Annotated in this window: 39 protein-coding genes and 1 riboswitch (1 of these 40 running past the window's edge); of the genes, 34 read left to right on the top strand and 5 right to left on the bottom strand. The window is 43.6% G+C overall.

Annotated elements, in window-relative coordinates:
• The 7 genes from ACRRU2_RS20160 to ACRRU2_RS20130 all read left to right on the top strand — a co-directional run.
• Positions 1–409 carry the 3' portion of a cytidylyltransferase domain-containing protein gene (locus tag ACRRU2_RS20160; RefSeq protein ID WP_432504462.1) on the top strand. Its footprint begins 317 nt before the window's first position, so 409 of the gene's 726 nt are visible here — the last part of the coding sequence; its start codon lies off the left edge, out of view; its stop codon occupies positions 407–409.
• A gap of 37 nt (positions 410–446) precedes the next feature.
• On the top strand, positions 447–1,538 hold the full coding sequence (pseG, locus tag ACRRU2_RS20155; RefSeq protein WP_432504460.1) for a UDP-2,4-diacetamido-2,4,6-trideoxy-beta-L-altropyranose hydrolase: 1,092 nt from the start codon (positions 447–449) through the stop codon (positions 1,536–1,538).
• Between the two features lie 42 nt (positions 1,539–1,580).
• Positions 1,581–3,641, top strand: a complete 2,061-nt coding sequence (locus tag ACRRU2_RS20150) for a sulfatase-like hydrolase/transferase (protein ID WP_432504458.1) — start codon at positions 1,581–1,583, stop codon at positions 3,639–3,641.
• A 36-nt stretch (positions 3,642–3,677) separates the two neighbouring features.
• Positions 3,678–4,352: a class I SAM-dependent methyltransferase gene (locus tag ACRRU2_RS20145; protein WP_432504456.1), complete on the top strand. Its 675-nt coding sequence runs from the start codon at positions 3,678–3,680 to the stop codon at positions 4,350–4,352.
• A 105-nt stretch (positions 4,353–4,457) separates the two neighbouring features.
• Positions 4,458–5,504 carry a pseudaminic acid synthase gene (gene pseI / locus ACRRU2_RS20140; RefSeq protein WP_432504454.1) on the top strand — a complete coding sequence of 349 codons (1,047 nt, stop codon included), beginning with the start codon at positions 4,458–4,460 and terminating at the stop codon, positions 5,502–5,504.
• A gap of 162 nt (positions 5,505–5,666) precedes the next feature.
• The gene (gene pseC, locus ACRRU2_RS20135) at positions 5,667–6,842 is read left to right on the top strand and encodes a UDP-4-amino-4,6-dideoxy-N-acetyl-beta-L-altrosamine transaminase (RefSeq protein ID WP_432504452.1); all 1,176 of its coding nucleotides are present in this window, start codon (positions 5,667–5,669) and stop codon (positions 6,840–6,842) included.
• 289 nt (positions 6,843–7,131) lie between these two features.
• On the top strand, positions 7,132–7,329 hold the full coding sequence (locus tag ACRRU2_RS20130) for a cold shock domain-containing protein (protein ID WP_331697615.1): 198 nt from the start codon (positions 7,132–7,134) through the stop codon (positions 7,327–7,329).
• 333 nt (positions 7,330–7,662) lie between these two features.
• Here the strand turns inward: ACRRU2_RS20130 and ACRRU2_RS20125 are convergent, their stop codons facing one another.
• A complete protein-coding gene (locus tag ACRRU2_RS20125) occupies positions 7,663–8,757 on the bottom strand; it encodes a bifunctional 3-deoxy-7-phosphoheptulonate synthase/chorismate mutase (RefSeq protein ID WP_432504532.1) in 1,095 nt (364 codons plus the stop codon).
• Positions 8,758–10,072: 1,315 nt separating this feature from the next.
• On the opposite strand from ACRRU2_RS20125, the gene hpf reads away from it, so the two are divergent.
• The 10 genes from hpf (at position 10,073) to argH (ending at position 23,252) form a co-directional block, all read left to right on the top strand.
• Positions 10,073–10,621 (top strand): ribosome hibernation-promoting factor, HPF/YfiA family, encoded by a 549-nt coding sequence (gene hpf, locus ACRRU2_RS20120; protein WP_331697613.1) that lies wholly within the window; start codon positions 10,073–10,075, stop codon positions 10,619–10,621.
• 315 nt (positions 10,622–10,936) lie between these two features.
• Positions 10,937–13,444 (top strand): preprotein translocase subunit SecA, encoded by a 2,508-nt coding sequence (secA, locus tag ACRRU2_RS20115; protein WP_331697612.1) that lies wholly within the window; start codon positions 10,937–10,939, stop codon positions 13,442–13,444.
• 29 nt (positions 13,445–13,473) lie between these two features.
• Positions 13,474–14,581, top strand: a protein-coding gene (prfB, locus tag ACRRU2_RS20110) for a peptide chain release factor 2 (RefSeq protein WP_331697611.1) whose coding sequence is annotated in 2 segments (ribosomal slippage) — positions 13,474–13,545 and positions 13,547–14,581 — 1,107 coding nt in all. Because the reading frame shifts where the segments join, the coding sequence is not laid out codon by codon here.
• 482 nt (positions 14,582–15,063) lie between these two features.
• Positions 15,064–16,113 carry an N-acetyl-gamma-glutamyl-phosphate reductase gene (gene argC / locus ACRRU2_RS20105; RefSeq protein WP_331697610.1) on the top strand — a complete coding sequence of 350 codons (1,050 nt, stop codon included), beginning with the start codon at positions 15,064–15,066 and terminating at the stop codon, positions 16,111–16,113.
• Between the two features lie 37 nt (positions 16,114–16,150).
• Positions 16,151–17,386, top strand: coding sequence for a bifunctional ornithine acetyltransferase/N-acetylglutamate synthase (gene argJ, locus ACRRU2_RS20100; RefSeq protein ID WP_331697609.1), 1,236 nt, complete (start codon positions 16,151–16,153; stop codon positions 17,384–17,386).
• A gap of 58 nt (positions 17,387–17,444) precedes the next feature.
• Complete coding sequence (gene argB / locus ACRRU2_RS20095; protein WP_432504448.1) at positions 17,445–18,230, top strand: acetylglutamate kinase; 786 nt, start codon at positions 17,445–17,447, stop codon at positions 18,228–18,230.
• Positions 18,231–18,248: 18 nt separating this feature from the next.
• The gene (locus ACRRU2_RS20090; RefSeq protein WP_432504446.1) at positions 18,249–19,439 is read left to right on the top strand and encodes an acetylornithine transaminase; all 1,191 of its coding nucleotides are present in this window, start codon (positions 18,249–18,251) and stop codon (positions 19,437–19,439) included.
• Between the two features lie 68 nt (positions 19,440–19,507).
• The gene (argF, locus tag ACRRU2_RS20085) at positions 19,508–20,464 is read left to right on the top strand and encodes an ornithine carbamoyltransferase (protein WP_331697606.1); all 957 of its coding nucleotides are present in this window, start codon (positions 19,508–19,510) and stop codon (positions 20,462–20,464) included.
• Between the two features lie 47 nt (positions 20,465–20,511).
• Positions 20,512–21,747: an argininosuccinate synthase gene (locus ACRRU2_RS20080; protein ID WP_331697605.1), complete on the top strand. Its 1,236-nt coding sequence runs from the start codon at positions 20,512–20,514 to the stop codon at positions 21,745–21,747.
• An 89-nt stretch (positions 21,748–21,836) separates the two neighbouring features.
• On the top strand, positions 21,837–23,252 hold the full coding sequence (gene argH / locus ACRRU2_RS20075; protein WP_432504442.1) for an argininosuccinate lyase: 1,416 nt from the start codon (positions 21,837–21,839) through the stop codon (positions 23,250–23,252).
• A gap of 103 nt (positions 23,253–23,355) precedes the next feature.
• On the opposite strand, the gene ACRRU2_RS20070 is transcribed toward argH, so the two are convergent.
• Positions 23,356–24,909 carry a VanW family protein gene (locus tag ACRRU2_RS20070; protein WP_432504440.1) on the bottom strand — a complete coding sequence of 518 codons (1,554 nt, stop codon included), beginning with the start codon at positions 24,907–24,909 and terminating at the stop codon, positions 23,356–23,358.
• Positions 24,910–25,154: 245 nt separating this feature from the next.
• On the opposite strand from ACRRU2_RS20070, the gene ftsE reads away from it, so the two are divergent.
• The 6 genes from ftsE to ACRRU2_RS20040 all read left to right on the top strand — a co-directional run bounded on the left by ftsE (position 25,155) and on the right by ACRRU2_RS20040 (position 33,073).
• Positions 25,155–25,841 carry a cell division ATP-binding protein FtsE gene (gene ftsE / locus ACRRU2_RS20065; protein WP_331697602.1) on the top strand — a complete coding sequence of 229 codons (687 nt, stop codon included), beginning with the start codon at positions 25,155–25,157 and terminating at the stop codon, positions 25,839–25,841.
• Positions 25,831–26,748: a permease-like cell division protein FtsX gene (gene ftsX / locus ACRRU2_RS20060; RefSeq protein ID WP_331697601.1), complete on the top strand. Its 918-nt coding sequence runs from the start codon at positions 25,831–25,833 to the stop codon at positions 26,746–26,748. The genes ftsE and ftsX overlap by 11 nt, the downstream gene beginning before the upstream one ends.
• 13 nt (positions 26,749–26,761) lie before the next feature.
• Positions 26,762–27,976 (top strand): murein hydrolase activator EnvC family protein, encoded by a 1,215-nt coding sequence (locus ACRRU2_RS20055; RefSeq protein ID WP_331697600.1) that lies wholly within the window; start codon positions 26,762–26,764, stop codon positions 27,974–27,976.
• 237 nt (positions 27,977–28,213) lie between these two features.
• A complete protein-coding gene (locus ACRRU2_RS20050) occupies positions 28,214–29,689 on the top strand; it encodes a S41 family peptidase (protein WP_432504437.1) in 1,476 nt (491 codons plus the stop codon).
• A 428-nt stretch (positions 29,690–30,117) separates the two neighbouring features.
• A complete protein-coding gene (locus ACRRU2_RS20045; protein ID WP_432504435.1) occupies positions 30,118–31,413 on the top strand; it encodes a PDZ domain-containing protein in 1,296 nt (431 codons plus the stop codon).
• A gap of 70 nt (positions 31,414–31,483) precedes the next feature.
• A riboswitch (cyclic di-GMP riboswitch) is annotated at positions 31,484–31,572 on the top strand.
• Between the two features lie 13 nt (positions 31,573–31,585).
• Positions 31,586–33,073: a transglutaminase domain-containing protein gene (locus ACRRU2_RS20040; RefSeq protein ID WP_432504433.1), complete on the top strand. Its 1,488-nt coding sequence runs from the start codon at positions 31,586–31,588 to the stop codon at positions 33,071–33,073.
• 409 nt (positions 33,074–33,482) lie between these two features.
• Here ACRRU2_RS20040 and ACRRU2_RS20035 read toward each other — a convergent pair whose 3' ends face one another.
• Complete coding sequence (locus ACRRU2_RS20035; RefSeq protein WP_432504431.1) at positions 33,483–38,135, bottom strand: collagen binding domain-containing protein; 4,653 nt, start codon at positions 38,133–38,135, stop codon at positions 33,483–33,485.
• Positions 38,136–38,669: 534 nt separating this feature from the next.
• Here ACRRU2_RS20035 and uvrB point away from each other — a divergent pair.
• From uvrB to ACRRU2_RS20015, 4 genes are all read left to right on the top strand, one after another.
• Positions 38,670–40,670, top strand: coding sequence for an excinuclease ABC subunit UvrB (uvrB, locus tag ACRRU2_RS20030; protein ID WP_331702627.1), 2,001 nt, complete (start codon positions 38,670–38,672; stop codon positions 40,668–40,670).
• Positions 40,671–40,682: 12 nt separating this feature from the next.
• A complete protein-coding gene (uvrA, locus tag ACRRU2_RS20025; protein ID WP_432504429.1) occupies positions 40,683–43,586 on the top strand; it encodes an excinuclease ABC subunit UvrA in 2,904 nt (967 codons plus the stop codon).
• 191 nt (positions 43,587–43,777) lie between these two features.
• Complete coding sequence (locus ACRRU2_RS20020; RefSeq protein ID WP_331702625.1) at positions 43,778–43,987, top strand: hypothetical protein; 210 nt, start codon at positions 43,778–43,780, stop codon at positions 43,985–43,987.
• Positions 43,988–44,391: 404 nt separating this feature from the next.
• Positions 44,392–45,258: a YitT family protein gene (locus tag ACRRU2_RS20015; protein WP_331702624.1), complete on the top strand. Its 867-nt coding sequence runs from the start codon at positions 44,392–44,394 to the stop codon at positions 45,256–45,258.
• 63 nt (positions 45,259–45,321) lie between these two features.
• Here the strand turns inward: ACRRU2_RS20015 and ACRRU2_RS20010 are convergent, their stop codons facing one another.
• Positions 45,322–45,747, bottom strand: coding sequence for an Rrf2 family transcriptional regulator (locus ACRRU2_RS20010; protein ID WP_331702630.1), 426 nt, complete (start codon positions 45,745–45,747; stop codon positions 45,322–45,324).
• A gap of 233 nt (positions 45,748–45,980) precedes the next feature.
• On the opposite strand from ACRRU2_RS20010, the gene ACRRU2_RS20005 reads away from it, so the two are divergent.
• From ACRRU2_RS20005 to ACRRU2_RS19995, 3 genes are all read left to right on the top strand, one after another.
• Complete coding sequence (locus ACRRU2_RS20005) at positions 45,981–46,622, top strand: NAD(P)-dependent oxidoreductase (protein WP_432504426.1); 642 nt, start codon at positions 45,981–45,983, stop codon at positions 46,620–46,622.
• Positions 46,623–46,832: 210 nt separating this feature from the next.
• On the top strand, positions 46,833–47,531 hold the full coding sequence (locus ACRRU2_RS20000) for an AzlC family ABC transporter permease (RefSeq protein WP_432504530.1): 699 nt from the start codon (positions 46,833–46,835) through the stop codon (positions 47,529–47,531).
• Entirely contained in the window at positions 47,528–47,854 is a 327-nt protein-coding gene (locus ACRRU2_RS19995; RefSeq protein ID WP_432504424.1) for an AzlD domain-containing protein, read from the top strand. Before ACRRU2_RS20000 ends, ACRRU2_RS19995 begins: the two co-directional genes overlap by 4 nt.
• A gap of 61 nt (positions 47,855–47,915) precedes the next feature.
• Here the strand turns inward: ACRRU2_RS19995 and ACRRU2_RS19990 are convergent, their stop codons facing one another.
• Positions 47,916–48,884, bottom strand: a complete 969-nt coding sequence (locus tag ACRRU2_RS19990) for a sugar phosphate isomerase/epimerase family protein (RefSeq protein ID WP_331702620.1) — start codon at positions 48,882–48,884, stop codon at positions 47,916–47,918.
• 221 nt (positions 48,885–49,105) lie between these two features.
• Between ACRRU2_RS19990 and ACRRU2_RS19985 the strand changes: the two genes are divergently transcribed.
• The 4 genes from ACRRU2_RS19985 (at position 49,106) to ligA (ending at position 57,019) form a co-directional block, all read left to right on the top strand.
• Positions 49,106–51,634, top strand: coding sequence for a DUF3656 domain-containing U32 family peptidase (locus ACRRU2_RS19985; protein ID WP_432504422.1), 2,529 nt, complete (start codon positions 49,106–49,108; stop codon positions 51,632–51,634).
• 143 nt (positions 51,635–51,777) lie between these two features.
• Positions 51,778–52,503 (top strand): heptaprenylglyceryl phosphate synthase, encoded by a 726-nt coding sequence (locus ACRRU2_RS19980; RefSeq protein WP_432504420.1) that lies wholly within the window; start codon positions 51,778–51,780, stop codon positions 52,501–52,503.
• Between the two features lie 66 nt (positions 52,504–52,569).
• Positions 52,570–54,924: a DNA helicase PcrA gene (gene pcrA, locus ACRRU2_RS19975; RefSeq protein ID WP_432504418.1), complete on the top strand. Its 2,355-nt coding sequence runs from the start codon at positions 52,570–52,572 to the stop codon at positions 54,922–54,924.
• Between the two features lie 79 nt (positions 54,925–55,003).
• Complete coding sequence (ligA, locus tag ACRRU2_RS19970) at positions 55,004–57,019, top strand: NAD-dependent DNA ligase LigA (protein WP_432504416.1); 2,016 nt, start codon at positions 55,004–55,006, stop codon at positions 57,017–57,019.
• Positions 57,020–57,671: the final 652 nt, after the last annotated feature.

Below are 57,671 nucleotides of genomic sequence, written 5' to 3'. Positions count from 1 at the left end.
TGAAGTGGTCGATCAAGTTATTAGTTATTATTTTGGGCAGAAAAGTGATTATACATCGAATGGCCTTGTGCGGAGTTTTCCTCGCGGATTGGACACCGAGGTCTTTTCCTTTAAAGTTCTAGAAGAGGCACACCAAGAAGCAAAAGAAAGTTTTGAACGCGAGCATGTTACCCCTTTTTTGTATAATAACAGAGATAGATTTAGTACTCATAATTATTCATATAAATATGACTGTAGTTATCATAGATGGACGGTTGATACACAGGAAGATTTTATTCTTATACAAAAAATAATTGAGGCTTTGTATAATAAGAAGTCTAATTTTACATTGGAAGATTGCTTAGAGTTATTGGAGCAGAATCCGGAATGGATAAACCTAAATGCTCATGTTGAACAAAAAAGATATTAGAGTAATGATTAAACATTAGCGGGGATGATAAAATGAAATGAAAATAGCGATTCGTGTAGATTCAGCTACTATGATGGGATCAGGGCATGTAATGCGATGTCTTACTTTAGCAGAACGATTACGGAAGGCAGGGGCAGAGGTTGTATTTGTTTGTCGAAATTTATTAGGTAACATTGCAGAGGTAATTGAGGAGAGGGGATTTGAAGTCCATATTATCCTTCCCAGCAGTTATCCTGAAACAGATACAGTTGATGAGTTTCTAAATATATTAAAACTTCACTCCGAACCTGATCTAGAAAATACACGGGAGGTTCTTGGCCATTATGGTAAATTTGATTGGATTATAGTGGATCATTATGCACTTGACAAGCGATGGGAAAGTGGCGTTCGCAGCTTTACCAAAAAGATATTTGTTATAGACGATTTGGCTAATAGAATACATGATTGTGATTTGTTATTAGATCAAAATTTCTATGATAATCCCAGTGACCGTTATAAAGGATTGATTCCCCAACAATGCAATGTATTACTGGGACCCGAATATTTATTGTTAAGGGAAGAGTTCCAAACCGTAATTAAAAAGGCTTATATTCGAAATGGTCAGGTTAAACGAATTTTAGTGTTTTTTGGAGGAAGTGATCCAACACGAGAAACAGAGAAGACAATTGTAGCAATTAAAAAGCTAAATCGGCCGGATATCTTTTTTGATATTGTAGTAGGAAATTCAAATTTACATAAGGATAAAATACATAAGTTATGTACTGAATTACCTAATACCCAATATTATTGTCAAATTACTAATATGGCTGAGCTGATGAATAAAGCTGATTTGGCTATAGGTGCAGGAGGCTCAACGACCTGGGAGCGTTGTTTCTTAGGTTTACCGGCCTTAATAATTATACTTGCTGAAAACCAGCGACAAGGAATAGAGCAACTAGCCACTACGGGAGCAGTTATTAATCTTGGATATCACAATGAAATTACTAGTGATTTACTTCTTGAGAAAATAAAAAACACTATAGAAAGACCGGACATGTTAAGAAGTATGAGCTCTAAAGGTAAAGAATTAGTTGGGGTTAATAAATGGGATCATAAGGAAGATATAATTGTAAAGCATTTATTAGATTAAATTTATGCGTTAAATCTGGATAGTTCTTAAGGGGATAAATATATGGACATACAATGGAGTAAACAATTAACTTTTCTGAAGTTACTTAGAAGTGAGATACAAGATTCAATTATTAATAATCATCTGGAACAGGCCGAGAACAAAATAAAGGAATATTCTACATATCTTAATGATTCGGATTTTTATAATTTTAAAGCGACGTATCATTTTAAAAAAGGTGAGCTTAAGGAGGCGCTTGCCACTTTGCTAGAGGGGGTAAAAAAGCATCCTTTTAATTATGTGATTAATTTTAACTTAGGGCTTATTTGCGAAGAGAATAAGGATTTCATGTCAGGCATGAAGTATTATGTTTACGCAGCTAAATATTCCCGTAATAAAGAAGAATCTAGTGCAAGTATTGAAAGTTTTAATAGAATAGTACAAATATTAGCAAACTCAACTATAAGTGGTGAGAGTATTAAACTAAAAATTGAAGAGTGTAAAAAGTTACTGCAGGCAGCAGATGCTAGGGTTTATCCCTTAGATGAAAACCAAGATAGCTTGGTTAGAGTAGTTAGGCGGAAAGATACTAAAAATGAGTTCATGATTAATATGTACAAGACAAATAGTATTGTAGATGTAAATACAAGCACACGTTTGTTATTTAAAACAGAACTTTTTAATGGAAAAGAAAACAAGAGTGTGATGGAGTACGAGTTAAAGGTTCCTTCATTAGTACCGATTTCATTGATAGACACTCTTACGAAAGTGGATTTTTATTTAAATGATCACAAGTATCAGTTTTCTGAAGAACATTTTGCAATAAATAAGTTTTATTACCTTAGATTTAATGATCCAGGAGTATTGAAGATTGTCGCAAACAAACCCATGTTTGTTGGTAATCCGATTTCGATGATTGACAAGCCTAAAAATCCAAGACTTGTCATGAAAATATTTATCGATGGTTTATCCCAAAAGTTTTTAGAGCAAAAAGGAATTGAAGATTTAATGCCTAATACGTATTCATTCTTCAAAGAAGGCTTCGTATCCAATAATTGTTACGCAACAAGTGAATGGACACTACCAAGTAAGGCAAGTATAAATACTGGTAGATATCCGACGAATCATAAGCTGCTTCATCCTGAGTTTGATTTTGATTTTAATAGTGATATTACTATGATGTCGGAGTATCTTAAAGAAAATGGATATTTCACCTCTTATATTTGTAATAATTGGAGAACAACCCCGACTTTTGGTTACTATAAGGGGTTTGATCGAATTGTATATAAAAATTTTATTGGTGGTATGGATTGCAGAGAAGTAATTATGGAAGCGATAGAGCATATAGAATCATTTCATGAAAAAAATCAGTATTTAGCAATATCTTTTATGGACCTTCATGATGTACCAGATGAGATAGAGAACAACTTATATAGTCAGGCTAGGACAGATATTATTAATAGGTTGAATTCGAATAATAAAGGTAAAACCTCTGTACTGACAAAATATGATGAAAACAAATTAATTAAATACCGGGAAGAAATTAAAAGATTGGATTTCTTTTTAGGATTACTCTTTGATTTTATTAATAAAAGATATACTAATGAAGAAGTATTAATAGTGATGCATTCAGATCATGGTCAGACCTTTTTAGAGCCATCTAATAGTATATTACACGATAGTCGCAGAAAAATACCTGTTATGATGAAGGGCCAGGGTGTCCCAAATTTAGTTTCGGATGAGATTATGGAGTCAGTAGATATTCTTCCAATTATTTTAAATTGTTGTGGGATTGAGTTGCCCAATAATATAGATGGTAAATTACCGAAGTGTTTGGGAGGAGAAAACGAAAGGAATTTCGCTATTACCCATGTCATTCACCCCAATCAACCTTACAGAGCAGCTATTAGTGATAAGGATCATGACTTCCAATTAGAAACGATAGAAAATGTAGCGAATGACCTATCGATTAAAATAGAAAGATATACCGTGAAATTATTAAATAAACACACTTTTGAAAATGAGTCTGAAGTTAATCGCGAAAAAGTTGAATTTTATGAGAAAGTTGTTTTTGAACATATTAAAGACTTCATTTCTTGGGAAAGTAATGATGAAGTAAAGTAATCATTTAACTGAATGATAAGTAAAGGACGGTAAGGGATGACAGAAGCATTGTTGAGTGAAAGAAACAACATCGAGTACTGGAACAGGTTTTATAAAGAAGTGAAGATAAGTAACGAATCAACGTTCTGCACATTCGTAAAGGAGTTTCTTGACGATAAAGCAGTTGTGTTGGATATTGGTTGCGGATCTGGCCGCGATACATTTTCATTTGCCAACGATGGATATGAAGTTGTAGGGATTGATAGGTCTGTAGAAGCTATAAAGATTAATGAAACTGTAAGAAATGAACTGGAATGTAATGGGGCAAAAATCAATTTTTACGCAGTTGATATTAGTGATGCAAAAAGATTAGGTGAAATAGTTAAATCCATAATAGCTAATACAAAGGAAGATAACAGAAAGTTAGTTGTTTATGCTAGATTTTTATTGCATTCTATAAATGAAAGCACCGAAAATATATTATTATCAACCTTATCTCAAAATATGAGAAAAGGTGATTATCTTGCAATAGAGTTTAGAACAATTGAAGATCAGCAGCTCAATAAAATATATGATAATCATTACAGAAGATTTATTGTGGCTGAAGATTTACTAGGGGAACTGGAAGATCAATATGGTTTTAACAAAGTATATTTTACAAAAGGTACAGGATTATCGCTTTACAACAATGAGGATCCATACCTGTCTAGAATTATTGCAGAGAAAAAATAATAATCTTATCAAATCTTTTCAATGGGAATTGCCTTCAAGGACTGAAAATAATTGAAAGCCATGGGAAGCCAAACCCCTGGCTATGGGAAATGGTGGAGTATTATTATGCTGAAAATTGCAAACAGAGAAATTGGACGACACGCGAAACCGTTTATAATTGCTGAGATGTCTGGCAATCATAATCAATCACTTGACAGAGCTCTGCATCTTGTAGAGCTGGCAGCTGAAGCGGGTGTAGACGCAGTCAAGCTTCAGACTTACACTCCAGACACAATCACATTAGATGTCCACACAGGAGAATTTTTTATTTCCAACGAAAAGGATTTATGGAAAGGACAATCGCTTTATCATTTATATGAACAAGCGTATACGCCATGGGAGTGGCATAAGCCTATATTTGATAAGTGTCAGCAATTAGGTTTGATTGCGTTTAGCTCGCCATTTGATGAGACAGCGGTTGATTTTCTGGAGACATTAAATGTCCCTGCTTATAAGATTGCATCGTTTGAGAATGTTGACATTCCATTAATTAAAAAGGTAGCCAGAACAGGAAAGCCAATTATTATTTCTACAGGAATGGCTTCTGCTGCTGAATTGGATGAGGCAGTTCGTGCTGCTAAAGAGGAGGGCAATGATCAGCTTATTCTCCTTAAATGTACTAGTACGTACCCAGCAACACCGCAAAACTCTAATCTTGCAACAATTCCGCATATGAGAGATTTATTTGCAGTAGAAATCGGTCTGTCTGATCATACGATGGGGATTGGGGTAGCAGTTGCCGCTGTTACTCTTGGTGCTACAGTAGTAGAAAAGCATTTTACAACGTCTCGTGCTGAAGGCGGCGTAGATGCTGCATTTTCTATGGAGCCGCATGAGTTGAAGCTATTGGTTGAGGAAACAGAGCGCGCTTGGCAAAGTATTGGACATATTCAATACGGACCAACCGAGGCGGAGAAGCCTTCACTTGTTGGCAGACGCTCACTGTATATTGGAGAAGATATGAAGGCTGGGGACGTATTTACGGAGAAAAGCTTAAGAAATGTACGTCCTGGACTTGGTCTAGAGACGAAATATTATGATCTTATAATAGGCAAAAAAATAAAAGTTGATGCTGTTAAAGGAACCGCATTGAACTGGGATTTATTGTTATAGTAGAAACTAGTTAAAAAATTTGCATTATTGTTCACCTGACTTTAATTATATGTTGGAGTTAGGTAAGTTGGTTTGTTTGTAATTACTACTCGCTACGGAATTTGTTCAATATCTCGTAGATCAGTACAAACTGATTTAATTAGATTGGAGGTTGAAAATCATATGGCAGAATTACAAAAAAGAGCAACGTTATTACCATATGGCCAACAATGGATTGACGATGATGATATTGCTGCAATAGTCGATGTGCTGAAGGGCAACTATATTACACAAGGACCGTCAATTGAGCAATTTGAAGTAGCGATAGCTGAGTATGTGGGTGCAAGTTATGCCGTTGCATTTAGTAATGGAACCGCAGCCTTGCATGGAGCATGTTTCGCTGCTGGCATTGGTGTCGGCGATGAAGTAATCACAACGCCTATTACATTTGCTGCAAGCAGCAACTGTGTATTGTATTGTGGCGGAACTCCAGTATTTGCGGATATTCAAAGAGATACATATAATATAGACCCTGCTTCTGTTAATAAGCAGATTACATCGAAGACAAAGGCTATTATCCCTGTTGATCTTACTGGCCAACCTGCTGATCTCGATTCTATTATGGATATCGCCAGAAGGCACAATTTGGTCGTTATTGAGGACGCTGCTCATTCCCTAGGCGCTTCATATAGAAATCAAAAGGTAGGAGCTATAGCAGATATGACGATGTTCAGCTTTCATCCTGTGAAGCATATTACAACGGGTGAAGGCGGGGTCATCGTGACGAATAATAGTGAATACTACCAAAAGCTTTTATTATTCCGAAGCCATGGGATAACGAGGGATCCTCACCAGATATCGAATAATGAAGGCCCTTGGTATTATGAGATGCAGGAACTCGGCTATAATTATAGGATGACAGATATTCAAGCTGTACTTGGGCTTTCACAGCTTAGCAAGCTGGATTCTTTTGTAGCAAGACGAAGAGAAATTGCACAACAGTATACAGAAGTGTTTCAGCAGTATACTGGTTTGGTTATTCCTTATCAGTCGCTGGAATCAAATTCTAGCTGGCATTTATACGTTCTTAGGTTTGAGCCTGAGTATTTTACCGTTGACCGTCGTACTATTTTTGAGCAGCTGAGACAAATGAATATCGGAGTTAATGTTCATTATATTCCGGTATATCAGCAGCCTTATTATAGACAGAATGGCTATCACAATGAATTACATGAGCAAGCCGAGCATTACTATAATACATGTATTAGTATTCCTCTGTTTCCAAAAATGACTGACCAGGATGTTAAGGATGTCATAGAAGCTATTCAAGAGGTATATAACATGTATAAAAAAATGTAGTATAAGAAAAATGTATAGTTCCTAATGAAGCACTTGATGCAGAGCAATCTGCGGCAGGTGTTTTTTGTTGGTAAAGGTTATTTATCATAATTTATTAAAATTGAAGAATGCTATGAAGTGTGTTAGCGTTATTTGTTCATCCTAAATTTATCGTCAACAATCAATATATATAACAATTGTATTCGCTTTCAAGAAATTGTTTGACAATTCCAATTAGGCTTGGTATAGTCGAATTGTGGGCCACATCAAACTGCCTCACAGTATTTGAAGATGAAGGGAATGTTTGCACATGCAAGGTAAAGTAAAATGGTTTAACGCAGAGAAAGGTTATGGATTCATCGAGTCTGAGCAAGGCGGAGACGTATTTGTTCACTTCTCAGCAATCCAAACTGACGGCTTCAAAACTCTTGAAGAGGGTCAAGAAGTTGAATTCGATATTGTTGAAGGCGCACGCGGTCCACAAGCTGCAAACGTAGTAAAATTGTAATCATCCGGTTCTAATGGCCGAAACATAGATGTTACAATAATTATTGCTGGTAAACACAGAGCCTCGGGAAACCGGGGCTTTTTTTTGTTTCGGAATAAACGGCTTAACTGCGCTTGGGATAGTCATGTTCACTGAAACAAAGGAACAGAAGTAAGAAGAGAACTCAGTGCAACAGTGCATACCGGTTGTGTATAAAGGGGAAAGTTTTTGGTTACCCGAAGGTACTAGTTCTGTCAGAAGCAGGGAAAGAATAGCGTTTACTAGCCTAATTGAACAAGCAGCCTTTCTCTGTTTAAGCGGGGAAAGGCTGCTTGTTTTTAAGAAAGGGAATTGCTAAACGCCGCTAGACGCAGCTTGCTTCAGCAAGCCTGACGCTCTTACATCGCTCATGAAACGCTCGAACTCTGGAATATTAAGCTGTTGAGCTGCATCGGACAAAGCTACCGCAGGATTAGGATGCACTTCGACCATTATGCCGTCAGCACCTGCCGCAAGAGCCGCTTTGGCGCAAGGGGCCAGGATGTCTTTGCGGCCGGTGGAATGGGTAACATCAACCAGCACTGGGAGATGGCTCTCCTGCTTCAAGATCGGCACAGCTGAAATATCGAGCGTGTTGCGCGTTGCTTTTTCATAGGTGCGGATGCCGCGTTCAATCAGCATGACCTCGTTGTTGCCGCGTGAGACGATATATTCGGCAGCATGGATGAATTCATCGATCGTTGCAGCCAGCCCGCGTTTAAGCAGAATTGGTTTGCGCACGTCGCCTGCGGCTTTTAGCAGCTCGAAGTTCTGCATGTTGCGAGCGCCAATTTGAATAACATCAATATATTCGCAGGCCAGCTCTATGTGCGCAGGGTCAACGATTTCGCTAATCGTTTGGAGTCCGAATTCTTTAGAAACCTCTTTTAAAATTTTTAAGCCTTCAATGCCAAGGCCCTGGAAATCATACGGCGAGGTACGCGGCTTGAAAGCTCCTCCGCGCATAACGGTTACACCAGCTTTCTTCAGCGCAGCTGCAACCTCGCGTACCTGCTCATAGCTTTCTACAGAGCACGGGCCGGCAATCATGACCGGGGATTGGCCTCCAATTATTGTATCTCCGAGGGTGACCGCTGTGTCCTCTTGCTTTGCCATGCGGCTTACGAGCAGAGGCTTCTTTTGCTTAACCTCCTGCAGGTTAAGCGAATCTTTGAATATTTGCTTGAACAGCTGGCGGACGGCTTCATCCGTAAGCGGTCCTTTATTGCAGGCAACCAGCTCATCGAGCATCCGCTGCTCACGCGCAGGATCGAACTTCAGCAGGTTATGTTTTTCCTTTTCCATTCCAATTTGCAAAGCGATCGCAGCTCTTTCCGATAACAGGTCAAGCAGCTTTATGTTGATTTCGTCGATTTTTCCACGTAATTGTGCCAAAGAGGGCTGGTTCATCATACATGCTCCTTTTCATCATTTATTTTAAATATATTTGATTGAATTAAAGATCTAGTTGTCTATACCATGTTAATTTGCAGGGTCGGTTCACACGGTCTGGCCAGACGCAAAAAGACCCCCCGCCGCAAGGGACGAGGAGTCGTGGTACCACCCTTATTAGATCAGCTATGAACAGTACTCCATTATTGGGGAGCTGTTATAGTCGAATCTCACTTGAACCTTTAACGCAGGGAACGGGATTCCTTAAAGGCGCATAGGCCAGCTCGGGAAACCAGCTCAGGAGTGAACTTCAGCAAAGTGCTCGCTCGGCTGCTCTCAGTCGGTGGCAAGCCGTTCCTGTCAGTTTGCAATTTTGCCTACTCTCTCCGTCATTGCTTTTTACAATTTACGTGCTGTAAGTTGCTTGCTTCTTCATTCTATTCACGAAACGTGCACATTGTTCAAGATATGATCAGCGAGCTGTAAAAAATAAAATAATAATTAGGATTGAAAGTATCATAAAGGAAGTGAAGTGTGTCCGTCAAGCCTTTCATTTAACGCGAACTTGCTGTACATGGCTAAAGTAAGGGAAAGCCTTATATATAGTAATTATAAAAATATTGGAAAAAACGAAGACAATCGGAGGGGGAAACAAGCGGCTCAGGCTCATCTTATTATTCTTCGGTAAACGGCTTTCCAAAGGAAGGCGGAGCCGTTTATCCTTGAGACAATTTTTTAGCCTCATACATGGCAAATGTACAGGCACGATATTTGTCATGCTCATATGATGACATTAGTTCAGCAGAAAGGAGTTGATTCATATTTATTACAACAAGTGTTCCTGTTGCCCGCCTGTAAGCCCTATTTCTACAGAACCGACTACGTATGTTAAAAATATTTATCATCCGCAAATTGTACCTGTCATTCACCCTATTGAAATCGTCAATAAGCATATTTGCGTGCCAATCCCGAAACATATGTGCACCTATACAGTTAAACACGAATTTGCTGAATATAACGGCTACCCTAACCGCTCTAATTCTTCTCGCGGCAGACGGGGAAGATAAAAATATAATAGATCCTTTATTGCTTCTGCCGGCAGAGTCCGGCTTTTTTTTTATTTTTCTTTATATAAGAAAGTACAAGTGTTCACCTCATATTTGTTCCTATATATCATTGGTAAACGCAGCTTTCCGAAGGACGTCGAAACCATCTGCTTTTGTCCGTCACAGCTTCTTCATAAATTTTCAGAAAATTTAAAATAAATAAAAAACTATTTTGTACAAGCTAAGAACATATGATATAATAAGAACATGTAAAGGAGGAGTGCCCCATGATGTACAACGTTCGAGGTCAACACTTTCAGGTAACAGAAGCATTGAGAGACTACGTCGAAAAGAAACTCAGCCGACTGGAGAAATATTTTGAAGCATCAGTCGCCTCCGAAATTAACGTAACACTATCCGTAACGAAAGGGCAGCATACGGTAGAAGTGACCATTCCAATGGTTGGCACTGGCACTATGCTAAGAGCTGAAGAGAAAAGCGAGGATATGTATGCTTCAATAGATGTCGTTGTTGACAAGCTGGAACGGCAAATTAGAAAGCATAAAACCAAAATCAACCGCAAATTCCGCCAAGGCACTGGCATAAAGACCCTGTTTAGGGAGGAAGGTTCTGCAGTAAGCGTGCTGGAAGAAGATGAGCTGGAGCTTGTTCGCACGAAGCGTTTTACACTTAAGCCAATGGATGTAGAGGAAGCTATTCTGCAGATGAATATGATTGGACATAACTTTTTCGTCTTTGCCAATGCAGACAACAAGGAAGTCAACGTAGTCTACAGGCGCAATGACGGGAAGTACGGACTTATTGAGCAAGGTTAATAGGTGAGACATAATACAATAAACCAGCCCTGCCCCCTTGCGGAGCAGGGCTTTCCTGTGATTATAGCAGCAGATATATGCAAATGATGGAATAAAGGGCAGTAATATGAGAATTGATACATTGCGGCACCGTCTACAAACTGTTACAATTTAAAGCAAATAAGAAGAAACGCATCGGCGTCATTGACTAGGGCGCACGGCTTTCTCGTATAAATATAAGGATAATCATGTATATAATTGTTATACATTCTTATATTTTAAGAAGAAACGCTGATAATTATAAACAAAGAGGCCTAACTGTGAAAGGGGAAAACCATGCTCGGACTTGTAAAGAAGATTTTCGGTGATGCAAACGAACGCGAGGTAAAACGACTGCTTCGTACAGTGGAAGAAATAAACGCGATGGAATCTAAATTCACAGCCCTATCGGACGATGCTTTGCGAGCGAAGACGGACGAATTCAAAGCACGTATCGAGAAAGGTGAAGAGTTGGATAAGCTTTTGCCAGAAGCTTTTGCTACTGTGCGTGAAGCGTCCAAACGTACGCTTGGCATGAGGCATTTTGATGTACAGCTGCTGGGCGGCATGGTGCTGCATGAAGGCAAGATTGCGGAGATGAAGACAGGGGAAGGTAAAACATTGGTTGCAACCTTGCCTGTTTACTTGAACGCGCTTTTGGGCAAAGGCGTTCACGTTGTAACGGTTAACAATTATTTGGCTCAGCGCGACAGTGAAATAATGGGCCAGCTTTACAATTTCCTTGGCATGACTGTTGGCTGCAATCTGCATGGCTTGTCTCATGATGAGAAGCAGGCAGCATACGCATGCGATATTACTTATGGTACAAATAATGAATTTGGATTCGATTACTTGCGCGATAATATGGTGCTTTACAAAGAACAGATGGTTCAAAGACCGCTGTACTTCTCTATTATTGACGAGGTTGACTCCATTCTAATAGATGAAGCGCGTACGCCGCTTATTATTTCCGGACAAGCCGCAAAGTCTACAGAGCTGTATCATTCAGCTGACCGTTTTGTCAGCCGTTTGAAGCAAGATGAGGACTATACGGTTGATGTGAAGCTTCGCAATGTTATTTTGACAGAAGCGGGTGTAGAGAAAGCAGAACGTGCCTTCCACATTGAAAACCTGTTTGATCATGCTAACGTGACCGTTAATCACCATATTCAGCAAGCATTAAAAGCTCATGTTATTATGAAGCGCGATGTTGATTATGTTGTGCAGGAAGATGAGGTCGTTATTGTCGATGAATTTACAGGACGTCTTATGTCCGGCCGCCGCTATAGCGATGGTCTTCATCAGGCAATTGAGGCAAAAGAGCAGCTTAAGGTGCAAAATGAAAGCATGACGCTGGCAACGATTACGTTCCAGAACTATTTCCGTATGTACCGCAAGCTGGCTGGCATGACGGGTACAGCTAAGACGGAGGAAGAAGAATTCCGCCGTATTTACGGTCTTGATGTTATTCAGGTTCCGACGAATCGTACGATGATCCGCAAAGATATGCCGGACGTTGTCTACAAGAGTGAAAACGGCAAGTTCAAGGCTGTTGTTGAGGAAATTGTGACACGTCACGGCAATAATCAGCCTGTGCTGGTTGGTACAATATCCATTGAAAATTCTGAAAAGCTGTCCGATATGCTCCGTCGTCGCGGAGTAGCGCACAAGGTGCTCAATGCAAAGTTCCATGCAGAGGAAGCAGAAATTATTTCTCGCGCAGGTCAGGCTGGCTCGGTAACGATAGCTACCAATATGGCTGGCCGCGGTACGGATATTCTTCTTGGAGATTCTGTTCCTGATCTGGGCGGTCTGCATATTATCGGTACTGAGCGTCATGAGAGCAGACGGATCGATAATCAGCTGCGCGGTCGTGCTGGCCGTCAGGGCGACCCAGGTTCCTCGCAGTTTTACTTGTCGCTTGAGGATGAGCTGATGCGCCGTTTCGGCTCTGAGAATATTATGACAATGATGGATCGTCTGGGCCTCGAAGAGGATCAGCCGATTGAAAGCCGTATGATCTCCCGCGCGGTTGAGTCCGCTCAGAAGCGCGTAGAGGGCAGCAACTTCGATACGCGTAAAGTTGTTTTGCAATATGACGATGTTATGAATCAGCAGCGTGAAGTTATTTACAAGCAGCGCCGTGCGATTTTGGAGTCAGACAATATTCGTGCTGAAGTTATGGATATGCTTGTGCCGACTATCGAGAAGATCGTAGAAGCGCATTGTGTCGAGGATATCCCGGAAGAATGGGATTTGCAGTCCATTGTAGATTATGTGCATGCTACTTTCCTTGAGGAAGGTTCGATTACACGAGATGATCTATGGGGCAAAGAGAAGGAAGAAATTGTTGAGCTGATTAAGGAAAAGGTAGTGGCATACTACGATCAGCGCGAGCAAGAGCTTGGCGAAGAGATGATGCGTGAATTCGAAAAGGTTGTTGTGCTTCGCGCAGTAGACAGCAAATGGATGGATCATATCGATGCGATGGATCAGCTGCGTCAAGGTATTCACTTGCGCGCTTACGGCGGAACAGATCCTCTTCGCGAATATCAGTTTGAAGGCTTTGAGATGTTCAAAGAAATGATCGAAAGCATTCAAGAGGAAGTTTCCAAATATATTATGAAGGCTCGCGTCGAGAGCAACCTGGAGCGCCAAGAGGTTGTGAAGGGACAGACGACTTCGACAAGCGGCGGCGGAGAAACGCAGGAAAAGCGTCCGGTCAAGCGTGAGGAGCGCATAGGACGCAATGATCCATGCCCATGCGGCAGCGGCAAAAAGTATAAATTCTGCCACGGACAATAAGCAATTTATTTTGAGGAGAAGCGGAAGCTATGATCGATATTACGGTAAAGCAAGAATTGCGCGAAATGGCAAAGCGTCTCCAAGAGCTCAGGGGGTCTCTTTGACCTTGATCTGAAGCAGGAGATGATCGCTAATTTTGAGGAAAAAATGAGTGCGCCTGATTTTTGGGATGACAATGATCGCGCACAAGGCATTATTAGCGAGCTGAACGCGATTAAATCTGTTGTAGAGCAGTACGATCGCCTGAATAACGAGCTTGAGGATTTGCAGATGATGCTGGAGCTGGCGGAAGAAGAAGGCGATGAATCGCTGGAGGGAGAGCTTGCCAGCGGCGTGCATGCGCTCCATGAGCAGGTAAGCGCCTTTGAGCTGCAGCTATTGCTCAACCAGCCGTATGACCGGATGAATGCTTTTTTGGAGCTTCATCCGGGCGCGGGCGGTACAGAATCACAGGACTGGGGCCTGATGCTGTACCGGATGTATACGCGCTGGGCAGAGAAGCGCGGCTTCAAGGTGGAGCTGCTTGATTATTTGCCAGGTGATGAGGCAGGCATCAAAAGTGTGACGATGCTGATTAAGGGCTATAACGCATACGGCTATTTGAAAGCAGAAAAGGGCGTTCATCGTTTGGTGCGCATTTCGCCGTTTGATTCCAATGGCCGTCGTCATACTTCCTTCGTTTCCTGTGATGTTATGCCCGAAATCGATGATTCCATCGAAATTGAGATTCGCACGGAAGACTTGAAGGTAGATACGTACCGCGCCAGCGGAGCAGGCGGACAGCACGTTAATAAAACGGAGTCGGCAATCAGAATTACGCATATTCCAACCGGTATTATCGTCGCCTGTCAGCAGGAGCGATCACAGATTGCCAACCGTGATCGCGCGATGAAGATGCTTCGCTCCAAGCTTTACGAGCGCAAGATTGAGGAGCAGGCGAAGCAGCTTGCGGAAATTCGCGGCGAGCAGTCCGATATTGCATGGGGCAGCCAAATTCGCTCCTACGTGTTCCATCCTTACAGCATGGTGAAGGATCACCGCACTTCAGTCGAGACAGGCAATGTTGGCGCTGTGATGGACGGAGATTTGGATATGTTTATTGATGGATATTTGCGCAGCCAGATCAAGCACGATTAATAATAGCCTCGGCTAGGATAAATTGCAGCCTTCGAAAAGTAAAACCATTATGTGGTTTGCTTTTCGGGGGCTGTTTTTTATTGCCGAAGTTGATTACCAAATGGGCAATTATATACGGAAAACCATACAAAACGGCTGAGGTCGCGGTCAAATAGAGCGATTATATACGAAAATTCACACAAAGCCGTCTAAGTCGCGGTCAATATTTGACAGTATTAAAGTATGAAAGGTGTTATTTACGGCGCGAAATGAATACAATATCTCCATAAACAAACATTGTATTAATATGTGACCGGATGTATAATAATACAATATACAGGAGAGTTGATTATCTACACGAATCGATATTTCCATCAAGTGCGGAATGTTGTACAATTATAATTTAGTGATAATAGTTCAAACAGGCTGTTTAATTATAGATGAAGAAGCGGCTGATTCGGCTAAAGCTGAAGCAGCTGTCAATCCGGATGGGAGAGAGGGACATGAGCAAGAAATTAGGAGTAGCTATTGTCGGTTCAACAGGTTATGGCGGAGTGGAGCTGATTCGTTTGCTAGCTTCACATCCGCAGGCAGAGATTACATCTTTAATCTCTTCGTCCAGTGCGGGCACGCCGTTTACGGACGGATTTCCTCATTTGATCAATATTCGTGAGGAGCTGCTTGATGATGTGGATCCTGCTTTGATTAAAACGAAAGCAGATGTTGTATTTTTGGCAACGCCTGCTGGAGTAGCTTCAAAAATTGCGCCGCAGTTTTTGGAGGCAGGGCTTAAAGTTATCGATCTTTCGGGCGATTTCCGCTTGAAGGATACGGCGGTGTACGAAGAGTGGTATAAAAAGCCTGCAGCACAGGAGCCATACTTAAGCCAGGCTGTTTTCGGATTATCTGAAATCTATGGTGAAAATGTAAAAGGGGCTTCCTTTATTTCCAATCCTGGCTGCTATCCGACAGCTACGCTGCTTGGTCTTGTTCCGGCAGTCAAAGCAGGCTGGATTGATCCTGCTTCTATTATTGTTGATGCCAAGTCCGGGGTATCCGGCGCGGGAAGAGGCGTTTCTCTTGGCACTCACTATTCGGAGCTTAATGAAAATTTCAAAGCTTACAAGCTGAATAAGCATCAGCATGTGCCTGAAATCGAGATGGTATTGTCCGATGCAGCGGGCAAGCCGGTTGTGACGACTTTTTCTACTCATTTAGTGCCGATGACTCGCGGTATTATGTCGACCATTTATGCAACGGTGCAAGGCGAGCACAGCACACAGGACTTTATAGATATGTACAAAGGCTTCTATGAAGGCCGCAGCTTTGTAAGAATCAGACCTGCGGGTCAATGGCCATCTACAAAGGAAGTTTGGGGCTCCAACTATTGTGATATCGGCTTTGATTATGATGCGCGCACAAATCGCGTAACGATCATTTCTGTTATAGATAATCTCGTAAAAGGTGCAGCAGGGCAAGCGATTCAAAACTTAAATCTAATGATGGGCTGGGATGAGTCGCTAGGTCTGCAATTCGTTCCTGCTTATCCATAAGAAAAGCATTATAGGATAGAAGGGACAAGATTCCAAAATGGGACAGCAGCAGGCATTATTTTCAATTGTTGAAGATGGTTCGGTAACGTCGCCAAAAGGCTTCCGCGCAGGCGGCTTACATTGCGGCTTGAAGAAATCTACGCGCCATGATTTAGGCGCTATTGTATGCGAGGTGCCGGCTGCAGCAGCAGGCGTATATACGCTCAATGTATTTCAAGCCGCGCCTATTCTTGTTACAAAGCAAAGCATAGGCAGCGGCGGCTTGCTGCGCGCTGTCATCGTAAACAGCGGCAATGCGAATGCTTGCACAGGCAAGCAAGGCGAAGAGGATGCTTTTGAGATGCGCAATCGTTTTGCCGAAGCAATCGGCGTGTCGTCTGAGCAGGTTGCCGTTGCGTCGACAGGCGTCATTGGCGAGCCGCTCAAGATGGATAAACTGCGAAGCGGTATTGATACGCTTAAAGATCAATTGCATGTCGGAATGGAAGCTTCCGAGCATTTTTGCCAAGCGATTCTGACTACGGATTTAGTTCAAAAAATGATTTGCGTGAAGCTGGAAATAGACGGTCAGGTCGTTCATATTTCAGGCGCAGCGAAAGGCTCCGGCATGATTGCGCCTAACATGGCCACTATGCTTGGCTTCGTTACTACAGATGCCAAGATAGGCAGCACAGCGCTTGAGCAGCTGCTGCGCCAAGCGACGGATTTGACCTTTAATATGATTACTGTGGATGGCGATACTAGCACAAATGATATGCTGGTAGCTATGGCTAGCGGTCTTGCGGACAATAATGAACTGACAGCTGCCCATCCGGCTTGGGATGCTTTTGCGGCGGCTTTGACCTATGTGTGCGAGTATTTGGCCAAAGCGATCGCTCGCGATGGAGAAGGAGCAACCAAGCTTGTTGAGGTTAATGTCCGCGGTGCTGCTAATGATCAAGCAGCTCAAGCAATCGCCAAAACAATTGTAGGCTCTTCTCTCGTAAAATCAGCCGTATTTGGCGCAGATGCGAATTGGGGCCGTATTATTGCCGCGATTGGTCGTTCCGGTCAGACGGTTAACCCGGCTACCGTAGATATTGCTTTGGGCTCTATTATGACGCTTGAGCAATCACGCCCTATTAAATTTGATGAGGATCTGGCTTTAGAATATTTGAAGGGCGATACAGTAGTCATCAATGTAGATTTGCATATGGCAGACGGCCAGGCGACAGCTTGGGGCTGCGATTTGACTTATGATTATGTTCGTATCAATGCGGCATATCGAACTTAATATTATTTAATAAAATGTAAAAACTAAGTGAGTTGCATGTTGAACGGGGGATTGGAACGTGGAGCAGCGGTTTGTAATGAAGTGCGGCGGAAGCACGCTTGCAGCATTGCCGGACAGTTTCTTCGATGAGCTGCGCGCATTGCAGCAGGATGCAATCAAGCCTGTAATTGTCCATGGCGGCGGTCCGGCTATATCTGAGACTCTGACGAAGCTTGGTATCGAAAGTGAATTTGTGAATGGCCTTCGCAAAACTAGCGATGCCGTATTGGATGTCGTAGAGATGGTGCTTGCTGGCCGCATTAATAAGGAGATTGTTCGCAAAATCGAGCAAAATGGAGCGAAAGCGCTCGGACTTTCTGGCGTTGACGGACGTTTAATTATAGCTAAACCAGTTGCCAATGCGAACGAGGTTGGCTTTGTAGGCGATGTGGTTGCAGTTGAATCAGCAATTATTGAGGGCATTATGAAGATGGGGTATATCCCAGTCATTGCTCCAATCGGTATTGACGGGGAAGGTCAGCGCTACAATATTAACGCGGATACAGCTGCGGGCGCGGTTGCTTCTTTTCTCGATGTAGAACGGATGATTGTCGTAACTGATGTGCCGGGCATTATGAAAAAAATAGATGGCGAGCTTGTTACTCTGCCTGTCGTAACTGTTGCGCAAATTGAGGAAATGATCGTCTCGGGCGATATATACGGCGGTATGATTCCGAAGGTTCGCGCTGCTATACAGTGTATTCAAGGCAAGGTGCAAGAAGTTGTCATTGTAAGCGGCCAAGAGCCGGGAGTGTTGACCAAAGCGGTACGTGAAGGCGGAGTCGGCACACGCATTATTAAATAAGAAGGGCGGAGAAGAGTAATGTCAACAGAGAAAACGGCTGCTGAAGCGTTGCTTCCTACCTACGCCAGATTCCCGCTTGCTTTAGTCAAGGGAGAAGGCAGCTGGCTGTGGGACGATCAGGGCAAAAAGTATTTGGATTTTATGAGCGGTATTGCCGTTACGAATCTAGGCCATGCACCTGCGCGCATCAAGGAAGCTTTGAACAAGCAGCTTGATGAGCTATGGCATGTTTCCAATTTGTTTCAAATCCCGAATCAGCAGGAAGCAGGCAAGCTGATTACCGACAATAGCTGCGGCGACGCGGTATTTTTCTGCAACTCTGGAGCGGAAGCAAATGAAGCGGCAATCAAGCTTGCTCGCCGTTATCAGCAGCTTGTTAAGCAGAACGGGCGCTTTGAAATTATAACCTTCGAGCAATCCTTCCACGGCCGTACGCTGGCTACTTTGACAGCAACTGGCCAGGCAAAGGTGAAGGAAGGCTTTGCGCCGCTTCCAGGCGGCTTCAAAACGATTCCTCTTAATGATTATGCAGTGCTGGAAAGTGCAATAAGCGACCAGACTGCTGCCGTTATGCTGGAGCTCGTTCAAGCGGAAGGCGGCATTCATCCGGTTGATGCCGATTATTTGAATAAGCTTGCCGCATTATGCAAGAAGGAAGGCATCCTGCTGATTGTAGATGAAATTCAAACCGGCATGGGCCGTACGGGCAAGCTGTTTGCTCATGAGCATTATGGCATTGAACCAGATATTTTCACATTGGCCAAAGGGCTTGGCAGCGGCTTCCCTGTGGGCGCAATGGTTGCCAAGGAAGAGCTGCGCGAAGGCTTCAGCGCCGGCAGCCACGGCTCCACCTTTGGCGGAACACCGATTGCTACGGCAGTGGTGAAAGCGACGATTGAGACGATGGTGGAAGAAAATATACCAGCTAACGCCGCTAAGCAAGGCGATTATTTAATGGGTCAGCTGCGCGAGAAGCTGGCTGGCAATTCTTTTGTGGAAGAGGTACGCGGATTAGGTCTGCTTGTAGGTATAGCTTGCAAAGCACCTGTTGGTGATATTGTAGTAAAGGCTCAGAATGAGGGTCTTCTTATTATTACTGCCGGTCCTAATGTGCTTCGTCTGCTTCCGAATCTGCTAGTTACAAATGATGAAATTGATACAGCAGTACAAATTTTAGTGAAATTAATAGATGAAGCGGCAGCACAGTGACGTTGTTCGCAGCAGCTTATACGGATCGAGGCTTCCATATAGCTGCGCAGTGAAAGGGAGGCAGAATCATGCAATTTTTGAATGAAGAGATGGCCCAAAGCTTGAAAGGGCGCGATTTTTTAATGCTGGTCGACTATAAGCCGGAAGAGATTCGTTACCTCATCGATCTAGCTATTGATTTAAAAACAAAACAAAAGGCCGGAGAAATCTATCACCCGCTCAAAGGCAAAACGCTCGGCATGATTTTTGAAAAATCGTCGACTCGTACGCGCGTATCCTTCGAGGTTGGCATGTATCAGCTAGGCGGTCAAGGTTTGTTCCTAAGCGGCAACGACTTGCAGCTTGGACGCGGTGAAACGATTTGGGATACAGCACAGACGCTATCCCGTTATTTGGACGGCATTATGATTCGTACCTTTGCTCACCGTAATGTAGTAGAGCTGGCGCGCGGCGCAACAATTCCCGTTATTAACGGACTGACTGATCTTTCTCACCCTTGCCAGGCGCTTGCGGACTATCAGACGATTTTGGAGAAAAAAGGGCGTTTGGAAGGAATTAAAATCGCATATGTAGGCGATGGCAACAATGTCGTTCACTCGCTTATGATGGGCGGAGCCAAGCTTGGCATGCACGTTGCAATTGCAACGCCGGAGGGCTATGAGCCGGATGCTGATTTGGTTAAGCAAACACAAGCAAATGCAGCAGAAACCGGTTCTACGGTAACGGTATACCGCGATCCGAAGGAAGCTATTGCAGATGCTGACGTTATCTATACGGATGTATGGGCCAGCATGGGGCAAGAGGCGGAGCAGAAGGAACGCGAGATTGCATTCTCTGCTTATCAAGTGAATGAGGAGCTTGTGAAATACGCAAAGCCGGATTATCTGTTTATGCATTGCTTGCCTGCACATCGCGGCGAGGAAGTAAGCGAAGGTATTATCGATGGCGATCATTCCATTATTTTCGATCAGGCCGAAAATCGCCTGCATGCACAAAAAGCGATTATGGCAGCGATTATGTCCTAATGATTTCATAGAGGTTGACCATTCAATTTAGAAGGGAAGTAACGAATATGGCAAAACAAAAAATAGTACTCGCCTATTCCGGCGGCTTGGATACATCTATTATTTTGAAATGGCTAAAAGAAACCTATGATGCCGAGATCATCGCTTTCACAGCGGATATCGGCCAAAAAGAAGAGCTTGACGGGCTGGAGGCAAAGGCGTTGGCAACTGGTGCTTCCAAGGTTTATATTGATGATTTGACGGAAGAATTCGCAAAAGATTTCATTTTCCCAATGTTCCAGGCAGGAGCTTTGTATGAGGGCCAATATTTGCTAGGTACGTCTATTGCTCGTCCGCTGATTGCGAAGCGCATGGTTGAAATTGCCCGCGCAGAAGGCGCGACTATGATTGCGCATGGCGCAACAGGCAAAGGTAACGACCAGGTTCGTTTTGAGCTTAACGCGGCGGCGCTTGCTCCGGAAATTAAAGTGGTTGCTCCTTGGCGCCTTGAGTCTTTCCGTGAGCAATTCCCTGGCCGTGCAGAGATGATTGCATACGCTGAAAAGCATGGCATTCCAGTAACTGCTTCTGCAGCGAAGCCTTATTCGACTGATCGCAACTTGCTGCATATCAGCTTTGAGAGCGGCATGCTTGAAGATCCTTGGTTCGATCCAAGCTCAGAAGAAAATGAAGCGATGTATGTGCTTAGCGTATCGCCAGAGCGTGCTCCTGATCAAGCGGAGTATATCGAATTGACGTTCGACAAAGGGAATTGCACCGCAATCAATGGCGAGCAAATGAACCCTCTTCAAGTGATGGAGAAGCTTAATGAGCTTGGCGGCAAACACGGTATCGGACGCGTTGATATGGTCGAAAACCGCTTTGTAGGCATGAAGAGCCGCGGCGTATATGAAACACCAGGCGGAACTATTCTTTTCACCGCTCATCGTAAAATGGAGTCCTTGACGATGGACCGTGAGGTTATGCATCTTCGCGATTCTCTAATTGCCAAGTACAGCCAGCTTGTATACAATGGCTTCTGGTTTGCGCCAGAGCGTCTGGCTATGCAGGCACTGGTAACAGAATCCCAGAAAAATGTGAGCGGGGTTGTCCGCTTGAAGCTATATAAAGGCAATGTAATCGGTGCGGGCGTGAAGAGCCCTGTCAGCCTGTACAACCCGGATATTGCTACAATGGAAGCAGATCCTTCACAGGCTTACGATCAAGGCGATGCAACAGGCTTTATTAACCTGAATGCCCTTCGCTTGAAAGTATCCTCAGGCGTAGAGCAAAGCAAAAACTAATTAGCCGGAATGTGACGGAAGCTGACTATGCCGCTTGATAAAGCGCATATGCGGCTTCCGTCCCTTGCGTCCGGAAGGGAGAGCTTGGAATGAGTAAATTATGGGGCGGCCGGTTTACGAAAAAAACGGACCAGCTGGTTGAAGAATATACAGCATCCATCATGTTTGACAAGGAACTGGCTGAAGAGGATATTGAAGGCAGTCTGGCCCATGTGACGATGCTTGGCAAGCAAGGGATATTGCCTGCTGAGGATGTGGAAACGATTAAAGCAGGCTTGCAGCGCGTGCTTGAGCGTGTGAAGGCTGGCGATATCGAGTTCACGATTGGCGATGAAGATATTCATATGAATATTGAGAAGGCGCTTATCGATGATGTTGGCAGCGTAGGCGGCAAGCTGCATACGGGCAGAAGCCGTAATGACCAGGTGGCAACCGATATGCATCTTTGGCTTCGCAAGCGTGTAGTAGAGTTCGTCGACATGCTGTATAAACTGCAGTCTGCTTTGATCGAGCAGGCTAAGGCAAATGCCGACACTATTCTGCCTGGATATACGCATTTGCAGCGCGCACAGCCGATTTTGTTTGCCCATCATATGATGGCGTATGTGTCGATGTTTGGACGCGATATCGAGCGCTTGCAGGATAGCTACAAGCGTATTAATGTGCTTCCGCTTGGTGCAGGGGCGCTTGCGGGAACGACGTTCCCGATCGATCGTCATTTTGTAGCGAGCCAGCTTAAATTTGACCGTGTTTATGAAAACAGCCTTGACGCAGTAAGCGATCGAGATTTTATATTGGAGTTCTTATCGCATGCCTCTATCATTATGATGCATTTGTCTCGCTTGAGCGAGGAGCTTATTATGTGGTCCAGCACAGAGTTTAATTTTGTCGAGCTTGATGATGCGTTCTGCACAGGCAGCAGCATTATGCCGCAAAAGAAAAATCCCGATGTGCCGGAGCTTGTCCGAGGTAAAACTGGACGCGTGTATGGCAATCTGATGGGCCTTTTGACAGTGCTGAAGTCGCTTCCGCTAGCGTATAACAAGGACATGCAGGAAGACAAAGAAGGCATGTTCGATACCGTGAAGACGATGCAAGGCGCGCTTCAATTGTTTGCGCCAATGGTTGCAACGATGAAGGTGAACAAGGACCGTATGCGCCAAGCCGTCAATCAGGACTTCTCTAATGCGACAGATATAGCTGATTTCCTGGTCGGCAAGGGCATGCCTTTCCGCCAAGCGCATGAGGTTATCGGCAAAACGGTGCTTTACTGCATTCAGCAAAACAAATATTTGCTTGATTTGACGCTGGATGAATTCAAGCAATTTTCCGAGCTGTTCGATGACCGCATCTATGACGTGCTTCAGCCGGAGCAAGTTGTCAACGCCCGCAATGTTTACGGCGGAACAGCGAAGCCGCAGGTGCTTGAAGCTATCGCTCGCGCGGAGTCGGCTGCCGAAGCGACTGCTGCTTGGGTAATAGAATATACGGAACGCAGCAATTAATAAAAGCAAAGTCGTATGAATCCATTAAAGGATCCATACGACTTTTTTCAAATTATAAGTTTTCACAATAAACTTGTTCTTATATATCCTTCTGCAGATATAATTATATGCCGTCCTCCAGCAGACCGCCGTTTGTTTCTGTCCGTGTTTGGTTTAATGGTGAAGGAGTTGCTTCAGGAGAAGGCGTGACAATTCGAGAGGTTTGAACCGGATTGCCCGGCACTGGAGCATTAGGTCCATATTCAATGATAACAGGCTGTGCGCGGTAAGTATCCCGAGACACGCGTTCGCGCGATACCTCCTTGCCGTCACGCAGCAGGATGCGGTAGGTTTCTACAACATAGCCCTGCCTGCCGGCATCCTTAGTAACCGTTTTGCCAGGTGCAAGGTTAGGGTTAAGAGTGCGTACGACTTCTGGCGAAACAGTTTTAACCGTACTAGATTCGATTTCGTAGCGTTCATTGCTGGGCATCGTTCCGATTAGCTTAACGGTAAGCTTGCGATTTTCGACATGCGTGCGTATTAAAAGCTGCTTGCCAGTAGAATTGCGAAAGCGAAAGTCTATCGCATCCCCTGCATAGGTTGCATCATGCCCAAGCGGCATATAGGCAACCGGAAGGGAATGGTTGCGCCGTTCAACGATCGTAAGGCCGCTGCGGAGCACGGCTTGATAAAGAGTGCTGGATACTTGGCATATCCCTCCGCCTACTCCCGGCACAAACTTGCCATTTAATATAACAGGTGCTTCCTTTAAAGTAAATTGCTCCTCCAGCTTTTTCACTAAGGTGCTATAGGCAAATTCCTCATCCGGCTCGAGCAGCCAATCATGCAGTACACTGGCGGCCGCCGTAACGTTATAAGCTCTTCCTTCGCCGCTCGTTAAAAACTCTGTCGAAAACGACATAATGACTCTGTCCAAGCCTAGTTCTTTAAGGCTTTCTACCGTTACTTCAGGCTCGATTTCTTCGATCGGGAGCACGGAATGGAAGCTTGCATTTACAAGAGGCGGAAGTTTGCTGCCGCTTGTATTATTCTTTGTTTTCGCTTGCTCATCGTTGTCCTCATTCAACGGCTCGATCATCCATACGGACAACTGCTGGGCAACCTCCTGGACATTTAGCCTGAATGCATTTTTATGCGGCTCATACAGCACGGTGTCATCATCAGTAATAATTCTTTTGGCATCTACAGGCTGATCCTTCTCCATCCATCCCCACTGTTGGCGCAGCAGCGTTTCGAACAGGTATTGATCCCATTTTTGCGTCATAGGGAAGCTTTTTGGAAAATGATAGCGATACTCGGCACGTTCCCATATGGAACCCCTGTTTAATTGGTCCAAAGCTTTAAGTACTTCGTCAAACTCAGCTTCATAACCGAATTGCTGCGCCGTCCATTGGCTGCTCTTTGCAACCTCCTGCTTTAAGCCTTGTACAGGCATAATATCAATTTGAATGGAACGGCTTCCCAGCAATTTTTTGTATTGCTCCAGCAAGCCTTTTGCCTCCTCGATGTTCATGCCGCCTATACTTAAGCCTCCAGCGTAAACATTTTGCGGTACGGTTTGCTGCTTGGCATAATTCCATAGAAACCCCCAGCCAACTGTTATCAGCAGTAGTAACGAAGTGCACAAAATAAATATAAGGTGAAATTTTTTCATCCCATTCCCCACTTTCTTTCAGCCGCATTATCGGTATGCTTAATACGTAATCAGAAGATTATACAAAGCTATTGTTATATATATGCCGCTGCCAAGCTAAGCTTTCATCGGTACTTTCGGCATAATAATTCGACAAATCCTTCAAAAATGAGAATTGTGAAAAAAGCTGAAACAGAGCTTTTTGTGAAGGAATTAGCCGCACTCTGTCGAAATAATAATATTGACTCTTAACAGGATGTGATATTGTGATCGAAATGCACGACATTTGGAAAACCTACACCGATGGAACGCATGCCTTGCGTGGTGTTTCGGTTCGAATTGATAGTAATGAATTTGTTTATCTCGTTGGTCCCTCTGGTGCAGGCAAGTCTACTTTTATGAAGCTGATCTATCGTGAGGAAATTCCTACAAAGGGACAAATCTCAGTGAGCGGCTTTAATATAGGCAAGTTAAAAACAAGAAAGATTCCTTATGTTAGAAGAAATATTGGTGTCATATTTCAAGATTTCCGATTGCTGCCTCAACTTAGCGTATTCGAGAATGTAGCATTTGCTATGGAAGTCATAGAGGCGCCGCGGCGAATTATTAAGAAGCGAACGATGGAGGTTTTAGAGCTTGTAGGTTTGCAGCATAAGCATGCCAGCCTGCCGTCTCAGCTGTCAGGCGGTGAGCAGCAGCGGGTATCGATTGCCAGGGCGATTGTGAACAATCCTTCCGTTATCGTGGCGGACGAACCAACGGGAAATCTTGATCCGGATACGTCCATCGGCATCATGAACCTGCTGGAGGAAATTAACTATCGCGGCTCTACGATTGTTATGGCTACCCACAACAAAGAAATAGTAAACAGTATTCGCAAGCGTGTTATCGCTATCGAGAACGGTGTAATCGTTCGGGATGAAGCGAGAGGGGAGTACGGGTATGAAGTTTAGTACACTGCTCCGACATGTGCGCGAAGGCGCCAAGAGCATATGGCGCAATGGCTGGATGTCCTTCGCTTCAATAAGCTCCATGTTTATATCACTTATAATTCTAGGGATTTTTATGCTGCTGGCTATGAATATGAACCATATTGCAGATCAATTTGAAAGCAAGGTTCAAATACGCGTATATCTCCAAATGGATGTTGCAGAAGAAAAAATAACAGAACTGCAAAACAAAATCGGCAATTTGCCCGAGGTTAGCAAGGTAACGCTTGTTACAAAAGAAGAAGGTCTCGAGATGCTGCGAAAAGCTATGGGAGATGAAAATATGGGTCTGTTAGAAGGTTACGAGGATGATAAAAATCCGCTGCCGTTTTCCTTCACCGTAGAAGTATACGACCCGCAAACTGTGGAACAAACCGCAGAACAAATTTCAACCATTAACCGCTTGGACAGTAATGAGCCTATCCACCGCATTAAATATGGACAAGGAACAGTAGAAAAGCTGTTCAAAATTACAAATACAGTACGCAATGTGGGCTTTATTATCGTCATTGGATTGGCTGTAACAGCAATTTTCCTTATTTCAAACACAATCAAAATGACCATTGTAGCAAGAAGAAGAGAGATTGGCATTATGAAGCTGGTCGGAGCAACGAATGCTTTTATACGTTGGCCGTTTTTTATAGAAGGCGCGCTGATCGGAGTAGTCAGCTCTATTATTACAGCTGTTGTGATTTGGTTCGGTTATGCCGAAATCTTCAAGCTTATGCAGCTGGATCTGTCACTGCTAATGATTAGTATGGTGCCAGTACGCGAGGCGATGTACATAACCTCAGTAACTTTGATTGCACTAGGTTCAGTAATAGGCATATGGGGAAGTACAATATCAGTTCGAAAGTACTTGAAAGTGTAGGTGGGAGAATAGAATGAAAAGACTAGCAGCGGTATTAATTGCCATAACATTAGTGGTCGCATTTGCTGTGCAGTTATCTCAGTCTGAAGCAACCTCATTGTCTCAAATCGAAAAGGATATCGCAGCGGCGAAGCAAAAAATCAAAAACGCAGAACGAAAAGCGGCTCAAGCAGAAAAAGATGCTCATTATGCCGAAAGCCAAAAGAAAAATATATCTGCTAAAAAAGAAGATTTGCAAAAGGAAATTACTAAAATTTTGTCTGAAATTGATAAAGTAGGACAAGAAAAAATAGAGATGGAAACTAAGATTGAGCAGAAGAACGAAGAGGTTATCGCTACCGGCGTTGAGCTCGAGCAGGCAGAGGAGCGTATTGTAAAACGCGATGAGCTGCTGCAATCTCGTATGCGCCTCATGTATACGAATGGCTTCGTTTCTTACGTAGATGTTTTGCTTAGCTCCACTAGCTTTAGTGATTTTCTGGACCGGTTTGATGCGCTTCAATCCATATTGAATCAAGACCGCGATATTTTGGACGAGCATAAAAAGGATAAGGAGCTTGTCGTTCTGAAGAAGAAGGAAGTTGAGCTTCAGCTGCTTGAAGTAAAAGAATTATACTATGAGCTGGAAATCAAACAAGCTGATTTGATAAAAAAAGAGAATGAAAAAGAAACGTTAATCGCTTCTTATAATAGTAACCTGCAAGAGCTGGATGAAGCTTTAGAAGGTTTTGAGTCGATAACTGAGGAGCAGGAGAAGCTGCTTGTAGCTTTGGCAGCAGAAGTGTCCAAGCTGAACACACAAAAAAATAAAATCAAAAATCCATACACAGGCGGAAAGCTTGGCATGCCAATTGATAGCGGCTATCGTGTTACCTCTAACTTCGGAACTCGTATTCACCCTATTACGAAGAAGAAACATACACATACGGGCATCGATTTTGGAGCGCCGTCAGGCACGCCGATTTATGCTGCTGAGAGTGGAGTAGTCATCGTATCCCAGTGGTGGGGCGGTTATGGGAATTGTGTTATTATTGATCATGGCAATGGCCTATGGACGCTGTACGGACATATACGCAATGGCGGCTTGCTTGTCGATAAAGGAGATACAGTTAAAAAAGGACAGCAAATCGCAGAAGTGGGTAATACAGGAAATTCTACAGGCCCTCACTTGCACTTTGAGGTGCGTAAAAATGAGGTTGCTGTAAATCCAGGCGGTTATTTAAAATAATATATTAATAAAAGCGGCAGCCCGTGTGGCTGCCTTTATTTTCAATATAAAGAAAAGTATCAATTTCATTCTTATGCCGGTTCGTCCCTGGCTGAGACGGGGCTGCGAGTCATTCTTGTAATGCATTATTATAACGAACAACGGAGTGGCGCTTCTTGTTTTTTTAATATTTCTGGTACAATTGTCATATAATAATTAGGTCAAGCATGCTGGAGAAGATGAAGGTGGTGTTACGTTTTGCAATTTAAAGGTCGTTCCGTCTTTTTGGTTGTCATGATTACAATGCTAGCGACAGTGCTTATTACGTTAATAGTAACTGATCGGCTTATGCAATCAAGCGAACCAAAGCCTGCAGTTGTTGCTGCTGCTGCATCGCCTGGCAAAAGCAACTATAGTTTAAGTTCGGACGAGCTTACTAAGCTGAATGCTGTGATGGAGCTAATTGAAACAAAGTATTATGCCAAGGTTGAACGCGAGGATGTTTTTAACGGTGCAATCAGCGGAATGATGGCCGCGTTGAACGATCCATATTCCGTATATATGGAGGAAAATGTTGCAAGACATTTCTCGGAATCGATCGAAGGCTCGTTCACAGGCATAGGTGCAGAGGTAACGTTGGAGAACAGCCGGGTTGTCGTTGTGTCGCCGATCAAAGGCTCGCCAGCCGAGAAGTCAGGACTGCTCGCTAAAGATATTATATTATCTGTTAACGGCGAAGCGCTCGATGGGTTAAGCTTGCAGGAGGCTGTATCAAAAATTAGAGGCCCTAAAGGCTCGAAGGCAAAGCTGTCTGTACAACGAAGCGGCTTGTCTGAGCCGATTCAGCTAGTCCTGGTACGAGATGATATCGATATCGAAACGGTGTATGCAGAGCTGCAGCCTGATGGAATAGGCGTGATCGAAATTAGACAGTTTTCAATGCATACGGGAGAGCGTTTTGCAGAGGAACTGACAAAGCTTGAGAGTCAGGGCATGAAAGGCCTAGTTATTGATGTGCGCAACAATCCAGGCGGCGTATTGCCTGTTGTTGTTGATATTGCCCAGCATATGATGAAGCCTAATGATATTGTAGTTCAAGTCGAGGACCGCGATGGCAACCGCGAGCAAACACGCGCTGAAGGCGGCGAGTTGAAAACATACCCGATTTCCGTGCTCATTAACAAAGGAAGCGCCAGCGCTTCCGAGATTCTAGCAGGCGCCCTGCAGGAGAGCTCCGGAGCGTATGTTATGGGAGAACAATCTTTCGGCAAGGGAACCGTGCAAGTGAGCTATAACAAAGCGCTTGGCGATGGCAGCCTGCTTAAAATGACAATTGCCAAGTGGCTGACGCCGAAGGGCAACTGGATCCATGAGAAAGGCATTCAGCCTAATAAGGTGATTACGCCACCAGAGCTGTATACAGTAGCTCGTATCGCCTATAAGCAGCCTCTTACAAAAGATACGATAAGCGAACAAAACCGCAGCGCTCAAATTATGCTGAACGGGCTTGGATTTGAAACGGGAAGAGCCGACGGCTATTTTGACGACAAAACAGAGCAAGCGGTCATTCAATTCCAGAAGAAGCATGGCCTTAAAGCTAGCGGGATTATTGATGAGAATACGACAGCTGCGCTTGAAAAATCAGTTATTGCCTGGATTCAAGATAAAAATAATGATCTGCAGCTGCAAGCCGCAATCGATTGGATCCAGCAAGCGAGAGCAGGAAAAAAATAATAAACGTCGAATTAATAAAAGGTTGGCCTCTTTTGAGCGCCAGCCTTTTTTGAAAATAATACAACAGCGGTCGAAACGGACAGGACTTGAATCTAACGAAGATTAAATGCTCTATTTGGCGAAAATCAGCTAGATTAAAAATATAACGAAGATCAGTTGCGCTATGTGTGAACTTTCCACTCATTTTGGCACAGTTAGGAGCAAATAAGGGCGAATATCTTCGTTAGATTTCAAAAAGGCGCTTTTTAGACGAAATAGCGCTCTCACGATTCGTTAGATCATTTGATTGACTTCGTAGGTAAACGCGCTCGTCCACAGGACGACGGAAGCCGTTTATCCTTGATAAAACGTGCCCGTTTTACGATTTTCCGTATACCGTTTTTTTGATATTTTGCGTGCTTAAAGTCCGTATACTAGGAGTGCTTGCATTGAATACAATAATCAGTTGGTTGGGACAATTCGGCGAAGCATTGTTGCAGCTAGTTACACAGCCTTTTTACTATTTGGCCATACTTTTTATCGTGCTGCAAATGACAAGGCAAATGAGATTAGAGCGGCAAATGTTTGCAGTCAAGCTTCATGACTGGAAGGTTCTGACCATTAAAGCTATTTTTGCTGGTCTTGTGATTGGTATTGCCGCATCAATCATTGGTATATGGATCGGTGCAGCTTTAACAGCTTCGGCTTTGTTATGGCTGTGGGGGATAGCGGCAGTGCTGCTGCTCATTCGCGTAAGGTATTTATGTTTTGCATACAGTGCTGGCCTTATTGCTATTCTGCAATGGGGATTCAGCTTTACTCCGCTAGCAGAGCGTGAGGATTGGCTGGGTTCAGTAGTGAAATCTTTGACAGAAATAGAAGCGGCGTCTTTATTGCTGCTCGTTGCCTTACTGCATCTTGCAGAAGCACTGCTAGTACGCTGGCAAGGCTCCAACTTGTCAACACCGCTTTTTCTAGAGGGCAAACGAGGCAAGCTTGTAGGGGGGTATATGCTGCAAGGATTCTGGCCTGTTCCTTTATTTTTGGTAGTGCCAGCAGCGAGCGGCGGCTTGACCTTGCCCTGGGATCCGCTTTTTTCGCTAGGCAGCGGTCATAGCAACTGGACGATAATTGCATTTCCGGTCATGATAGGCTTTACTGAGCTGACACGTTCTATGCTGCCGGAGCAAAAAGCGAAAGCGGCATCCAATAAGCTTATTATTTACAGCATAATTATTGTGGTGCTTGCTATTGCTGCTTGGCAGTGGGCACCGGTGCTGCCGGTTGCAGCTGCTGCGGCTATTTTACTGCATGAATGGATGGTATGGAGCAGCCAGCGCCATGAAAATGCCCGTTCGCCTCTATACGTACATGACAGCAGAGGCTTACGTATACTTGGCATAGTGCCTCATACGCCTGCTCATACGATGGGTCTGCTGCCCGGAGAAATTATTGTAAAGGTTAACGGCGAAAAGGTGTATACAAAGGAACAGCTGTATGCAGCCCTCATGATAAATCCTGCTTTTTGCAAGCTTGAGGTGCTTAATAGAGAGGGAGAAATGAAGTTTGCGCAGCGCGCACGCTATGCCGGAGAACACCATCAACTAGGGGTAATACTGGCACCGGACGAGCAGGCAACATACTATGCACAAGAAAGCCGAAATCTTTCTTTGCTAGGAATGTTGAAATCTGCACGTACTGCAAATCGACGTAAAATTTTTACAAATCATAGTGATATTGAGTAGCAAAATATGCTAAAATAGTAGTATAAATTTCAATTAATAGATTAGTAGAGTGAATGGTAAAACGACACTCAAACGATAATGGCAAACCCGCCGAAAGCCGGGGACGCAAAGCTAAAGGGCCTCAATCTCTATTTTGAGAAGTGGCAGCCAGCTACCGAAAGGGGAAGTCGACGTGAAGCTGACTAAACGTATTCAACAGCTGTATTCATTATGGGGAAAGAAACTCATTGCCACATCGATTGCACTAACAGTGGCGGCTTCTGCAGCGCCTATCGCTGCTTCAGCATCGGCAGTAGTACAGTTCAAGGATACAACAAACTTCTGGGCTGCTGAATCTATTGATTGGGCAGTAGGCCAAGGTATTGTTAATGGTTATTCTGATGGTACATTCAGACCTAATAATAAAGTAACGCAAGCAGAGTTTTTAAGCATGCTGCTTCGCGCGTTTGAAGTAGATGGCCTGCAGCGTCAAGATAATGCCGCGTGGGACGAGCCTGTTTGGCAGTATGCCAAACAGATGAACTGGGATTTGAAGGATCGTTACGCAGCTGTAAGCCGTGGCGGAGTAGCAACGATTATAGGCAATGCGCTTGGTTATGCATGTTCAACGAATGAGAACATCCAACTGCTCTATGACTATAATTTGTCGAATGGAAAGCATAGCAAAACAATCGAAGGCTATGCAGCTAACGATGGGCTTACTCGCGCAGAAGCGGTTGTGTTTTTACGCAATGTAAAGGCATCAGTAAGCGATCTAAAAGCAAAGCCTGCAAGTGCTGCTCCAGCATGTCCGGCCATAGAAGATCCAAATGCAGAGATTACGCCTTTAAAGCCGCAAGCTCAAGGCAATTATAAAGTATCAACAACAGTCACGAATCAAAGTAAGATTATATTAAGTGGATCGTTTGCCTTAGAGCGTGCTGTTTTAGTCCGCATTACAAAAGGCAAAACAGAAGAAAAGGAAGTTTACGTATCCAAAGGCAAGAAGCTTGAAGTTCCTATTTTCTTGCGCCACGGAGCGGGCTCCTATAAAGTTGAAATTTACGAGAAGGATGTAAATGCTTCTGGCAGCTATAAGAGTGTCGTATGGGGCGATACAGCATTTACAGTAACTAATAAAGATACGAGAGATTGGCAGTATTTGCTGCCTACACAATATGCAGAGAGCGATCATCCAACTATTATTGCTCTAGCTGAGAAGATTACTAAGGGACTAACTACAGATCTTGAGAAAACAAAAGCTATTCATGATTGGGTAGCCAAAAATATTGCTTACGATGTGAAAAGCTATTTGGGCAATGATCTAGTTAATTACTCAGCGATAGATACATTAAACCGTAAAGAAGCGATTTGCAGCGGCTATGTGCATCTTACAGCAGCGCTCAACCGTTCAATAGGCATTAAAACTAGAATTATTAACGGTACAGCCATCTGGGCAGAGGATGGAGAAACTTGGTCCAACACTACTAAGCAAGATAATCATGCTTGGGTAGAAGTGTTGGTTGGCGGCAAATGGGTCATTCAAGATCCGACATGGAATGCCGGCTATGTTGATTTTGACAAGCAAGTATTCAACTTCAAATATAGCGATAAGTATTTCAATCCTACAGCACAACAATTTGCACTAACACATCGCAAAACAGAAGAAAGCCCATTCTAAAATAATGTTAATCCCAGCCTGGATAGGATCCGGTTGGGATTTTTTTTGAATTATAAGAATTTAGAAGTTTGTGATCCTACACTGATGCGGACACTGATGACCGTTAGCGCTCTTTTTTCGCCAACTTCCACTTTCTAGCGGTCAGAAATGTCCGTTAGCGGGAAAAAAGCTAGAGAATCCGGCGGGATCTTCTTCTAACGGTCATAAGTGTCCCGTATATGCAACAAAAAGACTACTTTTTGGTTCTAATGGTCATTTATGACCGTAACGCAAATAGCTTCTCATCTTTTGTTCTTTACACACGATGGCGACAAGTTAGGTCGCCAATAGGTGAGCTGCCCACAATTGTACATATAAAAGAACCCTCACAGCCAATTCAAGGCTGGAGGGTTCTTTCACTAGTTAAGAATTATTTTTTAATAAGGAAACGGCGACGAACAAGTAATGCAATACCTGTCATAGCGATAGCTGCACCTAGCAGCTGAACTAGCAAGAAGCTATCTTCACCTGTTTTTGGAAGCTTATCAACGTCCGGTGTTTCGACACCGCCACGTGGAACTTCTTCAACGACGATTTCGTAGAACAATTCTTCTTCATTGCCGTCCTCATCGGTAACGATGATACTGAAGCTGTCATCACCTTTGAAGCCTGGCTTCGGCGTATAAGTCCATTTGCCGTCTGGCGTTATTTCAAGTTCGCCATTTTTCGGAGGCTGACCCGGTTTAGTTGTTTTGTTGTCTGGAACATCTACTTCACCTTCAACAGGTGTTTCTTCAGGCGTTTCTTCCTTCGTTACTGGCTTCTCCGGCTTCGGTGTTGGAGCTGGAGTCGGAGTTGGCTTAGTTGAAGGAGTCGGCTCCGGTGAAGGAGTAGGTGTTGGTGTTGGGTTACCTGACTCTTCTGGTTCAGTCGGCTCTGTCGGCTCTGGCGTTGGTGTAGGCGTCGGAGTCGGTGTAATGATTGGACCAGGAATGTAGAGCTGGTTTTCGATTTCAATTGTTTCTGTATTATTATTTGTAATAGTTACTGTAGTTTCACCATTTCCAATAATAGTATATCCTGATGGCGGTCTTACCTCTTTTAGAGTATAAGTACCTACTGGAAGTGTAATGGTAGCAGGTTGAACTGCCTCATCTGTGGAAATTGAATCTCCAGTCAGAACAAGCTCGCCATCTGCATTTGTTTTACCAGTTGCTCTCACAATGCGATCAGCATCCAGCAATTGGAACTCTGCATTTGCTAGTAGCCTCTTGGGGCTGCTGTTACGAGCAATTTTTGTAACGACAAGTTCTCCGTCTGGCGCTTTGTCGTTCTCTATTGTAATCGGAGTAGCAGATGGATCAATTTTTACATCAGTTGTAGAATCAAGCTTTACATTTTTTGAAGCATTTGAGATTACATATCCGAACTGTGTTTTAACCTCTTTTATGACATAGTCGCCATAAGGTAAATCAGAAGTTTCTACAATTCCATTTTCGTCGGTAACTAATGATTCAAGTAAATTGTTAGGGAAGTCTTTATGATAAAGTTCAAACTTAACGTTTTCCAATTTCTTGTTGTGGTCATTAGCATCGACTTTTACGAATTTTAGTTTACCTATTGGTTCAGTGCTATTCTTGACTTCATACTCGAATGGAGCTGTTCCGGTTAATACGACTAGCTTATCATCATTAGTGTCGCTTAGACCGTAAACACCGTTATTGTACATATGGTAGCCGTAAGGAGCAAGTGTTTCAACCAATACGTACTCAAAGTTCTGATATAAGCCAGCGAAGGTCAGTTCGCCATCAATAGTTGTTCCTGTTCCTTTAACTACTGCATTCTGGCCATTAGCCAAGTAATCATCTTTTTCGTAAATATTGAACTTAGCACCATCAAGAGGAGCATTAGTTAGAGCATCGATCTTTTTAACTTTCAGATCTCCTGTAGGTTTAATTGTATTTTCAACGGACTGCGATATAGCAGTTATAGAGTTAATAGTAACAGGATATTCTCCATTTCCTTGTAAATCATAATATTTTGGAGGAGCTACTTCTTTAAGGATGTAGTTACCAAAACGAACGTCGTCGAATAATAACTTGCCATCGTTGTCTGTCGTTCCAGATTTTAGTACTGATCTGTTATTGGCTCTTAGTAGCTGGAATTCCACATCTTTAAGCGGTTCGCCGAGTTCGTTAACTTTAGTTACTTCTAGCGTACCTACATAAATGGATGCTGAACCTCCCCCGCCTGATAGTTGAAAACTAATTGGAAACTCGCCTGAAGTGTTTGAATTTTTAATATCGTTGGCTTCAAGTTTTGCAGCATTTGAAATCGATACATTCGTTCCTTCTTCAGCATTAATTAGTGTTGAATAGTATAGAATAAATGCTGATTGAATCTCTTCCTCAAATGTTAGTTCGAAGGTTGAGCCGTCTTCACTGATCTTAAGCTTGAAAGGAGTTTCATTCTTGTCTACTTCTAATCCCTCAACCAACTGGTTATTTTGATCATAGGAAGCATTATACAGGCTAAAAGTGCCTTCTAAAAGAATTTGATTGTCACTTGGTGTATCAGATACTTTTACATTAGAGATTTTGGACTGAGCTTCATTTATAGTAAGCTGCCAATTTACTTTAAATTTATCTCTTTTATTAGCAGGGATAGATTGATCCTGGGATTCCGGGGTCCCTTTTTTTGTAATATAAGTGCCTGCGCTTGGAATTGTAACATTAGCAGTTAAATCTCTGCTGTAAGTTGTTGTTCCGTCACTGCTAGTATGTTTAACTTTAGCCGTGTTAGTAACCGTCTTGTGTGATTTATCAAACATTTCATCTTTAATGGAAGTAGAGAACTTCACTTTGTACGCTTTTCCATTAATCGTATTGTTAAACTTAATTTTTAATGTATTATCATTAGCCTGCGAAGGCTCTTCAACGGTGACAAAACCAGTAGAAGGGGTTACAGGATCATGTTTGTATACTGGGGTTTGCGCCTCAGTAACGGATCCATCTGAATTCACTGTCATCTCGTAAATTTCAAGATTTTTCGGAATAAAAGTCTGAATATCGGTCAGTTTATCTTCGATTTCAGCATTATACATCGTTTTTTGGTTATAGTTAAACCCAATTTCCCAAGAAATTTCTTTTTTGGAGGCACTATATGTGCCATCTTTTAGTCCATTATTTGTCCATTCCCAGCTAGGTTCTGGTGTGAAGGTATTTTCAAATGGTACTCCAGGCTTATTAGGCGTTGGATCTTCATTCCATTTTACAAAACCGCTATTTCTATAGTTTGCTGCAAGTGAATCATAAGAAATACCCTCATAGTCAAACGTTGTAATATAGGTTACAACATAGTGATATGAGCCGTCAGGTAATGCGATCTTAAATCCGCTCGTTGTTTCTTCATCATTATCATTAAAAGTAATATTAGGATTATTTAAATCTGAACCGTTTTGTTTAACTTTAATTGAATCTTTAATTAACTTTAAACCAACAGGAAAATTATCTTCAACATTTACACCAGTAATATTATACTTTTGCTTATTTAATTCTATGGTCCATCTAATGGTTTTAGTGTCAAAATTAATTTCACTACGTGATTTACTGCGGAAATCTTGTGAAATTGCCCCCGTTGATGAACCAGTTTTTCCTTCATTATCAATAACAGTGTTGTGTATAGTATAGTTATCATAGACGTTTGCTACAGGTTTGGTGGTGTATCTTATAACATATGGTTTTGTTATAGTACTTGGGTTTATCAGTGATAGAACAAATCCATTTTTATCTGCGTATGTTGGATTATTTGGAAGGTTATCTGCTTTAAACAGTGATCCGAATAGATCTATAGTACCTACATCACCGTTTCCGTCTACTTCAAAGATTTTTACATTACCGTCCAACTGATGTGTATTGCTAAAATAATCAGTAATAACTGGATTAGTTATTGCGCTACGGCCATAGTTATATTTAATTTCCCAATTAATGCTATGATCAGAATTAGTAGTGCCATTTAATTTTTGGAATCTTTTTACAGGAACAATTGTTTGTGTATCGTCATCTGACATAGAAATTGGTGAACCATCCATTATTGTACCTGTTAATTCTGCTACATTACGAAATTTGACCGGTTCTTCATCAATATCAGCGGTAATCTTCGATTTAAAAGAAATTCGGTATGCATTGCTAAGAGGGTTAGTTCCCAATCCTAGAGCATCAATCAGATCAATTGTTAAGATACTATCAGTAACAATAGGGCTAGTTAACGAAGTAGCAGGTGATGAGCTATCAATTTGAATATCTCCGTTTTTAACATCTACAATTAGTTTTTGAATGTAAACATCTCCAACTAACTCCAAGCCGTCTGGTATTGTATCAATTAGTGTAGCATCGTTGATTTTTTGAAGCTGCCTATTAATATCAATCGTCCATTCAATTATTTGACCATAGGTAGAATCAATTAGAATTTTTCCTGTTTTCTTAATTGGCTCTGTAACATTTTTTGGCTTAATGTTTACTTCCAAAGGGGTATTGATGAAATCGATAGTGGTGGTATTAGAGCCTTGAGGTATAGAATCTTCATCCAAGTACGCCCAAAAATACAAGGTTCCTGGTATTCTGCTTCCGTTAGAATTAGCATCATCACCATCGCGTACATTACCATTGAAAGTCATGGTGACTTTATTTGTAGTAGCGTCAGCTGTAAAAGTTCCGAAGCCGTCCAAATCTCCTGTTACGTTTTCAATAAGTTTGATTCCAGTTGGAAGATCGAAGACGTATTGATCCTCATCCCAGTAGTTGTGCAGATCTTGAAGCAGCCATTCGTACTTCACGTAATATGCTTTGCCAAGTTCAAACTGATAGTCCGGGTTGTAGTTGCTAACTGTATTAGAAATTTCTGCAATAATAGGACCGATTTGATTTAGTGGTCCTTCATTAAGATAAACTTTAGTGAACTCCATTCCATTTGGATTAGTTTCATCATAGCTAGCTGCGTCCGCATGCTTCGTCACGCCCGCGAAATTCGCGAACTGAAACACGAGCAGCAATGCCAAGAGCATTGCGAGTGTTCTTTTTTTCATGAATTCGTATACCTCCTATAATAAATATAATGCATGCCGCACTAGCAGCATGAAGCAACAACTGTGTGACACACCTCCATTAAAACTATTAAACTTATGTTATGCTACATGAAATCATATCAGAAGAAACTAAACATTTTCTGAAAAATGTTGCCAGATATTGTGTGAAATTTGTCGTTTTTGTTAATGTAAACGGTTAAAAATTAAAATTAACCGATCGGTTAATATATGTAGTTTTAATTGGATAGAATTTACTATATATAGTATCTTTTTCTTATTATTTTAGTATTGTAAATCTGCAGTTTATTGTAATTAAAGGATCGCAATTGTGAGCGACTTCTGGAAATTGTTTGTCAGAAAGGATTGCAAGGTTTGCATTGCATCGTTATATAAGTAACGTTATAATGATTAAGGGAACACACATTCTCATTTGGGTGGAATATATTTCATTTCTATTTTGAAATAGGATGATTGTTGTCTATACTTAATTTATATACAGGAATTATATATTTGAACGGATAAGGAGTGGAGCAAGTGAGCATAGCGAGGCAGAATGAGCGGCAGTTTGAACTCGTTTCAGACTATAAGCCGCAGGGTGATCAGCCGAAAGCAATTGATGAGCTGGTAGTGGGAGTCAATCAAGGGATGCGCCATCAGACATTGCTTGGTGCAACGGGAACAGGCAAGACGTATACGATCGCCAATACGATTGCTCGACTGCAACGGCCTACGCTAGTAATTGCCCATAATAAGACTTTGGCCGCACAGCTTTGCAGTGAGTTCAAGGAGTTTTTCCCAAATAACGCAGTCGAATACTTCGTTAGTTATTACGACTATTATCAACCGGAGGCGTACATTCCTTCGACGGATACGTTTATAGAGAAGGATTCTAGTATTAATGATGAAATAGATAAGCTGCGCCACTCTGCTACCAGCTCTTTGTTCGAGCGGCGTGACGTTATTATTGTAGCGAGTGTATCGTGTATTTACGGCTTGGGTTCTCCGATTGAATATGGAAGTCTTGTACTGTCACTGCGTACGGGCATGGAGAAATCAAGAGACGAGATTTTGCACAAGCTGGTAGATATTCAATATCAGCGCAATGATATTAGTTTTACGCGCGGTACGTTTCGTGTGCGCGGTGATGTTGTTGAGATATTCCCTATTGCTAATAATGAGCATGCGGTTCGTGTCGAAATGTTCGGGGACGAGATCGACCGCATTTCTGAAATTGATGTAATAACGGGCGAGATTATTGCTGAGCGCGATCATATTGCTATTTTCCCGGCTTCTCACTTTGTTACGCATGAGGATACGATGAAGGTTGCAATTAAAAATATTGAGCGCGAGCTTGAGGAACGTCTTGCTGAGCTTAAGGCTGATAATAAATTGCTAGAAGCGCAGCGGTTGGAGCAGCGTACGCGCTATGACTTGGAAATGATGGCGGAGATGGGCTTCTGCTCAGGCATTGAGAATTATTCAGGGCCGCTGACCTTCCGTGAGCGCGGAGCTACTCCTTATACGCTGTTGGACTATTTTCCAGACGATATGCTGGTCGTAGTGGATGAGTCCCATGTGTCGCTGCCGCAGATCAGGGCAATGTTTAACGGCGATAAGGCGAGGAAGGAAATGCTTATTAATCACGGCTTCCGCTTGCCTTCAGCGCTTGATAACAGGCCTTTACGGTTTGAAGAGTTCGAGGAGAAAACGAAGCAGCTCATCTATGTTTCAGCGACGCCTGGCCCTTATGAGCTGGAGCACTGTCCGGTCATGACGGAGCAAATTATTCGTCCGACAGGCTTGCTCGATCCGATTATCGATGTGCGGCCTTCGAAGGGGCAAATCGATGATTTGCTGCATGAGATTCAGCTTCGTATTGAGCGCGACGAGCGCGTGCTTGTAACAACGCTGACGAAGAAGATGGCAGAGGATCTGACCGATTATATGAAGGAAATAGGGATTAAGGTCCGCTATTTGCATTCTGATATTAAGACGCTTGAGCGTTTAGCTATACTGCGAGATTTAAGACTTGGTGTTTTTCACGTATTAATAGGTATAAATCTGTTGCGGGAAGGGCTTGATTTGCCTGAGGTTTCGCTCGTTGCTATTCTTGATGCAGATAAGGAAGGCTTCCTTCGCTCAGATCGTTCTCTTATTCAAACGATAGGGCGGGCAGCGCGCAATAGCGAAGGGCGCGTAATCATGTATGCGGATAAGATAACAGACTCTATGGACCGGGCATTGAAGGAGACGGAGCGCAGAAGAGCGATTCAAGTAGCCTTTAATGATAAGCATGGCATTACGCCGCAGACGATTCGCAAGAAAGTATATGATGTAATTGAGGCGACTAAGGTCGCAGAGCAAAAATCGGAATACTTGACTGATGCAGCTCAGAGCATGACGAAGAAGGATAAGCTGAAGCTCTTGGAACGTTTGGAAGCAGAAATGAAGGAAGCAGCCAAGAATATGCAGTTTGAACGTGCTGCCGAATTACGGGATGCGCTGCTTGAGCTTAAAGCGGAGATGGGAAAGTAGGAGGCGAGCCGATTGGCTATTGATAAAATTGTTGTAAAGGGCGCTAGAGCCCATAATTTAAAAAATATTGATGTAACGATACCCCGCGATAAGTTTGTTGTTCTTACAGGACTTAGCGGCTCCGGCAAATCTTCACTCGCTTTTGACACAATTTATGCAGAAGGGCAGCGCAGATATGTAGAATCTCTATCGGCCTATGCCAGACAGTTTCTAGGTCAAATGGAAAAACCGGATGTGGATTCTATCGAAGGCTTGTCGCCTGCCATCTCAATCGATCAAAAGACGACAAGCCGCAATCCCCGTTCAACAGTAGGTACTGTAACCGAAATTTATGATTATTTGCGTCTTTTGTTTGCAAGGGTAGGACGTCCGCATTGCCCGACTCATGGTATTGAAATTACTTCACAGACAGTGGAGCAAATGGTCGACCGGATTATGGAGTATCCTGAGCGCACCAGGCTGCAAATATTGGCGCCTGTCGTGTCCGGCCGCAAAGGCGAGCACGCGAAGCTGCTTGCTGATATTCAGAAGCAGGGCTTTGTGCGTGTGCGGGTAAATGGAGAGCTGCGTGAGCTTAGTGAGAAGATTGAACTGGAGAAAAATAAGAAGCATAACATAGAGGTTGTCGTTGACCGTATTGTTGTGAAAAGTGATATTCATAGCCGATTAGCAGACTCGCTGGAGACAGCGTTAAAGCTTTCGGAAGGCAAAGTTATCGTTGATGTAATCGATCAGGAAGAGCTGCTCTTTAGCTCGAATTTGGCATGTCCAGAATGCGGATTCAGCATAGACGAGCTTTCGCCGCGTATGTTCTCTTTCAACAGTCCTTTTGGTGCTTGCCCAGAATGTGACGGATTAGGTCAAAGCATGATTGTTGATCCTGATTTGCTGGTGCCTGATCAGACCAAATCGATTCAAGACGCTGCCTTTTTGGCATGGGCGGGAAGCACATCGAATTATTACCCTCAGTTTTTGAGCGCGGTTTGCGAACATTATAAAATTCCTCAAGACATCCCTGTATCCGAGCTTACAGATGAGCAAATGAACAAGCTGCTTTTTGGTACGGGCGGGGAAAAGGTGCGCTTTTTATACGAAAATGATTTTGGCCATCGCAAGGAGGCCTTTGTACCGTTTGAAGGCATTGTCAACAATTTGGAGCGCCGCTATCGGGATACGGCATCTGATATGATGCGTGAGCACATCGAAGGCTATATGAGCGCCAAGCCATGCAGCAGCTGCAAGGGCCAGCGATTGCGCAAGGAGAGCTTGGCTGTAACAGTAGGCAGCCAGAATATTGCTTACGTTACTTCATTGTCTATTGGAGAGGCTAAAAAATACTTTCAAACGCTGGATCTTACCGAGAAGGAGCAAACGATTGCTCACTTAATATTGAAAGAAATCAACAGCAGACTTGGCTTCTTGGTTAATGTTGGACTTGAATACTTAAGCATGAGCCGTGCTGCCGGCACGTTATCTGGCGGCGAAGCGCAGCGTATTCGTCTGGCTACACAAATAGGCTCCAGCTTGATGGGCGTTTTGTACATTTTGGATGAGCCGAGTATCGGGCTGCACCAGCGCGATAATGACCGGCTGATTGAAACGCTCGAGCATATGCGCGATCTTGGCAATACGCTTATCGTCGTTGAGCATGACGAGGATACGATGCTAGCTGCGGATTATATTATTGATATAGGCCCTGGAGCAGGTATTCATGGGGGTCAAGTCATTGCGGAAGGAACGCCTGAAGAGGTTATGGAGGATTCGAGTTCTTTAACGGGGCAATATTTGAGCGGACGCAAGTTTATCGAGGTTCCTCAACAGCGCCGTGCTCCTAATGGCAAATGGCTTGAGGTGCGCGGTGCCAAGGAAAATAATTTGCGCAACGTGAATGTGAAGATTCCTTTAGGCGTATTTACTGCGGTTACAGGGGTATCAGGCTCCGGCAAATCTACCTTCGTTAACGAAATAGTATACAAAACGCTAGCTCGCGATTTGAATCGGGCCAAAACCCGTCCTGGGCAATATAAGGAAATGCGCGGGATTGAAAATTTAGAGAAGGTCATTGATATCGACCAATCGCCGATTGGCAGAACGCCTCGCTCTAACCCTGCTACCTATACAGGCGTGTTTGATGATATTCGGGATCTGTATTCATCAACAAATGAAGCAAAGGTTCGCGGCTACAAAAAAGGCAGATTCAGCTTTAATGTAAAGGGCGGACGATGCGAGGCTTGTCGCGGGGATGGCATTATTAAGATTGAGATGCACTTTTTGCCCGACGTATATGTGCCTTGCGAGGTATGTAAAGGCAAGCGTTATAACAGAGAAACCTTGGAAGTAAAATATAAAGGGAAAAATATTGCAGAAGTGCTGGATATGACGATTGAGGATGGCTGCCAATTTTTCGAAAATATTCCGCGTATCCATCGTAAAATTCAAACACTTGTCGATGTAGGCTTGGGCTATATGAAGCTTGGTCAGCCTGCAACTACGCTCTCAGGCGGGGAAGCACAACGGGTTAAGCTTGCTGCGGAGCTGTATCGCCGCAGTACTGGCAAGACACTCTATATACTAGATGAGCCGACTACGGGCTTGCATGTTCATGACATTGACCGATTGCTTACTGTATTGCATCGTTTGGTTGACTCCGGGGAATCAGTGTTAGTCATTGAGCATAATCTTGATGTAATCAAAACAGCCGATTATTTAATCGACCTGGGACCTGAAGGCGGAAGCGGAGGCGGTACAATCGTGGCTGTCGGATCGCCTGAGCAGGTCGTTGAAGTGGAAGGCTCTTATACAGGCAAATACCTGCGCCCTATACTGGCAAGAGATCGGGAACGAACGATTCAGCGCTATGCTCAGCAAGAACAGGAGTCACTTCCTTTGGATCATACCGTATCTGTAAATAATTAATAAAAAAACAAGTAATTTTGCTGAGAAATGGTATAATAACAAGTAAATCAGCAGACAATCTTGACAAAGTTGTTACGAAAGCGTTTTGAGGCTTGCATCCTTTGCCGCAAGAAGATAACATAGAGTAAGATTAGGCTAGGTGCCGCGATATAGCGGACGCTTTCAACGGGTATATTAAAGGAGGTCCCTTCATGTTTTTAGCAGAAGCAGCTGCGAAGTCTACAATTGATCCGTTTGATTGGTTTATGCTCGCATTTACTGTAATCATTGCTATCGGATTTGTAAGACTGGTGCTTGCTCGTCCTAGAAAAAATGTGTTTGCGATCGGTTTTACAGCTGTATCGCTAGCATTATTCTTGTTTATTGATTATGTAATGATCTTCAAAGTTTGGCTTGCTTAAATTGTAAATATGTAATTCAGGGCTGTCTGACGGGTATTCCCGCGGGCAGCCCTTTTCCTATTTAGAGCGTATATTATTGTTTGTAATGGGTTATAGAAAATAGCAAAATGAGGAATAATAATGCTGCGCAGTATGAAATTTCTTTGTCTCTGACATTTACAAAGGAATATAGAACGTACTATTATTAAATATGTAACTACATTATTAGTTAGCTGCAGCAGTAAGTTTGTAGAAGCTAATATGATCCTTTGCGGGCATATGCGGTTTCCAGTCAGCAGCATTCAGCCTGTATTATGCAGGAACAGGCGTTTATTATTCTTAAAGCAATCGGATATAAGCGGCAATGGTGAAGGTTGGTGTTGGAAGCCACAATAAGCTCGCTCAAAGTATTGGGGGAAGCCTTTATGGCTAAAGAACACAAAAGATTATCTTTCAGTGAACTGTTAAAACGGGCCATTTTTATTACGATCGGTTCCATTCTTATGGGTATTGCCTTAGAAAAATTTCTAGTTCCACACAATATTATTGATGGCGGTATTGCAGGCATATCGATTATGCTGTCCCATCTCACTTCATTACCTCTTAGCATTCTGCTCTTCGTAGTTAACATTCCATTCTTAGTTGTTGGTTACAAGCAACTAGGCAAAACATTCGCATTTTCTACTTTATATGGCATTGCAGTTATGTCGTTTACTACAGCAACGCTGCATCACTCAGGCGCGTTTACAGAGGAAAAACTGCTAGCCGTTTTATTTGGCGGGTTAATACTAGGTATAGGTGTCGGTTTGGTAATCCGCTATGGCGGAGCGCTTGATGGTATTGAAATTTTATCAATTCTTATATCTAAAAGAATCAGGATTGCCGTCGGACAGGTCATTATGATATTCAATGTTATTATTTTTATCGGAGCTGGCTTTGTGTTTAATTGGAATTCTGCCATGTACTCTATGTTTACGTATTACATTGCGATCAAAATGATTGATATTGTCGTGGAGGGCTTGGATGAATCGAAATCGGTTACGATTATATCCAAGGAATATGAGGAAATTTCACAAGCGATTATTGACCGTCTTGGACGGACGACGACTCTATTGCAAGCTAAAGGCGGATTCTCAAAGGAACAGACCGAAATCATTTACTGTGTGGTTTCTCGCTTGGAACTTGCGAAGTTGAAAGGCATTGTACAATCCATTGATGAGAGTGCTTTTATTGCGGTTGAGCATGTAACGGATGTACTCGGCGGAACATTTAGTAAAAGCAGTATTCACTAAAGAGATCTATATAAAACGGGCTGTACCCGCTGCTCTTTGAAGCAGGGGTGCAGCCTTTTCACATTACTTGTTGTTTTCAATATGGTCAATGACTTGTTTTAAAGTTACCCCTTCAAGCTGCTTTTCCATCGCCAACTGAGCTGCCGAAAACAAAGGATCAATTGCTTCTTGAATATTCCTGCCGACTAGACAAGCGGGATTGGGGCTGCTGTGCATACTGAACAATTCATTTTCAGGTACAGCATTAACAGCTTTGTACACATCCAGCAAAGTAATTTCAGCGTAGTCCTTGATTAGTTCTGCGCCAGCGACGCCTGGCCGGATATGAATGAGGCCTGCGTTTTTTAGCATGCCCATTATTTTACGAATGACAACAGGATTTGTATTTACACTTGCTGCAATATACTCAGAAGAGTTAGTTCTGTCTTTGTTAAGCACTAGGAGCGATAAAATATGAATGCCGACTGCAAATCTGCTGCTGATGGACATGTTAAACACCTGCCGAATAATAATAAAAATGGATTTATCAGATGTAATCTGTTTGATTACAAGTATATTATACTGCATCATCATGAAACAATACATGAAATATATACTAAGGCTGTTGATTTTGGCAGCTGGTATGGACTAACAATTGACATTCAGCTAACCTGTAACTATAATTGTTACATGTAATCAATTTAGTTACAAGTTAACGACAACATATACAGGAGGAGTTATTCATGAAAATAGCAGTTATCGGTGCAAGCGGAAAAGCGGGCAATTTCATTTTGACAGAAGCGTTGGAAAGAGGACATGAGGTAACAGCGATTGTTCGGAACGCAAATAAAATTACGAATAAAGCAGCAGCAGTTATAGAAAAAAATATTTTCGAATTGCAATCAAATGACATCGACGGTTTTGATGTTATAGTTAATGCTTTTAATGCTGTTCCAGGGCAAGAGCATCAGCATGTGGAGGCTGGAAAAGTATTGATCGAGGCGCTTAAGCATGCGCCGCATACCAAAATGATCGTAGTGGGCGGTGCTGGAAGCTTATATGTAGACGAGGCAAAGACGCTTCGAGTGATGGATACGCCGGATTTCCCGGCGGCCTATTTCCCTACCGCCTTCAACATGGGGAAAAATTATGAGGAGCTGCAGCAAACAAGCGGAATTCAATGGACCTATATTAGCCCATCAGCATTTTTTGATCCAAGCGGCAAGCGTACGGGCTCTTATGTTAAAGGCCAGGATCAGCTGCTTGTAAATACGAAAGGCGATAGTTATATCAGCTATGCAGACTATGCAATTGCGGTATTGGATGAAATTGAACATCCGCAGCATAGGAATGAGCGCTTCACAGTAGTTGGAGAAGCTCAATAAAAAGCAGCGAGCCATGCCGAATAGCTTAATAATAGTAACAAAAGCAAGCTCCTGGCAGGTCTCAAGTCGAGATCTTCCAGGAGTTTTGTTTTATATATAATGACTCATTTAACAAAAAAGCTTGTTATAATAAATGTGACACAATAAAAAGGAGCATTTCCTTTATAGAAAGTACTTGGATAGAGGAGAGGTATAGCTGTGCAGGCGGTCATGATTGAACGGAAAAATTCATTTGTACAAGGGATGAAAGATTGTGTCCCTACTTTATTCGGATATTTAAGCATCGGTTTTTCTTTTGGAATAGTCGGCGCAGTTTCCGGTTTAAGCATGCTGGAGATCGGATTAATATCCTTGCTTATTTACGCAGGCTCCGCACAATTTATTTTGTGCGCACTTCTATTAACGAATACTCCGCCTGCTGCCATTATATTTACTATTTTTGTAGTAAATCTGCGTCATTTATTAATGAGTTTAACGGTAGCTCCTCATTTGACGAGGTACTCCTTGCTGCGCAATGTTGGCTTTGGCACTTTGTTAACAGATGAAACGTTCGGTGTCGCGGTGACAGAGGTAATAAAAAATAAGAAGCTATACAGCCGCTGGATGGATGGTTTGAATGTAACGGCTTATTTTTCTTGGTTTTTTGCTTGTATAGCTGGAGCTTATTTGGGGAGATGGATTCCCAACGCGGAGCAATGGGGGTTAGACTTTGCACTGGTGGCCATGTTTGTTGCGCTACTCGTCTTGCAGCTTTCCAATGTAGAGAACACGAAATTAATTCATTACTTGAAACTTATCGTGATTATGTTGATTACGATGTACATTTTGCTTCAATTTGTATCGGTTCATATGGCAGTTTTGATTGCTACGGTAATTGTTGCGACTATTGGAGTGTTGACTGAAAAATGAGTTTAGATATGAATTTACTATGGTTAATTATTGGGTGTGCGCTAGTGACTTGGCTGCCGCGCATTATTCCTTTTATTTTTGTGCGAAATGTCCAGTTGCCTGAGCTTATATTAAGATGGTTAAAATATATACCGGTATGTGTATTAAGCGCCATTATCATCGGAAATTTATTGCAAACGTCCGATAATCGGGTGTCCGTCAATTGGCCTATTTTGATTACGCTTGTTCCTACAATAGCTGTTGCTATTCGTACTAAAAGCTTGTCCTTAACGGTTATAGTCGGCGTAGCTTGTATGGCTCTGACTCGTCTTTTTTTATCATGATGATTGAACAAAAAAAGGGCGTCTCCTAAGGTCGCGAAGACCGAAGGGACACCCGCTTTTTTTATACCCACCACATTTCGCCAAGCGGCTCACGGATCAGGATTTGCTGCAGATTGGAAACAGCTTTAGAGAAGCCTTCATCAACCGACATTAGTCCATCCTCATGCTCAATGCTTACGACATAGTCATAGCCTACAAGGCGAAGGGCGCTAATAATATCTGCCCAAGTTTTCATATCATGTCCATAGCCGACTGTGCGGAACTGCCAAGCGCGATCCAGCATCAGGGCGTAGGATTGCATATCTGTTACCCCGTGATGGTTCACATTAATTGGATCAATGGACGTGTCTTTCGCATGGAAGTGGTGAATAGCGCCTGCGCGTCCAAGAATTTGGACAGCTTGCACCGGATCAATGCCTTGCCACCACATATGGCTTGGATCAAGATTAGCGCCAATTGCATCGCCGGCAGCTTCACGAAGGCGAAGAAGTGTCGCCGGGCTGTGAACAGAGAAACCGCCATGCAGCTCTAGGCCTATTTTGACGCCTGCTTCTGAAGCCAGTGTGCCGATCTCACTCCAGTAAGGGATAACTTTCTTCTCCCATTGCCATTTCAAAATTTCCTGATAGTCGTTTGGCCAAGGTGCTACAGGCCAGTTTGGATATTTAGCATCCTCATGATCGCCAGGACAGCCGGAGAAGGAATTAACCACTTCGACTTCAAGTCGGTTAGCGAGCTCGATCGTTTTACGAATTTCTGCGTCATGGACAGAGGAAATTGCTTTTTGCGGATGCAGCGGGTTAGCATGGCAGCTAAGCGCGCTAATCATAATGCCGCGAGATTCAACAGCTTGCTTGAAAGCTTTAAGCTTCCCGTTATCCGCTAATAGTTCATCGGGATTACAGTGAGCATTGCCAGGATAACCGCCTGTGCCAAGCTCGATAGCTTCGAGTCCTTTTGATGCAATATAATCTAATGTTTCTTCTAGAGATTTTTGAGCGAAAAGTACGCTGAATACGCCTAGTTTCATTCCAAATTAACCTCCTGTGTTTATCCATAAAATAATGATCTTCCACTAAATCTCCTTTAGTATAGCACTATTGATTGTTAGACTACTATAGAACATAAGCAAGATAGCAAAATCACATAAGGATTGAGCAAAATAAAATTGCCAATGAGAAGTGGTGGATTCGCAGGATTTGGTTTGATAAAATAATGACAAATAGCTGGTTTGCGAGAGGAAATGAAAAAATGACAACACTAACAAGAGCGGATATTGAGCTGCTGGCGCCTGCCGGTGACTGGGAATGCATGCGTGCGGCAGTAGCCAATGGAGCTGACGCTATATTTTTTGGCGTGGAAAAATTTAATGCCAGAGCAAGAGCGAACAATTTCCGCAGTGAAGAGCTGCCTGAAATAATGGCTTTTTTGCATACGTACGGCGTTAAAGGATTTTTAACCTTTAATATATTAGTATTTGAAGACGAGCTTCGCGACGCGCAGAAGCTAATAGACATGTGTATAGATGCAGGTGTTGACGCGGTTATCGTGCAGGATCTTGGACTTGTGAAGCTCATTCGCGAAATGTCGCCTGACTTCCCGATTCACGGCTCGACTCAGATGACGATTACATCACCGGAGGCTGTTGAATTTACGAAGCCGTTCTTTATGGAAAGAGTCGTTTTAGGGCGTGAAAATAATTTGAAGCAAATTCGCACAATCGGCGAGCAAGCGAAGCTTCCTATGGAAGTGTTTGTGCATGGCGCTCTATGTGTTTCGTATTCCGGTCAATGCTTGACCTCTGAAATGTGGGGCGGCCGTTCAGCGAATCGCGGGGAATGTGCGCAGGCATGCAGATTGCCTTATGATTTAATGGTAGACGGCGAGCAAAAGCCGATGGGAGATGTTGCCTATTTGCTGTCTCCAAAAGATTTGGCGGCGATTGACCTAGTGCCTGAGTTGATTGAAGCAGGCGTTACTTCTTTTAAAATCGAAGGACGCTTAAAAAGCCCAGAATACGTTGCTAACGTTGTAAGCAAATATCGGGCTGCCATCGACAAGTATTTCGACGGTGACCGTTCCAAGCCATCCAGGGAAGAGGTGCGCGAGCTGCAGCAAAGCTTTTCGCGAGGCTTTACTCACGGATTTCTAGAAGGGACTAACAATAAAAAGCTTGTAGAAGGAACTTTTCCTAAAAGCCGCGGCGTTTACTTGGGAAAGGTTGAACGTATTATGCGCGATGCAGTAACGGTCAGACTGGATGCGCCAGTCAAGCGCGGCGACGGTATCGTATTTGATGCCGGTGATCCTACGAAGAAGGAAGAAGGAGGCCGCGTTTACGATTTGCGCCGCCATGGCGTGAAGATTGAGGGCGAGGCTCAGGAAGGAACGCTAATTGAGCTTGTTTCAGGTCGTAATGATGTTGATTTGCGTAAAGTGCATGTAGGTGATCGTATTTGGAAAACGAGCGATCCTGCACTGGACAGGCGCTTGCGTGCAAGCTTTGAGACAGATAAGCCATACCGTGTATTTCCGCTTCATGTAAAAGTATCCGGTAAAGCGGGTGAGCCGCTGCATACGATTTGGACAGATGTGAATAAAGGAACTTCAATTGAGGTGGCATCTGAGCTCGAGCTGGAGCTTGCGCAGAAGCGCCCGATGGATGCTGCACTTTTGGAGGAGCAGCTTGGCCGACTGGGCGGAACGGTATTTCAGCTGGAGCAGCTTGAGATTGCGCTGGAGGGTGACGTTATATTGCCTATTCGCGAGCTGAATCGTTTGCGTCGTGAAGCTGTGGAGCTATTGGCAGGCGAGCGTCCGAAGCCTCCTGTATATACAAAGTATAACGTGGATGCTTTTGCAGATGCCCAATCGAAGCTAAGCCCGGCAGGAGAGCATACAGCTGCTTTAACTGGCTCCGAGGCTGAACTGACTGTGCTATGCCGCAGCCTGGAGCAGGTAGAGGCTGCAGTTCAGACGGATGCATCTTTTATTTATGCAGATTTTGAATTCATTAAACAGTTCCCTGCAGCAATTGCCGCAGCGAGACAGGCAGGAAAGCCAATTGCGCTGGCAACGCCGCGTATTCATATGCCGAACGAGAACGGCTACCATGCCAATATATTAAAGCTTCAGCCGGATGCGATACTGGTACGCAATACAGGGGCGCTTTATTATTACTTGCGGGCTAGAGCGGCGCAGCCGGACAAGCCATTTCCAAAGCTGATTGGCGATTTCTCGCTTAATGTAGCGAATCATAAAGCAGTTAAATTATTTTTAGAAGCAGGATTGGATATTGTAACGCCTTCCTATGATTTGAATATTCAACAAATGGTCGATTTGCTTGAGCAATCGCAAACTAGCCACATGGAGGTAGTTATCCATCAGCATTTGCCAATGTTCCATACTGAGCATTGCGTATATTGCACGTTTTTAAGTGAGGGTACGGATTATACGAATTGCGGCAGGCCTTGTGAAGAGCACCGCGTTTCCTTGCAGGACCGCATCGGCATGTCGCATCCTGTACGTGTAGATGAAGGCTGCCGCAATACGGTCTATAATGCGATTGAGCAGTCTGGCTCTGAGTACATCCGTAACTTTCTGGAGTTAGGCGTAGCCAGCTTCCGCGTTGAATTTTTGGAGGAGTCGGCAGAGCAGGTGCATGAAGTATTGTCGTTGTACCGCGATGCTTTGGATGGCAGAATTACTGGCACACAAGTATGGCGTACACTGAAAGCTACCAATCAGCTCGGCGTTACCCGCGGTCAGCTTGTGAAATAACGAACGACTGGAAGTTGACTGCACACAATTAAACGGAAGCAAGAACCAACACAAGCCTATTGCATAAGAGCAGTTGATATGCGATAGGCTTTCTTAAAAATATAAGTTAATACGAAATGTAGCAAAGTGAGGCGTATAGCTGAATGAGTGGAGAATGGTATTCGGGGTGGCGTCATGTATTTAAGCTTGATCCGGAGCGTGAAATTTCTGATGCAGATTTGGATGCAATCTGCATGTCCGGAACCGATGCAATTATAGTTGGGGGTTCTACAGGGGTTACGTTTGACAATACGGTCGATTTAATGTCCCGTATCCGAAGATACGAGGTAGCATGCGCGTTGGAGGTGTCTACGCTGGAGGGCGCAGTACCCGGATTCGATGGTTACTTTGTGCCTCTTGTGCTTAATACGAACCGTTCGGAGTGGATTAATGGCAAGCAGACAGAAGGTCTTGTAGAGTATGGAACATTTGTGCCGTGGGAAGAAACGGCTGCTCAAGGCTATATTATTTTGAATGCAGAAGCGACTGCGGCGAAAATCACTGGTGCGCATACTGAGCTTTCGGAGCAAGAGGTTGTTGCGCATGTGCAGATGGCTGACCGCCTAATGCGATTGCCAATCGTATATCTGGAATATAGCGGTAAGTTTGGCTCCATGGAATACGTCAGGCAGGCAAGGAAATCAATCCAGCAAGCAACACTTTTCTATGGCGGCGGCATTGACAGCGCGGAAAAGGCTAGAGACGCGGCTCAATATGCCCATACCGTTGTTGTTGGAAATATTGTTTATTCGGATTTGACGGCTGCGCTCGCAACTGTGGCGGCAGTTCAGGAAACAGTTGTCGACAGTGTCTCTCTCGCTCCTGATTGACACGCTTGTCAGTCGTATTCTAAACTAGAAATTAGGCGAACAAAAAGCGAACAAAGGAGTACGAGTATGTTCAATCGTATTAGTATAGATGAAGCAGTCGAGAAGCTTAATGCCCCGCAGCAAGCAGCTGTTCTAGCTGTAGACGGCCCACTTCTTATTATGGCTGGGGCGGGCAGCGGCAAGACGCGGGTGCTGACGCATCGCATAGCTTATTTAATAGAGAAGAAGCGGGTAGCTCCATGGAGCATATTGGCTATTACATTTACAAATAAAGCAGCCAGAGAGATGCAGGAGCGCGTAAGTGTGCTGGTCGGGCCTTCGGGACGCGATATTTGGGTATCCACTTTTCACTCCATGTGCGTGCGTATTTTGCGCAAGGATATAGACCGTATCGGTTTTTCCTCCAATTTTTCGATTCTTGATTCAGCCGATCAACTGTCCGTTATTCGCAATTGCATGAAAGACCTTAATATGGATACTAAGAAAATTGAGCCTAAAGCAGTCCAAGCTGCAATAAGCGGTGCGAAAAATGAACTCGTTACACCTCAGCGCTATGAGGAGAAGCAAGGGGACTATTTTCAAAGCATGGTGTCCAAGGTGTATATGATGTATCAAAAAAGATTGCACAGCAATAATTCACTCGATTTTGACGATTTGATTATGATGACGATTCAACTATTTAAAGATGTGCCGGAAGTGCTGGATTTTTATCAGAATAAGTTCCGATACGTGCATGTTGATGAGTATCAGGATACGAATAGAGCGCAGTATATGCTGTGCCGCATGCTGGCCGACAAGCATCACAACATATGCGTGGTAGGGGACAGCGATCAATCGATTTACCGATGGCGCGGTGCGGATATTACGAACATATTAAATTTCGAAAAAGATTACCCGGAAGCCAAGACGATTATGCTGGAGCAAAATTACCGCTCGACAGGTAATATTTTGGATGCTGCCAATGCAGTTATTAATAATAATACAGGCAGAAAAGCGAAGAAGCTTTGGACCTCGCAGGGGGCAGGCGATCAAATTACGATTTATCAGGCTGATTCTGAGCATGACGAGGGATACTTTGTAACAGGTAAAATACGCGACAATAAAAACAAAGGCCGGCGTTTCTCTGATCATGCAATTTTATATCGTACGAACGCCCAATCTCGTGTTATAGAGGAAATTTTGATTAAATCGGATATTCCTTATCAAATCGTAGGCGGCATCAAGTTCTACGACCGCAAAGAGATTAAGGATATGCTTGCTTATTTGCGCCTCATATCCAATCCGGATGATGATATAAGCTTAATGCGCATTATTAACGTACCGAAGCGCGGAATTGGCGATACGACGGTAGGCAAGCTTGAAGCAGCAGCGGGCGAGCGCGGTATTTCAATTTACCGTCTTTTAAGCAATCTTGGTGATATTGGTATGGATATCAATGCGCGTACACGGGGACTGCTGAATGAGTTTTACGGACTGATTTATAATCTTACGGCAATGGTTGATTATTTGAGCGTAACGGAGCTTACAGAAAAAATGCTCGAACTCACACAGTATCGGGAAGAGCTGCATCGTGAGAACACGCTGGAATCAAAGGCACGCATTGAGAACATAGATGAGTTTCTATCGGTAACAATGGACTTTGAAGCCCGCAATGAGGATCGGTCTCTTGTGGCATTTTTAACGGATTTGGCTTTAATCGCTGATATTGATTCCATGAATGATGATGAAGAAGACAGCGATGCCGGCGATGCCGTAATACTAATGACGATGCACAGCGCGAAGGGCTTGGAGTTTCCCGTTGTATTTATTATCGGTATGGAGGAATCTGTCTTTCCTCACAGCCGTGCGCTCAGTGACGACGAAGAGCTGGAGGAGGAGCGCCGTCTTGCATATGTGGGCATAACGCGGGCGGAAAAGCAGCTTTATTTGACCTGTGCACGCATGCGGACGTTGTTTGGGCGAACAGGCATGAATATGCCTTCACGCTTTTTAGATGAAATACCTGATGAGCTTAAAGATGGTGCTGCTTTCGGCGGCTTTGGCCGTTCAGGCGGCAGACCGGGCTTTGGCGGCGGCGCAGGTGCTTTTGGACAGCAGCGTACTGGAGGAGCACGCCCATCCAGCCCATTTGGCGCGGCCGGTGCGGCAGGCAGCGGCGTAAAGCCTTCCTTTGGCGGGAGAAGCGGCGGAGTGCGTGTAAGTACACCGCTTGATGCTGCCAAAACGACAGGAAGCGCAGCTAATGACGCGGGGGCAGCGAGCTACGCTGCAGGTGACCGGGTCGCGCATGGCAAGTGGGGCGAGGGGACTGTAGTAGCCGTAAAAGGAACGGGCAACGATATGGAGCTGCAAATTGCTTTCCCAGCTCCTGTAGGCATCAAACGCCTGCTTGCCGGCTTTGCTCCGATCCGTAAGCTTTAGGTAGAGTAAAGAATACAGTTTTTCCCTACAATATATATGGTAACAGGTGCGAGCATGTAATTAGAGGAGGAATCAAGTAATGGCAGCAGAGCTGGAACGAATGAAAGAGCTTGTTTCATTGCTTAATGAGTACAATTATTATTATTACACGCTCGATCAGCCTAAGGTTAGCGATGTCGATTATGATCGCTTATATGATGAACTTGTGGCACTGGAAGCGCAAGCCGGAATGATTCAGGCGGATTCACCAACACAAAGAGTAGGGGGAGAACTGCTTGGCGGTTTTGAGCCGCATCGTCATCTTGCTCGTTTGTGGAGCCTGGATAAAGCTCAAAATGTGGATGATTTGATGGCATGGGGCACCCGTGTACAAAAGGCTGTGTCTGACTACAATACTAAAAATACAGATACGGAGCCTTTGCCGCCGCCTAGTTATGTAGTGGAGTTAAAGTTTGACGGTCTTACTTTAAATCTTACTTATGATGGGGGCAGACTTGTACAAGCTTCCACAAGAGGCAACGGGACGATAGGTGAAGGTATTTTGCCGCAGGTGAAAACGATACGCTCTGTTCCGCTTAGTATTCCTTTTACAGACGGGATTATTGAGGTACAGGGTGAAGGAATTATGCAGCTTTCTGTGCTGGAAAAGTATAATCAAACGGCAATTGAACCGCTCAAAAACGCCCGCAACGCGGCTGCAGGAGCACTGCGCAATCTTAATCCGGCAGTAACTGCTGAGCGCAAGCTGGATGCCTTTTTCTATAATATTGGCTATGCTTCAGGGGTGGAATTCAAGGATCACCAGGGCATGCATCAGTTTTTGAGAGATAATTACTTTAAAGTGAACCCCTATATTCATTATTTTTCTACGCTGGAAGAAGTATTGCTCGAGCTTAATAATATTGCCGCTAAACGGGAATCGTTTGATTTCCTGATTGATGGTGCTGTTGTAAAGCTGACAGATATGCGTACAAGAGAGGTATTAGGTTATACAGATAAGTTCCCGCGCTGGGCAATTGCGTTTAAATTTGAAGCGGAAGAAGCAGCGACCGTGCTGGAATCCGTGTCATGGGAAGTAGGCCGTACGGGCAAAATCACGCCGGTTGCGCGCCTTGAGCCTGTTGAATTGGCTGGCGTAACCGTACAAAATTGCACTCTCAATAATATGGGCGACATTGAACGAAAAAATTTAAAATTTGCACTGGGAACCTTGGTGACGATTCGCAGATCCAATGATGTTATTCCTGAAATTTTGGGAAAAGCAGATGATCAGATTGGCGCAGAAATTGTTTTTCCTGAGCAATGCCCGGCCTGCGGCTCCGAGCTGGAGCAACGCGGCGCGCATCTATTTTGCAACAATAGACTGGACTGCAAGCCGCAAATTATTGCAAGGCTGACTCATTTTGCTTCGCGTGACGCAATGGATATTGAAACCTTCAGTATAATGACGGCAGAGCAGCTGTATTTGGAATGCAATGTGCATGACCCTGCAGATCTTTATGCGCTAGGTTATGAGGATCTGATCCATTTGCCGCGATTTGGCGATCGCAAAGCGAAGAAGCTGCTTGGCGCAATCGAAGCATCTAAGGATAGAGATTTGGCCGCTTTCCTTTTTGCACTCGGCATTCCTAATACCGGGCGCGCTACAACCAAAATGCTGGCAGATCATTTCGGCACCTTGGAAGCTGTTGCGAATGCTTCATACGATGAGCTTATTACGCTGCCGGATGTAGGCGGTATTGTAGCTGAAAGTATTATTGCGTATTTTTCAGATGAGCTGAACAAAGCAAGCATTGCTAAAATGGTAAGTCTAGGTGTCAAGGCACAAGCTGAGCAGCCACTGGAAGTAAAGGCAGACAGTGTGTTTAATGGTAAAACCATAGTGCTTACCGGGACGTTGCCGACGATGACCAGAGATGAAGCTGCTAAAAAGCTGGAAGCATGCGGCGCTAAAATTTCTGGCAGTGTTTCTAAGAAGACTGATTTTGTGATAGCGGGAGAAAGTGCCGGAAGCAAGCTGACAAAGGCACAGGAGCTTGGGATTACAATTATAGATGATGAAGCTGTATTGCGGCAGATGCTTGGCGAGGCTTAAGTTAAAGAAGCCAACGGGACTGTCGATTCATTGTGGGCAACTATTGATAAGCAATGAGAAAGGGGAAACGGAGAGCAAGAATGGGAATGGAGAAGCGGCGGCGTCCGCCTTTGTAGGCTGATTTTTTCCTATTTATTCATGAAAATTAGACTACAACAGCGGTCGGAATCCCAATCTTGCTCGCAGTGGCGCCCCTTTCTATCGCTCTTTGCAACTATCCACAATGAATCGACAGTCTCCAAAAGGATAGTTATACAACAGGAATATCATTCTTTCCTTGAATTATAAGAGTTTATAAGTTTTCACAATAAACTTGTTCTTATAATTTATCGGTAAACGCGCCTGTCCAAAGGACGGCGGAGCCGTTTATCCTTGAGAAGGAATATATTTCTGTTGTTTTTTATTTTAGGATGTGGTAAAGTTACAAATGTTGCTTTTGACATGCGGCAAGCGAGTTGAATAATGACTTGAAAAAGAAATTAAAAAAACTTGTTGACATAGCTTGTCAGAGCTGATAATATATATTCTTGTCACCACACAAGTGGGACAGCAAGTTCTTTGAAAACTGAACAAATGGATCGCGTTAATTTTTAAATAATAATGTATGAAATTAATTACCTTTAAGGTGAATTATTTCTACATTAAAGCTAGT

This window comes from Paenibacillus sp. GXUN7292 (assembly GCF_050864975.1).
Lineage (GTDB): Bacteria > Bacillota > Bacilli > Paenibacillales > Paenibacillaceae > Pristimantibacillus.
Note: the sequence above shows the minus strand (reverse complement) of the source record. Positions and strands in the feature narration are given on the sequence as shown.

Bases quoted from the DNA above. Each gene is read 5' to 3' on its own strand.
- ACRRU2_RS19995 (WP_432504424.1), top strand. From the start codon at position 47,528: ATGAGTTTAGATATGAATTTACTATGGTTAATTATTGGGTGTGCGCTA.
- pseG (WP_432504460.1), top strand. From the start codon at position 447: ATGAAAATAGCGATTCGTGTAGATTCAGCTACTATGATGGGATCAGGG.
- ACRRU2_RS20035 (WP_432504431.1), bottom strand. From the start codon at position 38,135: ATGAAAAAAAGAACACTCGCAATGCTCTTGGCATTGCTGCTCGTGTTT.
- ACRRU2_RS20080 (WP_331697605.1), top strand. From the start codon at position 20,512: ATGGCAAAACAAAAAATAGTACTCGCCTATTCCGGCGGCTTGGATACA.
- ACRRU2_RS20020 (WP_331702625.1), top strand. From the start codon at position 43,778: ATGTTTTTAGCAGAAGCAGCTGCGAAGTCTACAATTGATCCGTTTGAT.
- argH (WP_432504442.1), top strand. From the start codon at position 21,837: ATGAGTAAATTATGGGGCGGCCGGTTTACGAAAAAAACGGACCAGCTG.
- pcrA (WP_432504418.1), top strand. From the start codon at position 52,570: ATGTTCAATCGTATTAGTATAGATGAAGCAGTCGAGAAGCTTAATGCC.
- pseI (WP_432504454.1), top strand. From the start codon at position 4,458: ATGCTGAAAATTGCAAACAGAGAAATTGGACGACACGCGAAACCGTTT.
- argJ (WP_331697609.1), top strand. From the start codon at position 16,151: ATGGGACAGCAGCAGGCATTATTTTCAATTGTTGAAGATGGTTCGGTA.
- argC (WP_331697610.1), top strand. From the start codon at position 15,064: ATGAGCAAGAAATTAGGAGTAGCTATTGTCGGTTCAACAGGTTATGGC.
- ACRRU2_RS20130 (WP_331697615.1), top strand. From the start codon at position 7,132: ATGCAAGGTAAAGTAAAATGGTTTAACGCAGAGAAAGGTTATGGATTC.
- pseC (WP_432504452.1), top strand. From the start codon at position 5,667: ATGGCAGAATTACAAAAAAGAGCAACGTTATTACCATATGGCCAACAA.
- ACRRU2_RS20010 (WP_331702630.1), bottom strand. From the start codon at position 45,747: ATGTCCATCAGCAGCAGATTTGCAGTCGGCATTCATATTTTATCGCTC.
- ftsX (WP_331697601.1), top strand. From the start codon at position 25,831: ATGAAGTTTAGTACACTGCTCCGACATGTGCGCGAAGGCGCCAAGAGC.
- ligA (WP_432504416.1), top strand. From the start codon at position 55,004: ATGGCAGCAGAGCTGGAACGAATGAAAGAGCTTGTTTCATTGCTTAAT.
- ACRRU2_RS19985 (WP_432504422.1), top strand. From the start codon at position 49,106: ATGACAACACTAACAAGAGCGGATATTGAGCTGCTGGCGCCTGCCGGT.
- ACRRU2_RS20125 (WP_432504532.1), bottom strand. From the start codon at position 8,757: ATGAACCAGCCCTCTTTGGCACAATTACGTGGAAAAATCGACGAAATC.
- argF (WP_331697606.1), top strand. From the start codon at position 19,508: ATGCAATTTTTGAATGAAGAGATGGCCCAAAGCTTGAAAGGGCGCGAT.
- ACRRU2_RS20145 (WP_432504456.1), top strand. From the start codon at position 3,678: ATGACAGAAGCATTGTTGAGTGAAAGAAACAACATCGAGTACTGGAAC.
- ACRRU2_RS20000 (WP_432504530.1), top strand. From the start codon at position 46,833: ATGATTGAACGGAAAAATTCATTTGTACAAGGGATGAAAGATTGTGTC.
- ACRRU2_RS20150 (WP_432504458.1), top strand. From the start codon at position 1,581: ATGGACATACAATGGAGTAAACAATTAACTTTTCTGAAGTTACTTAGA.
- ACRRU2_RS19990 (WP_331702620.1), bottom strand. From the start codon at position 48,884: ATGAAACTAGGCGTATTCAGCGTACTTTTCGCTCAAAAATCTCTAGAA.
- ACRRU2_RS20005 (WP_432504426.1), top strand. From the start codon at position 45,981: ATGAAAATAGCAGTTATCGGTGCAAGCGGAAAAGCGGGCAATTTCATT.
- ACRRU2_RS19980 (WP_432504420.1), top strand. From the start codon at position 51,778: ATGAGTGGAGAATGGTATTCGGGGTGGCGTCATGTATTTAAGCTTGAT.
- hpf (WP_331697613.1), top strand. From the start codon at position 10,073: ATGATGTACAACGTTCGAGGTCAACACTTTCAGGTAACAGAAGCATTG.
- secA (WP_331697612.1), top strand. From the start codon at position 10,937: ATGCTCGGACTTGTAAAGAAGATTTTCGGTGATGCAAACGAACGCGAG.
- ACRRU2_RS20070 (WP_432504440.1), bottom strand. From the start codon at position 24,909: ATGAAAAAATTTCACCTTATATTTATTTTGTGCACTTCGTTACTACTG.
- ACRRU2_RS20055 (WP_331697600.1), top strand. From the start codon at position 26,762: ATGAAAAGACTAGCAGCGGTATTAATTGCCATAACATTAGTGGTCGCA.
- ACRRU2_RS20015 (WP_331702624.1), top strand. From the start codon at position 44,392: ATGGCTAAAGAACACAAAAGATTATCTTTCAGTGAACTGTTAAAACGG.
- ACRRU2_RS20090 (WP_432504446.1), top strand. From the start codon at position 18,249: ATGTCAACAGAGAAAACGGCTGCTGAAGCGTTGCTTCCTACCTACGCC.